Below are 57671 nucleotides of genomic sequence, written 5' to 3' on the forward strand. Positions count from 1 at the left end.
GCGGCTCATCGACCAGCATCTCGCAGCAAGTCCCACGAACCCAACAACAAAACGCTGATAGGAATCATTAGCGTGCGGGTCTGCCGGTCGACACACCGTCGATCACCAGCAGGCTGCGCACGCTCGTGGCGTTTGGGGCCTACGTGACCAGCGCGACGGCGAAACCGTCCCACCCTTTGGTGCCCACGGTCTGAATGGCCGCAGTGTCCAATCGCGGATGGTCGCCCATCATCTCCAGCATGTCCCGGACGCCCCGGGCCTGGGCGTCATCGGCGGCGGGCGCCAGCACTCGACCCATCCGAGTCACGTTGTCCACCACGATGATCGAGCCTGGCCGGCCAACTCTGATCGCCCACTCGACGTAGCCGACGTTGTTCTCCTTGTCGGCGTCGATGAAGACCAGGTCGAAGACATCACCGCGCTCGGCCAGCCGTGGCAGCGTGTCCAGCGCAGCGCCGACGATCACCTCGATGCGGTCCGCGACACCGGCGCGCGCGAAATTGGCCTGCGCCACCTCGGCGTGGCGAGGCTCGTACTCGAGCGTGACGACGCTGCCGTCCGGTCCGACACCGCGGGCCAGGTTGATGGTGCTGTAACCGGCGAGCGTCCCGATCTCCAACACCCGACGCGCCCCGGCCATGGTGGTCAACAAGGACAACAGCTTTCCGTGTTGCGCCGACACCTCGATGGCCGGCATGTCGGCGGCCCGCGCGGATTCCCGCGCCGCGATCAGCGCATCATCCTCGGTGTGCAGCACGTCGGTGAACATGGCGTCGACATCACGGGGTTCGGTCATGTGCGCCAGAGTAGCGTCAGGCCTCGGCGCGAGAGTTCGGTTACAAGCGCCCCCTCGGCAGCAGGTGACCGCGCGCCGGCGAGGTGTAGGTCAGAATCGTCGCCATCGTTTACGTCATCCGGCGGGCGACATCCAGCCGGCCTCGGGCGTCCAGCTTTTCGCACAAGGCCAGGTACTGCGCGGACAGTTCGGCGCCACCCGGCACATCCCCGTCGGCGTGCGCCAGCAAGGCCTGCGACCGCAACCACCACAGGTCGAGTGCCGGGATCCCGGGTCGTAGCTCTTGCCAGTGTTCCAGGATTCGGTGGGCCTCGGCGCGCTCCAGTTCGGAGCCCGACGCGACGAGAAGTTCGACGAGCGGCTCCCCGAGGTATCCAAGAAAGAACTTGGAGCCAATGTCGCCGTACCTCGCGAAGCCGGACCGCAGCTCGGCCAGTCCCCGGGCCCGGTCGCCGTGGTGGACGGCATCGAGGGCAAGATCGGCGATGATGGTGGGCTTGATGAACGTCATCGAGCGGTGCCCGTCGATGAACGAAAGCGCCTGCCGCAGTTGGTCGACTGCCGCCGCATCAGGCCGGGGCACGGCTCGTAGTACAGCAGTGCCCCGGGCCCAATGCGTGCAGACGACACCGCTGCTGTCACCGAGTTCCACGGCCACCCGCGCCGCCTCGTCGAGAGAGTCGACAAACTCGTCGGCATGACACAACCCGAGCGCCACCGCCACTCCCGCGTACAGCACGGTGTGGGTGAACGTCATCGGCCGATCCGATCGGGCGAATTCGATACCTTCGCGCAGGTGGCGGCGTCCTCGTTCGGGTTGCCCCAGGCAGAGCTCCATGACGCCACGAAGCGCTTGTGCTGGAGCAAGTTCGGTACGTGGTGTCCGGGCAGCGTCCAACAGGTCGATGGCCTGTAGCCCCGACTCCAGTTCACAATTGGCCAGCTTTGTGAAGGCGACCGCATTCACCACGATGCCGGTGGCCTCGGCGTCCCATCGGGCGTCCTCGGCCATCCGGTGTAACTGCGAGGCAAGCGCTGCGGCCTCACGAAGGTTCTCCTCATTGACCGTGATAGACCACAGCTGCCCGGCGGTTCCGATGGCGAGTGCTCTCATATCGTCGGAACGCGTGGCCAGAGCTCGGAATTCGCGATAACGCTGCGCAGTATCGGTGTCATTGCCCACATAGAGCGAGGTCGACACCAGCAGCGCACGAGGTGCCACACGCATTTCCGCCAACCCGGGCTGGTCAGGAGGCAGCCGGTCGGCAATGCGCTGGGCATGTTCCCACTGCTCACGCGCGGCTGGGATGTCACGCAGTCGAATCCGTTGCCCCGCACGCATATGCCACTCGTATGCGGCAGTCAGTTCACCGGCCGCCTCCAAGTGGGCGGCGATCAACGCGGCATTTTCCTCCGCAGCCCCGGGGTCGCGCCGCTGGATGGCGGCGGCGAGTCGTCCGTGGGCTCGCGCCCGGTCTCGATTCAGTTGTGATTCATACGCCACCGTGCGGACCAGCGGATGATGGAAGCAATACCGTTGTCGGGGAAGGAATTCCGTTTGGTCGATCAGTTCTGCGGAGACAAGCTCGGACAACCCGTCCGCCTCGGCTTCCGGATGCAGCATGCGCAGGGTGTCGGCGTCGAAATCCGTGCCGATCACTGCGGCCGCATTGAGTGTCCGCTTGGCATGCACCGTCAACCGGTCGATGCGTGCCGCGAGGACGGCCTGGACCGTCGGCGGCACCGAGATGCGGTCCAGATTGCTCGTCATCCGATAGTTTCCGCGACTACCCGCCAGCACGCCCCGGCCGGCGAGATCGCGGACGATCTCCTCGACGAAGTACGGGTTTCCCACCGCCACAGCGGCGATCCGAGCAGCCAGCCCGGACAGTGACGGGTCGTCGCCGAGGAGGTGACCGACCAGGCGGGCCGCCACCGGTGCCTTCAGCGGATGCAACCTGATGGTCGCCGACCGGTCGCTCCGCAGAGATCCGTGATATTCGGGGCGATAGGTGGCGACGACGGTCGCTGTCGCCACATCACCGATCTCGGTCACGAAATCGGCAAGCACCTCGTCACTGGGCGCATCGATCCAGTGCACATCCTCGAGGACGAAGACCGTCGGCACGGACGACATCCGAACGGCGGTGGCCATGAGTGCCACCAGCCTTCGTCGCCGGCCCTCCAGAGCGACACCCGTATCGGGCGTGCCGGCGTCACCGATTCCCATCGCCTCGAACAACACACCGGAATCCGGGAGGTGCGCCGCCAAGCGTCCGTCGAACTGCTCGATGGTGCGTGTCCGGGCCAGATCCGGGCTCAGCCCATCCACGCCGAACATGCCGCGCAGCAATAGCGAGAGCATGCGAAAGGCCAGAACGGAGGCGTGCGCCTCGCCACGGGCCACCACGACCCGCGCCCCCTGACGCTCCGCCGCCGCGGCGAAGTGGCTGACCAGCCGGCTCTTGCCCAGGCCCGGCTCGCCGATCACACCGACGAACTCACCGCTGCGGGAGTCAAAGGCCGCCTGCAGTCGATTCAGTTCCGCGGCACGGCCCATCAGGACACCCGAGGTTCGGCCCAGCACCGCACTGCCGGTTTCCACCGAGTACAGCTGTCGGGCCGGCACGGGCTCCTCGAACCCCTTGACCGTGACGTACTTTTTGGGGCCGAGCCCTGCAGCGTCCTCGACCAGTCGGGCGGTGGACACCGAGCACATCACCCCGCCCGCCGGGGCCACCGATTCCATGCGCTGCGCGAGACCGACCGGGTGGCCGACGGCGGTGTAGCCGCCCGAGCCGATCTGCCCGGCGACGACGTCACCGGAGTTCAGTCCGACCCGCAGGCTCAGCTCGACACCATCACGCTGGGCCACCTCGACGGCGAGCGCTCCGGCGACCGATTGGATCTCCAGCGCCGCGATGCAGCCTCGCAAGGCGTGATCCTCAAGCGCAGCGGGCGCACCGAACAGTGCCATCAGGCCGTCCCCGGTGAACTTGTCGACGGTCCCGCGGTAACGCTGCACCACACTCGCGGCCTGGTTGAACAACTCGTTCATGATTTCGCGGAGTCGTTCCGTATCGAGCGCGGCGGCGAGTTTCATCGAGCCGACGACGTCGGCGAAGAGAACGGTGACCTGTTTGTATTCACTGGTCGCCGGCTGCCCGCCGACCGCGGTTCCGCACATGTCGCAGAATCGTGCCCGCGCCCGCAGGTCGCTGGCACACGACGGGCACCGGCGCGCCGTCTCATCGACCGCGGCAGCCATTCGCCAATCCAGCTATTGCGTCAATATGGCAATGATTGCGTACCCGAGGTCAGGCCACACCTTCTTTGGCGTAGACCATGCGCAGCACCAGCCCGACCTCCGGACCCATGACCGTCTCGCACAGTTCGCAGTAGGTGGCCACGAAGTCGGGGCCGTGTGCCGGGCCGCCGGGGCTCAGGTGGTGGGCAACCTCGTGCAGTATCACCAATTCTCGCAGGGCCCAGGTGTCATGCTCGGGTACGGCGATGACGGCCTTGTCCTCGATCAGCTCGTAGTGCGCGGCGGTGGCTCCGCGGCGGCGGCGGACCGCCAACGGCCGCGCCCCCACCTGGGCGACCACGTCGTCGACGTAACGCTGCACCGATTCCACGGATCCGAATTTCGCCTCGGGCGGTAACGTCAGGGACATACCGAAGAAGTCGATGGCGCGCGAACTATGTTGTGCCGCACGGTCAAACATGGTGCGCACGAACTGTTCGGCCGCGTAAACCTTGGCGCGTTGGGTGTCCCGGGCGGTCATCGCTCCAGGGCGCCGCGGGCGCCGGAGATCTCCGTGACCGGCCCGATCCGGGCGTGGCGACCGGCGCGGTCCCCGGCCCGCCGGGCGGCCGACGAGTACCCCGCCGACGCACTCGACGCTCGCCACGTCCCACGGGCCTGCGAGGTTTCCCGATAGAAGCTGCGCAGCTCGATGTCCTTGTCCCGCAAGGCGATGGCGGTACCCGGGCGGTCGGCCTCGTCGACCTCGCGGTGCGCCTCTTCGCGGGCCTGGGTCAGCCGCTGGCCGATACGCGCACCGAAGGCGAGCTGGAAGTTGAGTCGCGCGGTGATGGTCGGGGTGGGCCTGTGGGCACCCGAGGCGATGTAGGCCTCGGACGCCTTGACCATCTGCAGCAGCAGGCTGGTGTAGAGCGCGTGGGTGGCATCGATATCCTCGGCGAACCCGTAGGCGTAGACGAAGGTCGAGTTGGACGCCACGTCGCACTTCACGTCGTTGGCCTGCCCGATCATCACGAACAACTGCACATAGGTGCGCAGCCCCTTGGTTCCGGCCGCACCGATGGTGATGGTGCGCTGCACCGGCATCTGCGCTTTGGTCCGCTGGTCCGAGTGCGCGCGTGCCACCGCCAGGTCGATCGAGGTGGCAGTGGCCAGCCGCTGGGCGGCGGCCATGAATGCCTCCGCCTCGTGCAGGTTGTCGGTACCCTCGGCCTGACGCAGCAGAGCGGCGATCCGCGCCAGCATCTTGTCGTCACTCATAGCGCGATCCGCTCCGCTTCTCGCTCGTCACTCATAGCGCGATCCGCTCCGCTTCTCGCTCGTCACTCATAGCGCGATCCGCTCCGCTTCTCGCTCGTAGCTCACGCGACCAACCTAGCCACCGGCACCGACAAACTTGCCGATGGCATCCACCACCTGGGGTGACAACGGGCCGGGCTTGCCGTAACCGGCAATGTTGTCGGTGGGATCGTCGCGCAACACATGGTTGACCCCCTTGAGCTCGACGACCGTCAGCGCGGTGTGCCCCAGCGCGTCGATCAACGGTCGTTCGGTCGCACAGTTGGCCTGGGCGTCGGAGTCCGAGCAGGTGAGCAGCACCGGCATACCGTCGGGCAGCGCACCGGCCAACTGCAGCGGGTCGATCTTGTCGGCCTCGAGGATGGCGTTGAGGTTGTCCTTGTTGACGATCGCGCTCAGCCCCTCGGGGAGATCGGCGGGCACGGTGCCCTTGGTGCGGATCTCGTCGACGGCCGCGAGCCACGCGCTGAGCACCTCGGGGGTGGCCCCGGCGCGCACCCGGTTGGTGATGATGTCCAGATAACGACCGCTCAGCGGCTGAAAGAGAGCCAGGGAGTGGACCTTTGGATCCGCGACGCCGGCCAGGGTCAGGGCGTGGATGGCGCCTTCACCCACGGCGTAGATGGACAACTTCGACGCATCGGTGTCGGGCTGATCGACCAAGAACCGCAGGGCGGCAGCTGCGCCCGTGGTGTAGACACCGCTGACCACCTCGGTGGGCCTGCTCTGGTATGGACCGAGTTTGGTGGCCCCGGTGCCGATCTTGTCGTAGCGCAGGCTGGCAACACCGACGTCCGACAGTGATTCGGCCAGCTGGCGCATGTTGCCGATGGGTCCGACGACCTTGTTGTCACCGTTGCGGTCGGTGGGCCCGCTCTCGGAGATGAGCAGTGCGGCTGGACCTTTCACGCCCTGGTGCCGGTAGCTTCCGTGGATGGTCAGACCGTCGGCGTCGAACGTGACGTCGGTGTCCGTCCAGGTCGGTTGCTCGGCCTGCTTCGGCGCCTCGGACCCACAGCCGGCCACCATCAGAACCGAGAGCAACGCCACCACAAGCCTTCTCACAGGTGCGTCTCGATCCAGGCCGTCACGTCGTCGAGCACCAGTTGCTTCTCGGGTTCGTTGAAAACCTCGTGGTACAGACCCGGGTAGACCTTGAGGTGTACATCCGGCGAGGCGACGCATTCGACCAGCCGGCGGCTACCCTCGGCGAGCACCAGGCGGTCTTTCTCACCGTGCACGACCAGCAGCGGCGCGGTCAGGGCCGACGCGCGTTGCGGCATGGTCTGCCCCACGATGATCAGTGCCCGGGCGATGCCGGCCGGGACCTTGCCGTGCCAGACCAACGGATCGGCCTTGTAGGCCGCGACCACCTCCGGGTCGCGGGAGACCGCGTCGACGTCCAGACTCTCCACCGGCAGCCCGGGCGCAATTTTGCCGAGCGCCTTGGCGACGACCACCAGTACCGGAGAGACCGCGTCCTGGGCGGCCACCGCGGGCCCGGACAGCACCATCGCGGTGTACTCGTCGGGGTATTCGACGCCGTAGCTGAAGACGATCCCGCCGCCCATGCTGTGGCCGAGCACGAGTCGCGGCAGCCGCGGGTGCGCCGCGGCTGCGATGCCGACCAGAGTGTGGAAGTCCTCGACGTATTCGGACATGTCCTGCAGGTACACGCGCTTGCCGCCCGACCGGCCGTGACCACGGTGGTCCAGGGCATAGACGATGAGCCCGGCGTCGCCGAAGCGTTGCGCGACGTGGTGATAGCGCCCAGCGTGTTCACCCAGACCGTGCGAGAGGATGACGACACCGCGCGGTGCGCCTTCCGGAATCCATACGTCGTAGACGATGCGGACGCCGCCGACGCCGTCGAAGGTCTGTTCACTGCACGTGCTGGTCACCCTGGCGAGCGTATTCGATCGAAGTTGTCGGGGCTGCTGCGTAAGCTCGCGAATGTGACGGTCCTCGCCCACCGCCTCGATGACGACAGTCCTGCCGATGCATTTCTTGCTGACGCCCAGCGCTATCGCCGCGAGCTGCTCGCGCACTGCTACCGGATGACCGGCTCGCTTCATGATGCCGAGGATCTGGTGCAGGAAACCTACCTGCGCGCCTGGAAGGCGTACGGGGGATTCGAGGGTAAATCCTCGGTGCGCACCTGGCTGTACCGCATCGCCACCAATACTTGTCTGACCGCTCTGGAAGGCAAGCAACGCCGCCCGCTGCCGTCGGGCCTGGGCAATCCGAGCTCAGCAGGCACCGATGAGATCGCCGAGCACCACGAGGTGCCGTGGCTGCAGCCGTTGCCTGATTCCGCCGACGACCCGGCAGATCCCAGCACGATCGTCGGGACCCGTGACTCGGTGCGGTTGGCGTTCGTCGCGGCCTTGCAGCATCTGTCCGCGCGCCAACGCGCGGTGCTGGTGCTGCGCGAGGTGCTGCAGTGGAAAGCCGCCGAAGTTGCCGGCGCCATCGGAACGTCAACGGCAGCGGTCAACAGCCTGCTGCAGCGGGCCAGGGCCCAGCTCGATGCGGTCGGGCCGAGCCAGGACGACGAGGTCGACCCACCGGATTCCCCACACGCCCAGAACCTGCTGCGCAACTACATGGCCGCGTTCGAGGCGTACGACATCGACAAGCTGGTCGAGCTGTTCACCGCCGAGGCGATCTGGGAGATGCCGCCGTTCGACAGCTGGTACCAGGGACCGCAGGCCATCGGCGACTTGTCCCGCTACAAATGCCCGGCCGAGGAGCCCGGCGACATGCGCTTTCTGGCGACTTCCGCCAACGGCCAGCCCGCCGCGGCGATGTACATGCTCAACCGCGAGACCGGCCGGCACGAGGCGTTCCAGCTGCATGTTCTGGAGGTGCGTCCTGGCGGAATCTCGCACGTGGTGGCGTTCATGGAGGAGTCATTGTTCGAGAAGTTCGGGCTGCCCGCTGTTCTGGACGCGCGTTAGCGCCGAACGACCCGTGGTGCCACGCGATCTGGGCAATGGCGGGGGATAACTGGCCACTGAAGCCTCAATCTGACCGATGGGCCGCCTGCAACGCCGCGATATCGAACTTGCCGTGGGTGCTGAGCACCGCAGACATCAACCTGGCGTCGGCTGCGGAGTCTCCCTGGTCCAGGAGGTCGTAGTACTCCGTCGGGGTGATCTGCCATGCCAGCCCGTACTTGTCCTTGAGCCAGCCGCAGGGCAGCTCCTCGCCGCCCTCCACCAGGGCCGCCCAGACCTCGTCGAGCTGTTGTTGGCCGGTGACGCGCACCTCCAGGGAGACGGCCTCGGTGAAGGTGAACTGCGGGCCGCCGTTGATGCCGACGAAGCGCTGGCCGGACAGCTCGAATTCCACCACCACCGGCACGTCCTGCGGTGAGGGCGAATCAGGGTGGGAGGCGATGGTCTTGACGATGCGGCCATTGCCGCCGAACGCGGCGATGTAGTGCTGTGCGGCCTGCTCGGCCTCGCGGTCGAACCACAGGTTGGGGACGATGCTTACGCTGATCTCGGTCATGTCGGGGTAGACCGGTAGCGGGCCCCAAATTCATCGCCAGGGGTCACTCGACAACGAAATGAAGCCCGGATAACACCAGGTCAGAGGCCAGCTACCCGGCAGTACTGCAACCTGTTCTATTATCGCCTCCCATGAAGACCAAAGGCGCCCTGCTCTGGGAACTCAACTCGCCATTCCAGGTCGACGAGATCGACCTCGGCGATCCCGTCGCCGACGAAGTACAGATCCGGATGCATGCCGCGGGCATGTGCCACTCCGACTACCACATCACCACCGGGGCCACCCCGATCGGACTGCCCGCACTCGGTGGCCACGAGGGCGCCGGCGTCGTCACCAAGGTCGGCAAGAACGTCACCGGCCTGGAGGAGGGCGACCATGTCATCCTCGCCTTCATCCCCGCGTGCGGCGAATGCCCGCCGTGTCTGAAGGGCTTCCGCTCCCTGTGTGACCGTGGTGCCGTATTGCTCGGCGGCAAGGCCATCGCCGACGGCACCAGCCGCATCCACGCCGGTGGCCGCGAGGTGTCCCCGATGAACCTGCTCGGCACCTTCTCGCCGTACATGACGGTGCACAAGGATTCGGTCGTCAAGATCGACAAGGACATCCCGTTCGAGACCGCGGCGATCATGGGCTGCGCAGTGCCGACCGGTTTCGGCTCGGCCACCAACGTCGCCGACATCAAGCCTGGCGAGACCGCCATCATCGTCGGCGTCGGCGGTATCGGCATGAGCGCGCTTCAGGGTGCGGTCATCTCGGGCGCCAAGCACGTCATCGCGATCGATCCCAACGAATGGAAGCGTGAGCAGGCCATCAAGTTCGGCGCCACGCACGTGTACCCGTCGATGGCCGAGGCCATCGCGCCGGTCATCGATGTCACCCACGGCCTGATGGGCGACAAGGTCATCATCGCCGTCGGCGAGATGAAGGGCGAGTACATCGAAGAGGCGATGATCCTGACCGCCAAGACCGGCACCTGCGTGGTGACGGGCATGGGGTCGATGATGGACGCCGACGTGAAGCTCAACCTGTTCCTGTTCACCATGCTGCAGAAGACGTTGAAGGGCAACATCTTCGGTGGTGGCAGCTCACACGTGGAGACCCCGCGGCTGGCGGCGCTGTACAAGTCCGGCCTGCTCAACCTCGACGACATGATCACCCGGACCTACAAGCTCGAAGACATCAACACCGGCTACCAGGACATGTTGGACGGCAACAACATTCGCGGTGTCATCAAGTTCGACGAGGCTGACTGGTAACTTTTTCCGCCGAGCAGACATAAAACTGCCCCTTTTCGCGTGAAAAGGGGCAGTTTTATGTCTGTTCGCGGGGGAAACTTAGGCGGCGCGGTCGAATTCGCATGCGATCCGCGCGCATAGTTCGGCGGGATAGCGCCGGACGTCGTCAACCACCGCCGGTACGGTAATCCAGTTGATCTCCTGTAACCGCGCAACTTTCATCCGATCATGCTTGAACGCTTCAGAATTGGTGTGCCAATCGACACTGTCATACTCCGCAGCCACCCGGAATTCCGGCCAAGCAAAGTCCACCCGCCACACCATTCCGTGCCGATCCTGGATTTCGTACTGCAGTTCCGGGATAGGCAGCCCCCAGTCGATGAAAACCAGTCGCATCTCGGATTCCATCGGCGACTCGGCCCGTGCGTCAGCGTGAGGTAGCAGTCCACGAACCTTCACGATGCCGCGACGTCCGCGTTGCTCGTGCACCGCGCTTTCCAGGTCAGCCCTTGAGCAGGTACCGCTGCGCAGTGCCGCGTCAAGGGTCGCCAATGCACGCGGGCGACGAAGGGCACGAGCCATCTCAACCGCCGTCCACGCCGGTGCGGTCAGCAGGCGACCGTCAACCTTTTTGAGCGGAGCGCCAATTCGCTGATGCACCATGAGTTCCGGCGATGGCCGCACGCGCACACCCGGGTCGAGGATATGAAGACGGTCATCAGGTTCGGTGTCAAAGCCGTAGATCTGCGCAGCGGTGTTCATGCAGCCGACGACCGGAGTTCTCGCGAGCAGGTCGAGTGCGCGTAGCCGGGTCCTGGTGTCGGGCGGCCGCAGCGAGTAGACGCCGTGCCACACGCGGAACACCTTGCCGTCCCGGATCCGCCGGGCAAGAGTCCGGTAGGTGGTTGCGTTGAGCAGCTGCTCGGTCGTCGCAACGCCGTCGTTGCGGGCGAAAACGGCCTCGAACACCATGGCGGTGATGTTTGCGGAGGTGTCGCGTGGCCGCCACTGTGAGGCCGAATCCCCTGTGGATAACTCGCCGAGCAGACACAAAACTGCCCCTTTTCGCGTGAAAAGGGGCAGTTTTGTGTCTGTTCGCGGGAGGAGGTTACTTCGGGGGCATCCGGATGCCGCCGTCGACGCGGACCACCTCGGCGTTCATGTACGAGTTGGTCAGCAGCTCGACGACCATCGAGGCCAGCTCGTCGGGCTTGCCGAGGCGGTGCGGGAACAGCACCGACTCGCCGAGCTTGGCCTTGAATGCTTCGGAGGCCTCGCCCTCGCCGTAGATCGGGGTGTCGATCAGACCGGGCGCCACGGTGTTGACGCGGATGCCCACCGCCGACAGATCGCGGGCCACCGGCAGGGTCAGGCCGACAACGCCGCCCTTGGACGAGGAGTAAGCGGCCTGGCCGATCTGGCCGTCGAAGGCCGCGACGCTGGTCATGTTGACGATGGCGCCGCGCTCGCCGGTGTCGGTGAGCTCGTTGCGGCTCATCGCGGTGGCGGCCAGCCGGATGCAGTCGAAGGTGCCGACCAGGTTGATCGCCAGAACCTTCTTGTAGGCGTCGAGGTTGTGCGCGGAGGCGAATTCGCCGTCCTTGCCGATGGTGCGCTGGGCCCAGCCGATGCCGGCCGAGTTCACCAGGGCGCGCAGCGGGCCGAGTTCGGCGGCCTTGTTGACCGCAGCCTCGATCTGCTCGGTGCTGGTGACGTCGACGCTGACGAAAGCGCCGCCGATCTCCTTGGCCAGGGCCTCGCCCTTATCCGCCTGCAGGTCAGCCACGACGACGCGGGCTCCCTTGGCAGCCAACTGGCGGGCGGTTGCCGCGCCGATACCTGACGCGCCACCGGTGACGATGGCGCTCGCTCCGTTGATATCCACGCCAACAGACTAGAGCCCTATCCACCGGTCGGTTGGGAGTGCCCTCGGTAGGCTGGCGCCATGGCTACCGGGACGTCCAAGGTCGACCTTCGGCGCGCCGAGGACCGCGGCCTCAGCACGACCGACTGGCTGCAATCACGGCATTCGTTCTCCTTCGCCGACTACTACGATTCGACCAACACCCACCACGGCCTGCTGCTGGTGAACAACGACGACATCGTGGCGCCGGCCGCGGGGTTTGATACCCATCCGCACCGCGACATGGAGATCGTCACCTGGGTGCTGTCCGGGCAATTGGCGCATAAAGATTCGATGGGCAACTCCGGGGTGATCTATCCCGGTCTGGCCCAACGAATGTCGGCGGGCACCGGCGTGCAGCATTCGGAGAAGAACGGGTCTGACACCGAGCCGGTACATTTCATCCAGATGTGGGTGCTACCCGATGAAGCCGGGGTGACGCCGAGTTATCAGCAGCAGGAGATCGAGCTGACGAACTCGCTGACCCCGATCGCGTCGGGCACCCGCGATGCGGCCGTCACCCTGCACAACCGCAATGCCACGCTCTACGGCGCGCGGTTGCAGCCCGGCGACTCGGTGACGCTGCCGCAGGCCCGCTACGTCCATCTGTTCGTCGCCCGTGGCGCGGTCACGCTGGAGGGTTCGGGGCCGTTGGCCGAAGGCGACGCCGCCCGCATCACCGATGCCGGCGGGCAGCGCATCACGGCAGACGACGCGGCCGAAATACTGATCTGGGAGATGAATGCGGGTTTGGGCGGCGCGTAGCGCGATCGCAGTGATCACCGCGGCCACGCTGGCCGCGTGTGGAGCAGAGCCCGAAACCGGACCGCCGCCGCCGGCCCCGTCGCCGTCGCGCTCTGAGCAACCGCCCGCCGGTCTGGCGTCGGTGCTCCTGCAGGTTCCGGAGCGATTCGCCCAGGCCCCGCTCGATCAGCCGCGTCGAGCCCAGGTCCCGGCCGGGTGGACCATCGAGGTGATCGCCCGGATACCCAAGGCCAGGATGGCCGCATTCGCCCCGGACGGCGCGTTGCTGGTGTCGGTGCCGGCCACCGGGCAGGTGCTGACGGTGCACCCCGACCAGCGCCCGCTGCTCGAGGGGCTCGAGCAGCCGCATGGCCTGTACTTCGCCGGGTCGACGCTGTACGTGGCCGAGAGCAACCGCATCGACGCCTACGACTATGTGGACGGCCGGGCGGTCAATCGCCGCACCGTCGTCGATCAACTGCCCGACGCCAAGAGCGCCGATCTGCACGGCGCCTATGCCCACGCGCTGAAGAGCGTGGTAGTGGGAACCGATGGCGCGGTGTACTTCTCGATCGGTTCGACGGGCAACGTCTCGGCCGAGGACCGCACCGCCACCCCGCCGCGGGCCACCATCATGCGGGTGCCACCCGGCGGCGGGCCGGCCGAACCGTTCGCCACCGGGGTCCGCAACGGCACCGGCCTGGCCGTCGCCCCGGACGGCTCGCTGTGGACGGCGGTGAACAACCGCGACGACGTCGCCGATCCGCAGGGCCGGGTGCGCCAGGACTATGTCGACGACCACCCCCCGGAGTCGGTCGCGAAGTTGACGCCGGGACGCGAATTGGGTTGGCCTTATTGCAATCCCGACGGGCCACCGCCGGCGGGATTCATCCGGGACATGCAGACCAACGCCGACGGCAGCAAGATGGATTGCGCGGCACTGGCACCGGTCGAACAGACGCTGGGCGCCCATTCGGCGCCATTGGGAATGAGTTTCGCCCAGTTGCCGCAACCCTACGGCCCCGGAGCGCTCGTCGGGGTGCACGGATCGTGGAACCGGCAACATCCCCAAGCCCCCGAGGTGTCGTTCTTCGGCTGGCACAACGGCACATTGGGTCCACAGCAGACGCTGGTCGGCGGTTTCCAGGCCGACGACGGCAGCCGTTGGGGACGTCCGGTTTCGGCGGTGACGGGACCGGACGGGGCGGTGTACATCACCGACGACTACGCCGGCGCGGTATATCGCCTGGGCGCACCGGGCTAGTTGTCGCCCGGCTCACCAAACCGTCGTCGTACAGCTCTGTGTCACAGCTCATTTGACGGGCTCGAAGAGCCGGATTTAACCTGATACAGCACGTAGCTATGTCGGGACGCACGCGTCCTAGTCATTGGGTCCGGGTGTTGACGGTGTTGGTGGGACGTCGACACGCCGCTTCGGCGTCCCTATGAACAAGGCTGATCGTTGACCACCACCACTCCCAGCGGTACCGTTGCCGGCCGTCCGCTGCGCTTCCTGTCCCGTCACTCCGGGCTCTCGTTCTTCCCGATCGCGCTCGTAGCGCGCCTTCCGATCGCGATGCTCACGCTGGGCATCAGCGCCTATGTCGCCGCCATCCGCGACTCGATCGCCGACGGCGGCCTGGCCGGCGGGTGTTATGCGCTGGGCGCGGCGATCGGGGGTCCGCTGGCCGGTAGTTGTGCGGACCGATTCGGTCAACGCCGCGTCGGTTACGTCCTGCTGGTCGCCAACGCCATGGCGATCGCGGCGGTGATCGCCACCGCTGCCGGGCGACTGCCGCTGCTGCTGGCCGTCACCGCCCTCACCGGCTTGACCGTCATCCCGGTGGGTCCGTTCGCCCGGGTCCGCTGGAGCACCGTGATCGACACGCATGTGCCCGACTCCGAACGCACCCGGGTCAAAGGCGCGGCCTTCGGTTACGAGACGTTGGCCGACGAACTGACATTCGTGTTCGGCCCGGTGATCGTCGGCGTGTTGTCCTACGCTGCAGCGCCCACCCCCTTGGTGGCATGCATCGCGATCGTCGTGGTGTTCGGTTTCCTGTTCAGCCGGCACCGCAGCGTCGAGATCGTGCCGCGGGTGACGGTGCACTCGGCATCGGCCGCGCCGCTGAGCACACTGCTTCGCGCTGACCGGTTCACTTTGATCGCCACGATGGCTGTCATCGGCGCTCTGCTGGGCTGCCAGGTCACGTCGGTCATCGCTTTCGCCGAGGAACACGGCGCCATCTCCAGTGCGGGTCTGATCTATGCGGGTTTCGGCGTCGGTTCGGGTGCGGCGTCGATCGGCGTCGGACTGATGCAGTCCTCGGCGAACTTGTACCGGCGGTGGCTGGCGGCCGCCGCCCTGGCCGTCGCCGTCAGCGCAGCAATGGTCAGCGTTACCGAAACATGGCTGCTGGCGGGAGTTCTCGCATTGCTGGGCCTGGGCATCGGACCGATCATCGTCACCGTCTACCAACTCGCCGGCGATCACACCCCGGCCGGTCGCGACAGCCTCTACATGAGCACCCTCTCCAGCGCTCTGATCGGCGGCAACGCCATCGGGGCGGCACTTGCCGGCGTGGTGTCCGAACACCACGGGTCACGGTGGGGATTCGCGATGATCATCGCCCTGTCCATCGGTCTCGGTGCCCTGGCCGCGGCATCCCGGTGGGCTTCGCGCCGCACCGCTGACGCCGCCCCGTAGACGTACGATCGCCGGTGTGCCCGACCAATCGCCCGCCGATCTCAAACTGCTACGCCGGGTCCGGGACCGAATCGACCGCGAGTATGCGCAGCCGCTGAACGTCGAAGCCCTTGCCCGTGGGGTGAACATGTCGTCCGGGCATCTGTCGCGGCAGTTCAAGCTCGCCTACGGCGAGTCACCGTATTCGTACCTGATGACGCGTCGCATCGAGCGCGCGATGGCGCTGCTGCGCCGCGGTGACATGTCGGTCACCGAGGTGTGTTTCGCGGTCGGCTGTTCGTCGCTGGGCACGTTCTCCACGCGGTTCACCGAGCTCGTCGGGATGCCGCCGAGCCGGTACCGCGAACAGACCGCGGACGCGCGCGACGGCCTGCCGTCATGCCTGGAGAAGCACGTGACCAAACCGATCAGGAATCGAGAAGCGGCCGCCGTGGGCCTGCACCTAACGTGACAAACATGACCGACCCCCACATCAGAATCCACAACACGTTCCTGCCGCACGAAGATCCGGAGGCCTCGCTGGCGTTCTATCGCGACGTGCTGGGCTTCGAGGTCCGGCTCGACGTCGGCAGCGGCACGATGCGCTGGATCACCGTCGGCCCGGTCGGCCAGCCCGACACCGCGATCGTGTTGCACCCGCCGGCCGCCGATCCGGGAATCACCGACGACGAGCGCCGCGTGATCACCGAGATGATGGCCAAGGGCACATACGCGATCGTCGTGCTGGCCACCAAGGATCTGGCGGCCACGTTCGAGAAGCTACAGGCAACAGACACCGAGATCGTGCAGGAACCGACCGATCAGCCCTACGGTGTGCGCGACTGCGCCGTCCGTGACCCGGCCGGAACGATGATCCGTATCCAGGAGTTGCGTTAGCCGATGAGCGCCACGAGCCATCCCGCCGACAGTCACGATCTGATCCGCGTCACCGGCGCCCGGGAGAACAACCTCAAAGATGTCGACATCGAGCTGCCCAAACGTCGGTTGACGGTGTTCACCGGTGTCTCCGGCTCGGGCAAGAGCTCGCTGGTGTTCGACACGATCGCCGCCGAATCCCAGCGCCTGATCAACGAGACCTACAGCGCCTTCGTGCAGGGTTTCATGCCGAACCTGGCCCGGCCCGAGGTCGATGTGCTGGACGGTCTGACCACCGCGATCATCGTCGACCAGCAGCGCATCGGATCCGACCCGCGTTCGACGGTCGGCACCGCCACCGACACCGGTGCGATGTTGCGGATCTTGTTCAGCCGGCTGGGCGCCCCGCATATCGGCTCGCCGCAAGCATTTTCGTTCAACGTGGCCTCGGTCAGCGGAGCCGGTGCGGTGACGCTGGACAAGGGCGGACGCACCGTCAAGGAACGGCGTGAGTTCAACATCGTCGGGGGCATGTGCCCGCGCTGCGAGGGCCGTGGCGCGGTCAACGACATCGACCTGACTGCGCTGTATGACGACACCAAATCGCTGAACGAAGGTGCGCTGACCATCCCCGGCTTCAGTATGGACGGCTGGTACGGCCGGATCTTCCGCGGTTGCGGGTTCTTCGATCCAGACAAGCCGATCAACACGTTCACCAAGAAAGAGCTCGACGCGCTGCTGCACAAGGAGTCCACCAAGCTCAAGGTGGACGGGGTCAACCTGACCTATCTCGGCTTGATCCCGCAGATCCAGAAGTCGTTCCTGGCCAAGGATGTCGAGGCCATGCAGCCGCACATTCGCGCGTTCGTCGAGCGAGCGGTCACGTTCGCCACCTGTCCGGACTGCGACGGTACCCGCCTGTCGGAGACCGCGCGCTCGGTGAAGATCAAGGGCGTCAACATCGCCGAGTGCGCCGCGATGCAGCTCACCGACCTGGCCGCCTGGCTCGGAAGCCTCGCGAAGACATCGGCGGCCAAGTCCGTGGCCCCGCTCCTGGCGGCACTGCAACACACGCTCGACTCGTTCGTCGAGATCGGGTTGGGCTATCTGTCCCTCGACCGGCCGGCCGGAACCCTCTCCGGCGGAGAAGCTCAGCGGGTCAAGATGATTCGTCATCTCGGCTCGTCTCTGACCGATGTCACCTATGTCTTCGACGAACCCACCATCGGCCTGCATCCACACGACATCGCCCGGATGAACAACCTGCTGCTGGCGCTGCGCGACAAGGGCAACACCGTGCTGGTCGTCGAGCACAAGCCGGAGACGATCGCGATCGCCGACCATGTGGTCGATCTGGGCCCGGGCGCCGGTGCGGCCGGTGGCGAGGTGGTGTTCGAAGGCGACGTCGCGGGCCTGCGGGCCAGCGACACGATCACCGGACGCCACCTGGGGTACCGCGTGTCCTTGAAGGACGAGGTGCGGAAGGCCAACGGCGCCTTGGAGGTCCGTGGGGCGGACACGTACAACCTGCGCGAGGTGGACGTCGACATTCCCTTGGGCGTGCTGACGGTGATCACCGGCGTGGCGGGTTCGGGCAAGAGTTCATTGATCGACGGGTCGGTGGCCGGGCGCGGCGGCGTCATGATCGTCGATCAGAGCCCCATCCGCGGATCGCGCCGCAGCAATCCGGCGACCTACACCGGGCTGCTCGACCCGATCCGCAAGGCCTTCGCCAAGGCCAACGACGTCAAACCGGCGCTGTTCAGCTCGAATTCGGAGGGCGCCTGCCCTGCCTGCAACGGCGCCGGGGTGATCTACACCGACCTCGGCGTGATGGCCACCGTCGAAACCACCTGCGAGGAGTGTGAGGGCAGGCGGTTCGGCGCCTCGGTACTGCAATACACGTTCGGCGGGCGCAACATCGCCGAGGTGCTGGCCATGCCGGTGACCGAGGCACAGCGGTACTTCGCCGCCGGTGACGCCAAAGTGCCTGCGGCGCTGAAAATTCTCGACCGGATGGCGGATGTGGGCCTGGGCTACCTGACCCTCGGTCAACCATTGACCACGCTGTCGGGCGGTGAGCGCCAGCGGCTCAAGCTCGCCGCCGCGCTCGGAAACACCGGGGCCGACAAAAGTGACGTCTACATCCTCGACGAGCCGACCACGGGCCTGCACCTGGCCGATGTCGAACAGCTGCTCGGCCTGCTGGACCGGTTGGTGGACTCGGGTAAGTCGGTGGTCGTGATCGAACATCACCAGGCCGTGATGGCCCACGCCGACTGGATCATCGATCTGGGCCCCGGCGCGGGCCACGACGGTGGCCGCGTGGTCTTCGAGGGCACTCCGGCCGATCTGGTCGCCAAGCCCGGAACCCTGACCGGCCGGCACCTCGCCGAATATGTGGGTACCTGAGGCGGATTTGTCAGGACACCCGAACTTTCGCGTGTCAACTCCCAAACTTATTGGCCGATAAGCACTTTCGATGGGGACGGTTTGCGCCATCCCCATCGGCGTGCGTATGGTGGAGCGCAGCGAAGGGGAGTAGCCCCCAATCGGATATTCGACATACTGGCCGCGCAGCGTGACGCAGCGGCCCGGGTATCCGAACCGGTCACGACCGGTGGGCGAGACCTTCGGCCGTAGACCACTGGGTTGCCGGCCGGAGGCATCTTTTCCGCCCCCGACGGCAGCCACCGACCGAGGAGTTGGTGCGTGCTCGCTGCCTTGCTCTTGAGCTTCGCCGTCATCTTCGTGGCAGAACTGGGTGACAAGTCGCAGCTGATGGCGATGACCTTCGCGCTGCGCTACCGCTGGTGGGTCGTCCTCGTCGGCATCACCGCGGCCACCACCGCCGTGCACCTCATCTCCGTCGCCGTCGGCCACTACCTGGGCGCGGCGCTGCCGACCCACCTGCTCGGCATCCTCGCCGGCGTCGCGTTCGTGTTCTTCGGGTTGTGGACCTTGCGTGGCGACTCGTTGTCCGACGACGAGGCGACCCGGGCCCAGCGTTCGACCGCCCCGGCATTTTTCACCGTCACCTCGGCTTTCCTCCTCGCCGAGCTCGGCGACAAGACCATGCTCGCGACGATCACGCTGGCCGCCGACAACGACTGGGTGGGCGTGTGGATCGGCTCCACCATCGGCATGGTGGCCGCTGACGCGCTGGCCATCCTGGTCGGGGCCATTGCGGGCAAGCACCTGCCCGAGCGGGTCATCCAACTCGGGGCAGCGGCGCTGTTCGTCATTTTCGGGGTGTCGATGCTGTTGGAGGGCGCGTTCCCGTCCGCCCCGGCGCTGTTGACCATGGCCGGCGCCGTGGCCGTGACCGCGCTGTGCGCCGCGATCCTGCGCGCGCTCCCGGAGCGTTTGCGCCCGGCCGCGTTGCGCAAACCCGCCGCGGACCCGACGAACGCCGGCCGGCCGGGGGCGATCACACCTTGACCCCGCCGTGACCAGGCCGTTACGGATGTTGACAGAGTTTCCTGTGTGGTTATTGTGTAATCCGTGCCGTACCTGGCAAAGCTTCTCAAGTGTGCGGTCGCAACAGTCACCGCCACTGCCGTCTGCGCGGCCCTGGCCACCACCGGCGCCCCGATCGCGCGCGCCGAGGACGCCAAAGCGCTCCTGCTCGGGGCGATCGCCAACACCAAGGGTGCCTATCTCGTCTACAACTTCGGGGGGCAGTTCGCCGCGCCGTTCCTGACGGCCGACGGGCGCGCCTACACCCTGAACAACGGCGGCCATCTGATGGCGATGAAGAATGCCTCCGGCCGGCTCAACCCGCGGTTGTTGGTCGATACCCATCAGGGATATCAGTCCCGCTGCGAGCGGACCCCCGGCGCCCGTACCGGCGAAGGGCTCTGGCAGGCGTCGGAAACCTATGCCCCGCTGGCCGCCTGGCAGGTGCTGGGGCAACCCACCATCGCGGTCAACGCCAACTTCTTCGACGTGCGCGGGCAGAAAGGCGGCTCGTGGCGCGACACCAAGTGCTCGTCTCCGCTGGGCGCGTACGTCGACAACACCCGCGGACAGGGCCGGGCCAACGCCGCGGTCACCGGCACCCTGGCTTACGCCGGCAAGCAGGGGCTGTCCGGCGGCAACGAGCACTGGTCGGCCCTGGCCACCATGATCCTTCCGATGGGCGGGGCCCCGTATGTGGTGATGCCCAAGGGACGCGATGACTACGACTCGGCGTCGCCGGTCATCCAGAGACTGTTGGATCAGAACGCCCGGTTCGTGGCGGTCGCCGGGATCGGACTGCTGGCGCCCGGAGACACCGGTCAGCTCAACGACAACGGGCCCAGCGCAGCACGCACCGCCGTCGGCTACAACCGGTCCGCCGATCTGCTCTACGTGTTCCAGGGTGGCAGCTACACGCCGGACAACATGCAGGACCTGTTCCGCGGCCTGGGCGCCGACAACGCGATCCTGCTCGACGGCGGCGGTTCGTCGGCGATCGTGCTGCGCCGCGACACCGGTGGCATGTGGAGCGGAGCCGGATCGCCGCGCGGCAACTGCGACACCCGTCAGGTGCTGTGCGATTCCCGTGAACGGGCCCTGCCCAGCTGGTTGGCCTTCAACTGATCAGTTCGTGAGAACCTCGGCCAGAACAGGTTTCGGCACAGAGGGCAGGTAACGGCGCAGCCCTGGGTGGCGCAACTGCAGAATCTGGTGGGCTGCGTTGTCCATGCGGTGATCGCCGAGGTGTTTCAGGCCGGCGCCGGAGGGAAGTTCATCGGCCGATACGGCCGTCGCGCCCGAGACGAGGGTCTGTCCGCCGTGGGCGATGTCGCGCAGGCACCGCGCCCCGGTACGGATGCTGTGGATGCCGATGCACAAGTCGAAGGGATCCAACGGCGCCAGTTGCAGTTGCAATGCGCAGGACACCGCATCGGCGGGGCGATCGAACGTTGCCACGAAGCTGTCGCAGGCAGCCCGCCGGGCCGACAAGACGCCGTCATGGAGAGCAACCACATGGACCACCGTCGCCCGGAAATACGGCAGCGCAGCGACCATCTCGCGGGACTGTGTTTGCCACAGATCGGCAGACCCTTCGGTGCGTGCCATCAGCCACGTCGTGTCGATCGGTAGCCGTTCGGTCACGCGCCCGTTGCTCCCGCCTGTTGTCGCCACTTACCTCGCGCCAGACGGCACGCAGAGTGCCAGCTTAGCCGCATTGGCTCGATCCCTGCTCGACACCAATCGCGTTGCCAGAGAAACCGGTTGCCAGGCTGCGACCGTACCGATCTTCCGCAGGTGGGAAGCGCGTAAGTAGTCCCGTCCACTATTTGCTGGACAGGCTCAGTTCTCCAACCACAGGTCGACGCCCTCGACGGCAAAGATCGACAGCACCGTGCTCCAGGTGTCCTCTCCGAGGGCTTCCTTGATGTTGCGGTAGGAGGTCATGACGAACCGAAACCTGCGGTTGTCCGGGGTGCCGAAACCGCCGCGCAGGCAGTCGGCCAGCGCATCGAGATTCGAGCCGAAGTACCCGCCGTCACCGTTGACCGCGCGACCGATCTCGGTGAAGAAGTCGGCCTTGGACCCCACCTTGGTCCCATCGATCAGATACGTCTTCACATGCCTCCGATCAGGCAGAAGGATTCGTAATGGTCGCCGGTGTAGTAATACTCGGGCGGGTGGTCCACCGGTGTGCCGCCGGTGACGATGCGGCGCGTGCCGCGATGAGTGAGACCGGGCGTCGGCACCGTGTACTCGTGGTAGTAGCCACGTTCGTGTCGGGGTAGCCGGCCTTCGTAATTGCCGAAGACGACGCCGTCGTTGCGTGGGTATGGGAACGGCCCACCGGATTCGATGAGGTCCACGGTGTGTTGCGCCTCGGGGGGGAGGGTGCCGAGTCGGCAGGTGCCGTCGGCGACCGGAGATTTCGCCGGTGCCGCCTCGGGCCCGGCGGGAGAACACGCGCCAGACAGCAGCCCGCACAGCACTGCCAGCACCGCAAGGCGTGATCGTCCCATCGGGATGAGGCTAGCAACAGGGCGCGCAAATCCAAGGTCAACCGAGGTCGGCGTGCGACGATCGTTACTCGAGTGAACAGAGTGACCACCCCTTCTCGGCCCACAGTCCGCCGCGGCAACCCTGCGAGTGGCCGTAACTCCGTGTCCGACAAGCAGTTCCGTCCCGATATCGAAGGCCTGCGGGCAGTCGCCGTGCTGGCGGTGGTGTTGTTCCATGCTGGGTTGCCCGGGATCGGCGGCGGGTTCATCGGCGTGGACGTGTTCTTCGTCGTGTCGGGATTCCTCATCACCGGGTTGCTGTGGCGCGAAGCGTCGGGCACCGGGACGGTCCACCTGGCCCGGTTCTACGCCGGACGCGCGCGGCGGCTGCTGCCGGCCGCCGCGCTGGTTCTGGTGACGACGTCGGTGGGGGCGGCAATATTGTTGCCGCCATTGCAGGCCCGGTCGGTGCTTGCCGATGCGATCGCCGGCGCACTGTATGTCGGTAACTACCGCTTCGCGGTGGAGGGTACCGACTATCTGGCCGGAGAGGGCACCGACTATCTGGCTGGAGAGGGCACCCCTTCACCGCTGCAGCACTACTGGTCACTCGGCGTCGAGGAGCAGTTCTATCTGTTGTGGCCGGCCCTGATCCTGGCCGTGGCGTGGGTTCTGAGACGCAGTGGCCGCGGCACGCGCTCTGCTCTTCCCTACGCCGGCGTGCTGGCCGCGGTGGCCGGCGCGTCGCTCATGTTGTCGCTGGCCTGGACCGAGACCATGCCGCCGTGGGCGTTCTTCTCCCTGCCGACCCGGGCCTGGGAGCTGGCCGCCGGCGGGCTGATCGCGCTGACGGCAACCCACTGGCGCAGCCTGCCGCCGGTGTGCGCGGCGCTGGTCGGCTGGGGCGGCCTGGCGTTGATCCTGGCCACCTGCACACAACTCGGGACATTCACGCCCTATCCCGGGTCCGCGGCGGTGCTGCCGGTCTTGGGCACCGCGCTGGTGATCGGCGCGGGATGTGCGATCCCCGATCTCGGAGTGGGCCGGCTGCTGTCGAAACCGTGGATGCGCGGTCTGGGCCGGGTGTCCTACTCGTGGTATCTGTGGCACTGGCCCGTCTTGCTGTTGACCCCGGCGCTTTTCGGTCACGCTGTGGGGCTGGCCGGACGGTTGGCACTGGTGCTGATGTCGCTGGGCCTGGCGATCCTGACGCTGCACCTGGTCGAGAACCCGGCGCGGTTCGCCGCTGCGCTGCGGGCCTCGTCATGGCGCAGCCTGACCCTGGGTGCGACCGCTACCGGCGTCGCGGTGTGTGCGGGCCTGGCGTTGTTGGCGGTGCGTCCGGTGCCGACGGGTTCCGGGCCGGCGGCCGTCCCGGTGGCCGCGGTCGTCACGCCCCGCGCGGCGGCGCCGACGCTGACGCCGGAGCAACAGGTGGTGGCGGCCGTCGCCGCATCGGCCGAGGTACGGGCAGTGCCGTCGAATCTGACACCCCCGCTGGGCAATATCACCAAGCCCGAGGTATTCGTCAACGGCTGCGTGCTGTCCTGGCAGGCGATCGCCATACCGGAATGCGTGTCGGGAGTAGCCGATTCGGCCACCCGGGTGGCGCTGATCGGCGACTCGCACGCCGGGATGTGGCACCCGGCCTTGAAAACCGCGGCGCAACAACATGGTTGGCGGCTGGAAACCTTCGCCAAGGTCACCTGCCCGCCAATGAAGCTGCCGATCCTCAGTCCGTATCTGGACCGCGAGTTCACCGAGTGCAAGCAGTGGCGGGCCGACGTGCTGGCCCGCATCGCCGAGGAACCACCGGCGTTGATCGTGCTGGACATGGTGCGTCGTTACGGCGCGGATTTCGGGTTCGTGAGCTACGACCAGACCTGGCTGGACGGGCTGCGCCAACTCGTTTCACAGCTGCACGGCACCGGGGCCCGGGTGTTGGTGCTCGGACCGGTGCCTGATCCACACACCACGGTGCCCACCTGCTTGTCAGCACATATGGACGAGGCCACGGCATGCGCTCCAGACCGCTCGGTGGCGGTGAACGACGCGGGTGTCGCCGCTGAAATGGCAGCGGTGCACGCCGGGGGCGGACAGTATGCACGCTTGGACCAGTACTTCTGCACCGACCGGCGGTGCCCGGTGATCGTCGGCAACACCCTGGTGTTCCGCGACGACAACCACATCACCGCCGAGTATGCGCAACAGCTGGCGCCGGTGCTGGGCCGACTGGCCGTAAGTTCGTTGGCGCCCAACTGAATCAGAACGCGGCGATCCGTTCGGTGAACGCACCGTGATAACTCATCGGCAGGTGGAACGGCAGCCAGGCCTCGGCGATCGGACCCGCATCGACTCGCGGCGCGTCGAACACCATGAGCCGGCTGCGGTGTTGGATTTCGTCGTAACCCACGGTCAGCAGCCAGCCATCGGCCTCGTCGGTGCTGCCCGGGCGGGACACGAAGATCGGTTCGACGAGTTTGTGACCTGCCGGGCAATAGGTCTGCACGGCGCCATCGGCATGGTCGAACCGGCCGATGCCCTCCCCGCTCCCCTCCCCGTCGGTGGGCACGGTCACGTAGGTCACCGCGTGCGGCTGGGTTGACCGCCGCTGGTCGATCTGGGGGAATTCACACCCCATCTGGGCCAGCGGTTCTGTCTCGACCCGATCGTCAGGGGTGATGCGGAAGCGGGTCAGCCGCACCGTATCCGGCAATGCCTCGGGCGCGACGTCCTGGTACAGCTGCGACATGTCGCTGCGGCTGTCGGACGCCCAGGCCTGCATCCCGCCGAAGGTTTCGGGCGCGAACCGCGGTAACTCGACCACCACGTCGGCACCCTCCTCATAGGCGTTGGCGTAATGCCACATGTAGAACGGGTCGGTCTCGATCACCCGGACCTTGCCGCCGTCGCGTGGGGCGAGGATGAAGTACGACGGTTCGTTCCGCTTGAACTTGATGGCATCCCAATAGGATTGGCGCCCGAGCAGGGCCCAGGGATTGATTCGTAGCGGGGAGAGCATGAACACCGCGTAGCGCGGCGTCAGCGCCATGTCGTGGATCAGCCCCATGCCAGGTAGCGGCACCGCCCGCAGATACCGCGTGAAACCGCGGTTGTCGGTCTCGTACAACCGCAACCGGACCCGCGGAATTGCCTCCCCGACAAGTTCCCGCAGGCGCCGCAGCTTCTCGTCCGGCGTCGGCGCGCTGCGGACGTGGCGAAGGTCGAGGCGCGGAAAGTACGGCTCGAAACCGAAGTTGACCCGCGAATCCGTCGTCGCGTCATACGTGTAGTGCGCCGAATAGGCGCCGATCGGGCCCTTGAGGACGCCGTCGAGGCTGCACATCCCGATGGTGTTGAGCGTGTCGAGATCCATGCCGTGCGGGCGCCCACCCTCCCATAGGGCGAGCAGTTGATCGTGTCCGATCATCACGTTGGTGTTCGCGGTGTTGGCGGGCAGCCGAAAGGCGTTGGCCCGCATGCCACCTGGGCGCTGATAGGAGAACCCACGTTTGACCATCCGGCCGGCCGCCGTGGTGGTCAGGTAATGCTCGGTGCGGACGAACCGGTTCTTGAACCGCACCCCGCTGCCGTCGATCGCGAAGGCGACCACCATGCCGTCGGCGTCGAACAAGCTGTCCACCCGCGATGTGCCGATGTTCCAGCGGCCGGACCCGTTGCGGTAGAGAGTGCCGGTCAGGCCTTCCGGCAGGGCGCCGGTGATCTCGGTCAACGTCAGATCATGTTCGCCGGGGACGTCCTCCCAATAGCGCGAAGGACCGTCGACGTGTGGTGCCGCGGGAGCAGTCATAAAAGACATCGTGTCTTTTATGACTGTCCGCTGTCAATAGCCTTTACGTCGAAAGTGTTGAACGGCAGTGCCGCCCCACCGTCCCAGCACAACGTCGTGAGATGGTCGACGAGCTCGGACCGGGGCATGTCCGAATCCCGGATCCACCACTGCGCGCTGACCATGGCCGATCCGACGATCGCCCGGGCCCACGGCGCGGCGGCTGCGGTATCTGCCCCGCTGCCCGCCATCGATGCCGCCAGCATCACCTCGACCGCGGCCGCGAGTTCGTCGAAGATGCCCGGCATCTCATCACCACTGGCGGCGTGCATGCCGAGCGCCCGATACAGGTGGGGATCGTCCTGCATCCATCCGCAGATCACGTCGAAAAACAGCCACATCCGCTGCCGCAGATCCGCCGAACCGTCAGCACGTCTGGTGATCTCGATCAGAAGTCGTCGGGCCTGACGCTCACCCAGCGCGGACAAGATGGCCGACCGGTTCGGGAAGACGGCGTAGACGGCCGAGCGCACGAAGCCGGCCTCCTTGGCCACCTCGGCGATTCCCACATCGGGCCCATGAGCCCGGATCGCGCGCTCGGCGGCGTCGAGCAGGTCCGAGCGCCGTTGCTCGATGTCGACACCTGGTCCGGCGGGTCTACCGCGCCCACGCCTTGCCGCAGTCACCGCCCAATCGTAGGTTCTGCCGGTGCCTCCAGGTTTTCCGCGCAGCGCAGCAGCAACCAGGCGAGCCCCCGCCGGCCGTCAGGCTGCGTCTTTCTTGGTCTCTTTCTTGGTGACCTTTTTGGTGTCCTTTTTGGTGTCCTTTTTGGCGGGTTTCTTCGCCGCCTTGGCGTCATCGGCGTTCGTGGCCTTGTCCTTGTCCTCGCCCTTGAGGCCGTTGACCGCCTTTTCGGCACCCTTCACCACGCCTTCGGCGGCGGCCTGAATCTGCTTACGACCGTTCTCGGCCACCGCGTTCACCCGCTTCTGGGCCTCTTTGACCGCCGTGGCGGTGCGTTCCCGGGCCTTTTCGGCCGATGCCTTGGCGCGGTCACCGGCATCGTTGAGCGATTTGTCCACCTGCCGGCGGGCATCGTCAGCGGTCGCGGTGATCGACTTGGCTTCCGGCTGAATGTCCTTGCCGGCGTCGGCCTCTGCGTTCAGCGTCAGGGTCTTGTTCTCCGTACCGCCGATGTCGGTTTCGGTGATCGCCTGCGGTGCAAAGTTCGTCTTCACGACGCTCTGCGTCCGCGCATCGGCGAGCGGGTTCGGCGCGAGGTTCTCCACGGCATCGGTGAGGGCCGAAAGGTCGAGCCCGGAGCCACCGCTGGGGATCGCATCCCCCAGGCCGAGCAGACCCAGCAGGGTTTTGATCGGATTGGAGACGGGATTCTGGTTCACCAGACCATTTCTGATCGCCTTCTGGATACCCGTGGCGAGGTTGTTGACGAGATGACCCGGCACCTGAGCCCAATCGACGTCAGCCGGCAACGTCCCGAAAGCCGTTGGGATATCGGCTTCGTCAAGCGTGCGTTCGTAGATGCCGGTGGCGGGGTTGTACTCCACATCGGTATAGCCGAGGTTGACCAGGCTGGTGAGCACCGGGCTCAACGCGGTGCCGATCGGGTTGTTGAGGTTCGCTCCGGTGAACAGGTTGATGACGTCCACGGCCAGATACGTAGGCTCCAGCAGCGGCAGGCTGTTCGCCGGGATGGTGATGTAGACGTTGAGTTTGGGGCCCAGCTGCGGGTCCGTCCCGGGATTGGCCAGATAGTCCGTCACGGACGTCCCAAGGTCGCCCAAGACCTGGTCGATCAACACCGTGCCGAGCGTGTCCAGCGACTGGTTGCGCAAGATGTACGTCGGAAACATCCCTGCCGCAACGTTGTTGGCCATGGTGAACGGGTTCGGCCAGGCGGCAAAGTCGGACATCGGGAGGTATTCGGCGGTGGCGTCGATCTTGATGGGGATCAGGTTTGCGCCGCCGGGGGTGAGTCCCAACAACGGGATGTCCCCGAGTAGAGGCAGCCCACCGAGGATGCTGTCCCCGTCGCTCTGCACCTGGGTATCGGGTGTCACGGTGTCGATGCCGAGCAAGCGGAAGAACGGATAGGCCCGCGCCAGAATGCCGCCATTGGCCCGGCCCGGGTTGTCCAGCAAGAGCATCGGAAGGACGGTGAAGCTGCCCAAGAGCGGATTACTGGTGCCGGTATAGGCCGATCCCCCAGGCTGATTCGGCAGATCGTCGACCACCTGCTGGTAGGCCGCACCGGCCGCGAAGGCACCCAGTCCCCAGCCGGCGACGATGGGGACGCGGAGGTCGATCACATCCGTGGAGAGGGCCGGCAGATGAATGCCGAGCCCGTCGAGCACGAGCTTGATTGCCTCGAGGCCCCGGCCATCCGTCGGAAGCCCAAGCGCCTCGAACACGGTGTCCAGCGAAACCGACAGGTACTCGGTGTTGTTGATCTCGTCGGCCACTGAATTCGGGAATGACGGTGTCCAGCCGAGATCCACACCGAGCAGCCGCAGCAGGGTGAAGGGTCCACCTGCGGTGATGATGTTGATTCCGAGATTGTCCAGGGCGGAGAGCGGGTCACTCAGGTCTACACCGAGAGCATCGAGCAGCTTGCCGACGGGCAGCTGTGTCGAAAAGTCGATCAACGGGTTGGCCTCGAGTAACGCGACGACCGGCCCTAATGGGGTCTGCGCCAAGATCGGGCCCAGGTCGACGGACAGATCTTCCACGCCACTGCCGCCGATGACGTCACCCAACGCATCGTTGATGGCGTTGCGGATCACGGTGGCCGGATCGAGCCCAGCGGCTTGCAGCAGTGCCACGAGGTTGAAGTTGTCGACGAACGCGGTCGACAACTGGGCACCGATGTCTTGCGTCCAGTTGTAGACCTGTGTTCCGAACCCACCCGTGAGGTCCGGGATCTGATCCGGCGGCGGGAAGAGGTGGTCGCCGGCTCGCAGGTCGACGTCACGCTGCACGGCAGCGGCATTTGCCTGTGGCGGCGGCGCGACACCCACCGTAAGCGCGGTGATCGTTGCCGTTGCCGCACCGAGGGTCGCAACCCTCCGAACACGGCTCCGCTGCCTCCGGTGCTTACGTGCCATCTGACCAGTCCTTTCGGCTGTTTTCTCAGGTAGGTCTCAGGCAACTTAACACTAACGTGACCTTTGTCACCACATTGCTGAAAGAAATTTCCCGGTTCACGTATCCGGCCTCTCGCAAACTGTTATCGTTTGCACGAATCGGTACTGCGCTGCAATTAGACATATTGACGCCGACGACAGGCAATGCCCGCTTGTGCCATGACGCGGTCTTGTCGTGCGTTGCTGGCCGCGATATAGCCATTTACAGATGGCGGTCACCGTGTCAACCGATTCCGCAGGCGCCGAAACCCGCCCCACGCTGCAGGGCCGCGGACCTGACCGGCCTGAGGCTCGTCCGCCTCTACTCGTTTCGAAGTTTGCCGACGCTCACCAGAGTCCGCCGTGCGGCCAGCTCGACCTGCCCGACATAGCTCGCACCGAACAACACCACGTGGGCCAGCAACGGATAGAGCTGATGCAGATCAACGCGGTCGCGCCACCCCGCGCGTAACGGCTGCACCGATTGATATCCGGCCAGCACGTCATCCAAGAAAGGGCAACCGAACAACGCCAGCATCGCCAGATCGGTCTCCCGGTGACCGCCGTGCGCGGCCGGATCGATCAGGACCGCGGCGTCGGCGGTCCACATCACGTTGCCGCTCCACAAATCGCCGTGCAGTCGAGCAGGTCCGTCGTTGTCATCAAACGCGCCGGCACAACACATCTCGGCCACGGCGGCCACCGCATCGTGAACCTCGGTGCCGAGGCGGGGTTGGGCCAAGTGCAACATCGGTGTCAGCCGTTCGCCGGCATAGAAGGTGCCCCAGGAATCGTGACCGTCCAGCGACATGGGCAACGGCTGCGACATCGGGCCGAAGAACCCGTCCCCCGCGTAGCCGGCGGGCCCGGCCCCGAAAGCCGGCGCGCCGGCGTTGTGCGTGCGTGCCAGTCGCACACCGAATGTCCGCGCCGCATGCGCTGTTGCCGTGGAAGGTTGTAGCCGCCGGAGCGTCAAAGACGTTGCATCCTGGTCGATTACCTGCACACACGGAACCCCGTGATCCACGGCGAGCCACTTCAGCCCGGCCGCCTCGGCGGCGAAGAATCCGGCCGGTGCCGACGCATTGCGTTTGACGAAGACGCCTGCCCCGTCCGCGGCTTTCGGCATGTCGATCAGGGTACCGTCGCCGGCGGCAACGTCCCGCGGCCGTTTCAGAAGGCGCGCAATTGGGCAATATAGCGAGGTGGGAATAAGCCTGTTGCCGTCTATTCGCCTGTCCGACGCCGATGTGGCGGGTGCGCTCGATCGCGCGGTCACCGTGATCAATCCGGTTCTCAACGTGGTCACCAGCTTTGACCCATTCGGCCTGCGGCAACGCACACACCGTGCGACCCCTGCCGCCGGAGCAGTGGGCAAGTCACTCGACGTCGCAGCCGCTGTGCTCAACTTCGCCGAGCTCCCGGGCACCAAAGCGTGGGCCGAGATGGACCAGGACGGTCACGTGAAGTGGTGGGTGCATCGATTCGGCGCCGTGACCACCATTTTTGTCGGGTTTCCCGGTGCACTGGGCGTTATCGGACAACGGCTTCCGATCAAAGACTTCGTCGGGTTCACCAGTCAGGCAATCGTGCTGTGCGCGGTCGCCCGCGAGACTGGTGTCACCGAACACGACGACCAGGTGCAGCTGCTGGGTACGGTGCTGTGCGATCGCCAACTCAGCGACTCGCCGGCAGATGATCCGGGTTCGCCTCCGCAATCGCTGCCGAAAAGACTGTGGCAGTTCGCCGGTACCGTGCGCGCCGTCGGAGAAGAACTGACGAAAAGGCCGCACGGGGACGGCCTTTACCGCTACCTCGGGATGCTGCCCGGGATCGGTGCGGTGGCCGCGTACCTCGGCGAACTCAACGCTCTGCACCATGCAGCCGACGAAGGACAGGCATGGATCACGGCCCATGCTCCGGTGGCGGCGGCCCAAACCTGAAGATCAGGGTGCTGATCGCCACCACCACCGCGGCCAACCCGATCACCGGCGCCACCGTGAACTGGGACACCGTCGCGCCCAACACCGCACCGCCGCACATCGTCAACACCACGCCGTAACGCAACTTTTCGCGGTCCCCGGTGCCGCCGGCGAGCCGGCTGTCGAACCCGAGGCCCACGATGGTCTGGGTCAGCACCGTGGTGCTCAACTCCTGGATTCCGAACTGGCGCGCGGTCGCATTCTGGATCCCGAATGTCATCGCCAACAGGATGAGGATCAGTTTTCGGTTGTCCTGATAGCTCAGCACGCCCGTGCCGACCAGGATCGAAAGTGTGGTCAGCAGAACAACTTCCATACCCAGCGCGGTGGTCAACCAGTTGCGGACCTGACCGCCGAGGTGACGGCGCAGACGTCCGCCCACCACGGTGCCCAACACGAACCCGATGAACGCGACGAGCGCCCCGGTCACGTCCACAGCCGAGCGCGGCACGAACCAGAAGCCGAGGAAGATCACGTTGCCGGTCATGTTGGCGACGAACACGTGGCCGAGTACCAACACACTGATGGCATCGACCAGCCCGGTGGTGAACGTCAACAACAGCAGCGCCACGACGGTCAACCGCTGGGTTACCGGTGAGGCGATGGCCATGCCTACATCCTTGCCGCTACAGCTGTGGAGACAAGTCCAATTGGGTGAGTGCCGGCATCTGCGTGATCAGCCAATCCCCGCCATGGCGCTGCAACGTCAACCGGTAGGACATGTACCGCAACGACGGGATGTTCTTGGTCACCGGGCTCGTCGACACCGTGTTGGTGTAGACGATGGCGGTGGCCTCGTCGCGGTTGATCGTCTCCACCGCGGTGCCCATCACCTCGGTGTTGTTCGTCACCTGCGCCTGCTTGTTGGTGGGCACCAGCGAATCGATCAACTGCCGGTACTGGATCGCGAAGTCGTTCGACAGAAACTTCGCGGCCCGATCCGGTAGGGATTCGATGTTGTCCGGGTTGTAGGTCCACAGCGTCGTGATGGCGTCCGCCGAGGTCTGCGCCACCTCCAGTTTCGTGTCGACCAGCGCGCGGTCGGCCAGATACGGCTGCAACATCGCCCCACCGAACGCCCCGGCCGCGACGAACACCGCCGCGGCACCGGCGGCAGCGTAGGTCAGTCGTTTACCGGCCTCGCGGTGCGGAACGAGGACCGGCTCCTCGGCCTGCTCCTCCGGTTCGGCATCGGCATCCGACGGATCGAGATCAACGTCGGCATCCAGAGCGTCCTCAGTTTCGGCAGCGGCCTCAGTTTCCGACTCGGCCACGACATCGGTTTCGACGTCAGTTTCGGCGCCGACCTCTGGTTCGCTGTCCACTTCCGGCGCGACAACCTCTTCGGGTTCGACGGCCGCTTTGCGTCCGGCCTTGCCCGTCGGCGTACGACGCTCGGGGGTGGCGTCGTCGGATTCGGGCGTGGGCGTCTCCGCCACGGCCTCGCCACCGCGACGCCGCCCGAAACGCAGCCTGCGGCGCGGCTTGTCGGGCTCGCCGGTGGTCAGATCACCTGAATCAGCTGGCTGATCTTCCACTGCTGTCCTTCCCAAATCGTCGTCGCAATCCAGCGGCTGCCGCTCTCGATCACGGACTTACCGTCAGGGGTCCGCGTGCTGATCTTCGTCGCCACCAGCACGTCGGCACTGCCGTTGTCGTTCCACCGCTGAATACCGGCATCCAGGACGGTGCCCTCGGTCGGCTCGGACCGGGCCACCTGAACGACGATCTCGTTCTGCTTCTCGGAGAACATCTTTCGGAAGTCGCCGGTCGCCTCGTCCTTGATACGGTCGGCATAGTCGTTGGCGTGGAACGGGTCCAGTGTGGTGTACATCGTCATGAACACCCGGACGTAATCCAACGCCGCCGCGCTCTTGATCTCGGCACGCCGATCCGCCTGATGGCGCATCAGGATCAGCGTGCTGCCGGCGATGGCCGCCGCGACGAGCAGTGCCGAAACCACCGCCACGATCGGCAGACCCCAACGGATCGGTTCCCTGGGCTCGACCGCGAAGTAGTCGGCGGCATCCGGCTCGATCCGGCGCCGCGGGCTCATTGTCCGCCCCCGCCCAGGACGGGACGCTTGAGCACCGTCAGATTGTCCACGAGCCACTGATCGCCGGGCTTCACGAACTCCACGAGCACGGTCGCGGTGATGAACTTCAACTCCTGCGGATTGGTGCCGCGCTGCCCCTGCAAGGCCAACAGCATCGACCCCGCGTCCTTGGCCACCCCGGGCAGCACGGCACTGCTCACCGCCCAGTAGTCATTGGTGGTCGGACCGGCCTTGCGCACCGCGTCCTGCTGTGCGACCAACTGCGGACGGTAGTTGTCGGTCGTCAGTGACTGCGCTTTGGTGAAATCCGCATCGACCGAATCGACCCCGTAGCTCAGCAGCTCTTCGACGATCCGTGGTCCCTGATCGGCGAGCTGCGCGCGAGCTTGGTCCACTGCCCGGTCCTGGCGGTACACGATCAGGTAACCCAGTCCCGCGGCGATGCCGCTGACCAGCGCGAGCACCAGCAGCATCACACCGACACGGCGCCGGACATTGCCTTGCGGCCGTCCCACGCGGCGGACCTCGGTGCGGGTCAGCAGGTCGGCGAAGGTGCGGTGGCGCGAATCCCACAGCGGCCACAACCACCCGACGAACACCGCCGCGGTGTCCAGCAGATGCGCCACATCGCGCAGCAACAGCCGCCCGAGACCGGCGTCACCCGACGCGCAGACCACCCGGATACCGAACACCGACCGGCCCGGGCTCCAGCCCGTGAGCGCCGGCAGCAGGACGCGATTCACCCCGGTGACGGCGGCAAGGAGGACCAACGCCCCGGCATACACCACCCACTGCGACCACTCACCCAATGCAGTGCCCAGAGTGACCAACGCCAACGTGACGATGAGCCCGGCACCGGCCAGCACATCGATCGCGAACGCCCCGGCCCGAGCCGGCCACGACGCCAACCGGGTCTGATCCGTCCCGGTCCCCACCGCGGTGACCGTGTCGGCGTCGGCGACCACAGCCGTCACGACGTGACCTGGTCGAGCCGTGCGACCTTGTAATTGCCGTCCTCGGCACGGGCCATCTTCACCCGCAACCGATAACCCTGCTCTTCATCGGACTTCTCGGTGTTGGTGACCAACACACGCACCGCGACCAGCAGATCCATCGACCCGTCGTCGTTGTGCTTCTCCACCGCGGCCCGCAGGTCCGACACCTTCACCTGCACGTTCGCCGCCTGATAGGCGTCCAGCAGCATGCCGCTGTAGAGGCCGGCCTGGGCCCCGAAATCACCCGTGGCGCATTCGATGATCTTGGTCTGGGCCTCGATCATGGCCTGGGTGTCCGGCGCCTGGGTCGCGGTCACGCAGTCCTTGGCGGCGGCCAGGGCCTCGGCCTCGTCCCGGGCGATCCGCTCACTGTCCTGATGCGAGCGCAGTGCCAGGTAACCGCCGACACCGACGGCCGCCGCCAGGATCAGCACCCCGGCCAGGATCGAGGCCATCCAGCCGCGCCCCAGCCGAGAAGGCCGTGCGGTGGCCTCTTCGGTGTCCGCGGCCGAGGCCGGATCAGCGCTCTCGGTGACGACCTCCGCGTGCGGTTCGGTGGTGTGGGGGTCCTGCTGGTCGGCGAGGTTCAGCTGGCTGGCGCCAGCATCTCCTTCCATCCGTCATCTCCTGGGTTATTCGAGTTGGTGACGGAGTACTTCACACCGCCGGGACCGACCACCTCGCCGCTTGACGGGCTATAGGTGGCGGTCGAACCTGCTGCCGGAGTGTAGATGCAGGGGTTCGGCTGCTGTCCACTACAACTCACATTGCCACCCCGCGGTGCCGTCAGCGGATCGCTGGTCGGTGCCGTGGATTCCGGTGGCGGAAGCTGACTCGCCGGCAACGGGTTCATCCCATTATTCACCGACGGCGCGGGGATCACCCGGCCCGGATCGACGGGCTGATCGCAGCGCGCGGCCGGGGCCGGGCAGTTGCGGATCTGGTTCGGGTCTCCGTACCAGGGGTTGGTGCCCAGCGGCTGGTAGGGCTGGTCACTGTGGCATTCCGCCGGCGAGGCGGCCCGCTTGCCCGGCACATCGGCGCACGGATAGTTACGCGCACCGCGCACCGCGTTGGGCGCATCCTTGGGGATCTTGCAGTACAGGCCCTCCGGCAGCGGGGCCAGGGACGTGTCCGCCGGCGAACGCCACTGCGAGGCCGGCAGGAAGCCGGTCAGGCACGGCGGCGGCATGTTGATGCCCAGGCCGAAGTGCAGCAGACCCTTGGGCGCGAAGATCGTCGCGGTCTGGGCCACGGCACCACCCTGCGGCAACGCCACCAGAACCTGTTCGACGTTCTTGTTGTAGCGCTTGAGCATATCGATGACGATCTCCAGGTTCGCCAGCGTCTGCGGCAGCGATTCCTGCACATCACCGAACACCGAGTTGAGCTGATCCGCCGTCGGTGCCGCCTGCTGCAAACCGCTCCGCAACGCGGCATCGTTCTGGGCGCTCTGCGCCGCCAGGGTGTTCAGGTTCTTGGCCCACCGCGAGATCGCATCACCCGAGTTGACCTGGCTGTCGATGATCGGCCCGGAGTTCTCGACGATGTCGTTGATCGGGTCGATGTTGTCCTTGAAGTCGCTGGCAATCGCCTGTGTGGAATCGACCAGGCGCTGCAGTGACGGCCCGAGCCCACCGACCGCCTTCGACGTCTCCTCGAGCAGGGCGGCGATCTTCTCCTTCGGCAACGCCGCCAGACCCGCCTGCGCGGCATCGAGCGACGGACCGACCTCGGCGGGCACAGTGCCCTTCTCGATGGTGTCCCCGTCGCGGAAGTACTCCTTGGAATCGCCCTCGGACACCAGGTCGATGAACTGCTCACCCACTGCCGACACCGAGTGCACGTCGGCGCTCGCGTCTCGCGGAATCCGGTACTGGTTGTAGATGTCCATCTGCACGTGGGCACCCTTTTCGGTGGGCTCCACCGACGTCACCTTGCCGATCGTCGTGCCTCGATAGGTGACGTTCGCCGTGGCGTACAGGCCGCCCGAATTCGGGAGGTTGGCATTGAGTTGATACATGCCCACCCCGGCCCACGTCGGCAACCGCAGATAGAACAGCGCCAGGACGACCAGTGCGATCAACGTCAGCACCGTGAACAGAACCAACTGCATCTTGATGAAACGGGTCAGCAACATGTCTCACTCACCCCTTTCCACCAGCGGTCCGCCAGGTGCGTCGTGCGGGTTCGGCGTGAACCGAACATCCGGGATCATCGTGGCCGGATCGCGACCCCACGCCTGCTCCAGCGCGCGGAGCATGCCCGACAGCCCGGTGCCGGACAGGAACGCGTTGTCCACCGAGCTCAGCGTCAGGTCGATGGTCAACGACACGTTGATGTAGTCGCCGCGGACCGCCTTCGGGATGTTCTCGATGTTGAACGGCACCGTCAGGATCAGCTTGAGTGCCTGCACCAGGTACGGAGCCGAGCGCGCCAGCTGCTTGAGCGGACGCTGCAGGTTCTGCAGGTTGGTGTGCAGGTTCGCGTTGCTGTTCGACAGTGTGTCGTCGGCGGCCTTCGACAACCGGCCCAGCGAGGTCACCGCATCGGCGAACAGGTCGCGGGTGTCGGCGAAATGCTGGATCAACGGCGGGAATTCGGTCAGCACCCGGTCCAGCGTGTCGTTACGCGCGGCCACGATGTTCAGCAACCGGTTCGTCGAATCGATGGCGCGGGTGATGTCGTTGCGCTGCTGATTGAGCTCGTCGGTGAAGGTGTCGAGCCGGCCCAGGAAATCCCGGATCTGATCGGCGCGACCGTTGAGGATGTTGAACACCTCGGTCTGGATGGTCTCGATGTTCGGGATGCCACCGCCGGTCAGGATGCCGGAGATACCGGCCAGCGTCCGCTCGATGGTCGGATACGCCGACGACTGCGCCAGCGGGATGGTGTCCCCGTCGCGCAGCTTCTCTTCGGACGGCTTCTCCGGCGGGTTGAGCTCGACGTGTTGCGAGCCCAACAGGCTGGTCTGACCGATCTTGGCCTCGGTGTTCTTCGGCAGCTCGATACCCGGCTGCAGATCGATCGTCAGGGTCGGGGTCCAGTTGATCAACTCGATCTTGCGGACCCGGCCGACGAACACATCACGCACCCGCACCCGGCTGTTGGCGTTGAGCGCCAACGTCTCCGGCATCTGCACATACAGCGTGGTGTGGCCGGACTCGGTGCCCGGCCCACCCGGCAGTGGCACGTTGGCCACACCGCGCCACTGCCCACACGACGTGAGGATCAGCGCGGACGCCGACAACACCGCGACGCGTCGACCGACGCGACGCCAGCTGCGTGTCTTCATTCGACGTGGTTGCTCTTCGCGCAAGCGGCTCATCAGCGCCCTTGGTTCTTCGCGCAAGCGGCTCATCGGACCCGTCTGTTCGCTCAAGTCACTCATCACGGCTGCCCTCCGACCTCGGCCGGCAACGCGGGCCCGGCCGGAGCCGGCGCGGGTGCGGCCGGCGCGGGAGCCGACATCGGATCACCGGGGATCACACCCGGCGCGGGCGCGGGCGGCGGTCCGGGCTGCGGGTACCACGGCGGCGGCAGCGGATTGCGCTCGTCGTAGGAGTTCGGCGGCCCGGGCAGGTTGCCACCCGGCGGGACGCCGAAGGCCGGCGGCGCGGGCGGGGCCACGATGTCGGGGCCACCCATCAACTCGGACAACGATTCCGGGGTCAGCATCTGCTGCGTGGCCGGCTGCACCTGCACGCCCTGCATGCCCGGAGCCACGGTCCAGCCCGGCTCGTGGTTGCCGTGCGAGAACAAGGTGTCACGCGACCAGATGCCCGGCACGGTGGTGTCCTTGTATCCGCCAGGCGGCTGCAGGCGCGGATCGGAGTACGAGATCTGCTTGGGCAGCGTCATCGCCGTGTTGGCCAGGTTCATCCCGAACGGCAGGAAGTTGAACTTGATCGCGTCCAGGATCGGCGCCAGGTATTGCGCACACAACTCCGCCGAATCCTGGTACCCCAGTCGGCTGCCTGCTTGGATCGAACTGCAGATGAACTGCAGCGGGTTGGAGAAGTTGGTCAGACCCGGCAGAACCGGCAGACCTACGATGCCACCCTGGTTGGGCGCGACGATGTTGAGCACGTTGGCGGCCAGGTTCGGGTACGCGTGCAGACCCGTCTCCAGGCCATTGCGCGGCTCGGGCTGCAGGATCGCCGTCGTCACGTCCGACAGGTTGTTCACGTCGTGCGCGAGGACGCCGCCGTTCTTGTCGAGGAACTCGCGCGTGGTCTTGAGCACCCGATTGAGATCCTGCAGCGCATTGGCCAACTCCTGATCGGTGTTGGTGAACGAGTTGGTGAACTGCGCCAGATCGTGGTTGAGCGCCACGAACTGCTGATCGCTCTTGTGCAGGGCATTGACGAACAACGCCAGGCTCTTGACCACACCGAAGAAGTCACCGCGGCCCTGATTGAGCGTGGTCAACGCCTCGGACAGCCCGTTGAGCGTGCGGTTGAGCTGATCACCTTTGCCCTGGAAGCCGTCCGCGAAGGATTCGATGATGTCGCCGAACGGCCCCTTGGGTTGCTGGGCGGTCGGGCCGAGATCGTTGAGCAGACGGGTGATCTGGTTACGCAGGTCGTCGTACTCGACCGGGATCTGGGTGTTCTCGATCGGGATCACCGCGTTGTTCTGCAACCGCGGCCCGCCGGTGTAAGGCGGGGAGAGCTGGATGACGCGGGACGCCACCAGGCTCGGGTTCAGCACGGAAGCGGTGACGTCCTGGGGCACCTTGTACTTGTTGTTGACGTGGAAGACGACCTTCATCTTGTCGCCGTCGGTCTCGATGCTGTCGATCGCGCCGACCTTGACGCCCATGATCAGCACCTTGTCGCCGGGATACAGCGCAAGTACCTCGGGGAAGTACGCGGTGACCGTGGTGTTGGTCAGCTTCTTGTACAGCGCCAGACCGAAGTAGCCCAGCACCAGGGCCGCCACCACGGCGAGCGCAGCCACGATGATGGTTGCCCGGGAAGTCTTGGGCAACTGGATGTTTCGCACATTGAAAACGGTTGACATAGCTCTCTGTCCCCCTGCCTATCCCTGTGACCCGGGCGGAAGGAACGGTGGGTTACCCGGCAGCGGCGGGGTTCCCGCCGGACCGGCATCCGGGCCCGGCCCCGGCGGCGCCGGAGGGGCGTTCACCGGTGCGGGATGGGGTGCGTAGCCGGGGATCTCACCGGGCAGAGGTTGCGGGGCGATCGGCACCGTGCGGGCTCCGGGCGGACCGGGGGCCAGCTCGACCGGGGCACCCGGCTGATCCGGCGGCATCTGACCGGGGATCGCCGCGCTGGGCACACCAGGCGAATGTGCGACGCCGTCCGGGTTCGGTGCGGAGGTCGCCACGTCCGGCGGACCGAACCCACCGGGCACCGGACCGAACGGGCCCTGGGTGGCACCGGCACACGGCAACGGGTTGCCCGGGGATGGGATCCCCGCGGCCGTCGGCGTATACGAGCACGGCGATCCGGGCGGCACGGCAGGTCCCGGGTGCTCCGGGGTGCCTTCCAGCGGCGTCGGGGCCGGCGCCGGTGCACCGTTCTCGAAGCGCTGACCATTGGGATCGGGGAAACGGAAGGACGGCAGACCGGCGTTGCGCCAGAACTCCTCGGGATCGATGCCACGTTTCTTGAACGCGGCGTCGACGAACGGCTGCAGGATCTGCGGCGGGATCAGGTTGACCAGCATCACCTTGAAGTACGGGCCCGAGGCCAGCGCCTCGGCCAGTGAGGTGATGAATTTGCCTGCCACAGTGAGGGTGTCGGACAGATCCTGCTTGCGCTCGACCAACAGATCGCTGACCGTGCGCAACTGCTCCAGCACGTGGTTGAGGTTCGGGTTGTCATTGATCACGCCCTCGACCTGATGCGACACCGACGACACCCGCTCCAGCAGCATGCTCACGGCCTGGCCGCGCTCGTTGACCGCGGCCAACAGCGTCTGGGCGTTGACCAGCAACTGGTTGACCTGGGTGCTCCGATCACCGAGCACCGTGGCCACCTTGTTGGCGTTGGCCAACAGCTTCTTGACGTCCTCGTCGCGCTTGCCGATGGTCTCGGAGAACTTGGCCACCCCGTCCAGCGCGGCACTGAGGTGCGGCGAGGTCTGATCGACGGTCTCGGACAACACGTTCAGCGATTCCTTGACCGACTTCGTGTCCCAGCCGGACGCATTGCGCGTGACATCCAGGAAGGCGTCGTAGATCTGGTACGGCGTGGTGGTCTGGCCCAGCGGCAGCATCCCGCCCGGTGCCAGGGTGTGGCTGCCCCGCGGCTGGATCTCGATGTTCTTGCGGCCCAGGATCGTATCGGTACGGATCGCCGCACGGCTCTCGGTGCCGATCGTCTTCCCACCGAGGGTGAAACCGATCTCGACCTTGTCGCCGTTGATCTCCATGCTGCGCACCGTGCCGACGTCCATGCCGGCGATACGCACCTTGTCACCCGTGTTCAGACCACCGGTATCGGCGAACTGGCCGTAGTACGTGGGCACCGCGAACAACATCGGCACGCTGGTCAACGTCGAACCGACGGCGATGATCAACGCCACCACGGCGACGCCCATCAGACCTTTGCGGAAGCGGTCGGAACCTTGCAGTGTCCTCATCGCGGCGTGCACCTACCCGACGGCTGTGAGCTGAGTTTGACGGTTCGGACGGGACCACCCGGCTGCAACCCGTTGAGCTTCAACGAGAGGTCACAGGCGTAGAAGTTGAAGAAGTCACCGTAGATGCCACCGGCACGGCCGATGATCTTCAATGCCTGGGGGAAGTCGATCAGAATCTGGTTGAGCTGCTCTTTTTGGTCGATCAGCGGCTGCTGGATGACCTCCAGCTGACCCACGGTGTCCTTGAGCAGCGGACGGTTGTCGCTCAGCAGGTCGGCCAGCGACCCGGCCGCGTTGCTGATGTCGGCCACCGAGGACCCGATCGGATCGGCCCGGTTCTTCAGGCCCGTGATCAGCGTCTCGAAGTTCTTGAGCGTGTCGTCGAACTGCTGCTGATGCTTGACGGTGGTGTCCAGGACGATGTTGAGGTTCTTGATCACCTCGCCGATGGCCTGGTCCCGATCGGCGATGCTCTGGGTGAGCTGCGCGGTCTGGTCCAGGATGTCGTTGATGGTGCCGCCCTGGCCCTGGAAGATCGTGATGATCGACTTGGAGATGGTGTTGACCTTCTCCGGGCTCAGCGACTGGAACAGCGGACGGAAACCACCGACGAGGGCGTCGAGGTCCAGTGCGGGCTCGGTGCGCTCCAGCGGAATGGTGCTGCCCGGCGCGATCTTCGTGTTGCTCTCACCGCGCTTGAGGTCCAGGTACCGATTGCCGATCAGATCCTGGTAGCGGATCGCCGCGGTGGTCTGATCGAACAACGGCAACGACTTCTCGACATTGAACGACACCTCGGCCTGCTGGCCGCCGTTGATCAGCTTGACGCCCGTGACCTTGCCGACCTCGACGCCCGAGGCGCGGACGAACTGCCCCGTGCGCAAACCGCTCACGTTGTTGAAGATCGCCGAGTATTCGGAGGTCCGGTTGAAGCGGATCTGACCGAACACCACGAAGATGAGCGCAGTGAAGGTGAGCAGCACCAGCGAGAAGATGCCGAGCTTGATAATCGTGCCCTTGATACTCATGCGGCTCCCTCGCAGGCTCGGGTCCCGCATGCCATCTGATTGGTTGCGCAAGCGTCACGCATCTGCTGTCTATTCGCTCCGCTCATGGGTTGATCGTGTTCTCCCCCACTTGACGGCCCCACACATATTCGGCCGTGATCGGCTGGCCCAATTCGAAGTGGTTGTACGGCGCGATCGAGGCCCCGGTGTCCATCACCAGGTACGGCATGGGCCACAGGTCACGGGTGACCGGTTGCCAGCAGCCGGGCCGGCCTTCGGGCCCACCCTTGGCGTTGATCCGCGGCAGGTTGTCGGGATAGACGTACGGGTTGCCGACGCCGATCACCAAGGACTGGGTCTGCAGTGAATACCCGTTACCACCAAGGGCGCCTGCGAGTTTCGGGCCGGCATCATGGTAGTTGCGGATCGTGCAGAACAGCGCGGGGCTGTACTTGTCGAGCAGCGCCGAGGTGGGCAGCAGGTCCTGTGCGCCGCGGACCAGATACGGGCCGCCGCGTTCGAAGATGTCGCCGCCGGTGTTGCCGAAGCCGACCGCGGCCACCAGCGCCTGGTCGAGGTTGCCGCGCTGCTCGTTGAGCGTGTGCGCGGTGGTGACGGCGTTGGTCAACCCGTCGAACAGATCGGGGCCGGCGTTGGCGTAGACCTCACCCAGATCGGCGAGACCGGCGATGTCGCGGCGGATCTCGGGCATGCGCGGGTTGAGATCGCTCAAGATGTCGTTGCCGTTGACGATCGACTGACCGAACTTGTCGCCGAGCCCGTCCAGCGCCTGCGCGGTCGCGGTCAGGGTCTGGTTGAGTTTGATCGGGTCGATCTGTTCGGAGATCGCGGTGATGGTCTCGAACAGCGTGTTGAACTCCGTCGTCACACCCTGGGCATGAATCGGGGTACTGGGTGACAACCGTTCCGGCGACGGGTTTTTCGGCGACAGGAACGAGATGTACTTGTTGCCGAACACGGTGGTGGCGCGCAACTCGGCGGTCACGTTCCTCGGGATCAGGTCGAGGTACTTGGGCTTGACGTCCAAGGTCAGCTTGGCCTCGGGGTTGTCATCGACCGTCACCACGTCGACCGACGCCAACCGGCCGATCGGCACGCCGTTGAAGGTGACCTTCGAGCCGGGGTCCATCGACAGCCCGGCGCGTCCGGACAGCAGCGTCAACTGGGTCTTCTTCTCGAAGGTTCCGCGGAACTGCATCCACGTCAACGCCAGGATCAGCACGGTGACCAGCGCGAGGATCAGACCGGCCAGCTTGTACGGCGGCGTCTTCGGCTTGTTCAGGGGTGCGCGGGGCACGGCAGGTTGAGTCATGCCGCTACACCGTGAGGTTGAAGTTGGGGTCGGTGCCATAGAGCGCCAACGAAGCCAACAGAACCACCAACACGATGGCGATCAACGACGTTCGCATCGACCTCCCCACTGCCTCACCCACACCGACAGCACCGCCACTCGCGTAGTAACCGAAGTAGCAGTGGTTCAACATGACCACGATCGACATGATGATGACCTCGAGGAAGGACCACATCACGTCGTCGACGCGCAGGAACGTATGGAAGTAGTGCTCATACGTACCGACCGACTGCGAGTAGAAGATCGTCGTGACGAACTGCGCGGACAGGAACGACAGCAGGATCGCCATCGCGTACAGCGGGATGATGACGATCGAACCGGCGATGATGCGGGTGGACACCAGGTACGAAATCGACCTGATCCCCATGACTTCCAGCGCGTCGACCTCTTCGCTGATGCGCATGGCGCCGAGCTCGGCGGTGGCGCCGGCACCGACCGTGGCGGCCAGGGCCTGCCCGGTGACGACCGGGGCGACGACGCGGATGTTGGCCAGGGCGGCGAAGAAGCCGGTGAAGGCCTCGACGCCGATGTTGCCCAGGGACGCGAAGCCCTGGATCGCGATCAGCGAACCGGCCGAGAGCGTGACGAAACCGATGATCGCCACGGTGCCGCCGATGACCGCCATGGCACCGGTGCCCATGCCGATCTCGGCGACCAGTCGCAGCGACTCACGCCGGTAGTGGCGGAACGCATGCGGGATGGAGCCGATGGCCTGCACGACGAACCAGGCGACGTGGCCCATGCTGTCGAGGAACCGGGCCGGGGTAGCGGCGATGTCGGAAGTGCGGGAAAACGCCCGGGGGAACCGGGACCGCAGGACTGTGACGGTACTCATGTCAACGTCCCGTTCCGAAGCGCACACCGATCGTGGTGAGCACGACGTTGACTGCGAACAACGCGACCACACACAACACCAGGGTCTCGTTCACCGCGGTACCCACACCTTTCGAGCCGCCGGCCACCGTCAGACCGCGGTAGCAGCCGACGAGCCCGGCGATCAGACCGAACAGCGTGGCCTTGATGACCGAGATCAACACCTCGGGGAACCCGGTGAGCAGGGTCAGCGTGGACACATAGGCGCCGGCCGAGACGTTCTGGATGTAGACGCCGAAGAAGAAGCCGCCGACCAGGCCGATGGTGATCACCGCGCCGTTGAGCATGAAGGCCACGAAGGTGGAGGCCACCACGCGGGGAACGACCAGCCGCTCGATGGGATCGATGCCGAGCACCTCGAGAGCGTCGATCTCTTCACGCACCGTGCGGGCGCCCAGGTCGGCGCAAATCGCGGTCGAGCCGGCACCGGCCACCACGAGCACGGTGACCAGCGGACCGAGTTGGGTGACTGCACCCAGCGCCGCGCCCGCGCCCGAGACGTCAGCCGCGCCGAACTCCGCCAACAGGATGTTGAGGGTGAAGATGATGAGCACGGTCAGCGGGATCGACACCGCGAGGGTGGGCAGAAAGGCCACCCGGATGAGGAACCAACTCTGCAGCACGAACTCTTTCCACTGGAAAGGCCGTGTCAGAAGGGCTTTTCCGGTGAGCACGCTCATCTTGAAGAAGCCACCGACCATGGCCATCGGCTTCTCCAGTTGACCACGTACGTATCCGACCAGCCCGTCGGCAGGCGCTGTCACCGGTGCACCCCTTGGACGTGTTGCACGCCCCCTCCTCGTCGCCTGTCGGTTTGTGTGATCCGCCTCTCCCTACTCGTGAGTAGTAAGTGAGACCACCGGACTGTACCCGATCGAAACCGGGCCGTGCACCGCATCCGGTGGATTGTGCCATCAACCGTTAGCGAAGACACCAGATAGCCGCAATCTTTCGGCGCTACCTGCAGAAACCGTTGACGCTGAGTTGCTTTCGCTAACGTCAACGCCGTGGTGCGGCGATAGGTGAACCGAAGCGTTCCCGCAGTTCCGTCTTGAGCACCTTGCCCGACGGATTGCGCGGCAGGGCGTCAACGATTTCGAGCGCTTTGGGGTGCTTGTAGCGGGCGAGCCGTTCGGTGAGGAAGACGTCGAGCTCGCCGATCTGCAGAGCGTCGGCTCCGGCCAGCGCGATCACGGCCACCGGTACCTCACCCCACTTTTCGTCGTGCCGGCCGATGACGGCGACCTCCGTGATGGCCGGGTGGGCCGCGAGGACGTTCTCCACCTCGGCGCAGTAGATGTTCTCGCCGCCGGAGATGATCATGTCCTTCTTACGGTCGACGACCCAGATGTAACCCTCCTCGTCCTGGCGGACCAGATCTCCGGAGTGGAACCAGCCACCGGCAAACGCCTCGGCGGTGGCCTTCGGATTGTTCCAGTAGCCGGCCATCAAAGTCGGGGCGCGGTAGACGATCTCGCCGACCTCGCCGACCGGCACGTCGTTCATGTTCTCGTCGACGATCCGGGCGGAGACGGTCGGGATGACCTGGCCCACCGAACCGAGTTTGCGAATCGCGTCGTCCGCCAACAACATGCACGTGACCGGAGACATCTCGGTCTGACCGAACGCGGCGAGAATCTGGCTGCCCGGGAAGGTTTCGGCCATCGCCCTCAGCAGCGTGTCCGACGCCGGCGCGGCGCCCCACGACAGCGAGCGCAGGCACAACTGACGCGGATTGGCCTGTTGCTCAGCGCACACCGCCTGCCACTGCGCGGGCACCAGGAAGATCGCGGTGACCTTTTCCTCGGCGAGCACGTCGAGCAGTGCGCCAGGGTCGAACGCCCCCAGCGGGTAGATGACGGTGGGCAGGCCCAGCATCAGGCCGGTGTTCACATTGCCTGCCACGCCGGCGATGTGGAACAGCGGGACGCCGATGAAACCGACGTCGTTGTTGATGTCGACGCCGCTGGTGAACAGGTTGGTCATGCCCTGCCCGGCGAGGTTGGCATGGGTCAGCACCGCACCCTTGGGACGGCCGGTGGTGCCCGAGGTGTACATGATCAGCGCGGGCGCATCGCTGGGGATGTCGACCGGTTGCGCGGGATCGCCTTCTTCGGCGATCAGATCCTCATAGCCCAGGACCGTGTCATCGGCCGGGCCTTCGGTGCCATCGCCTGCCACGACGATCGACGTCAGCCTGGCATCGAGGTCGCGCACCGCGGTGGCGACGCCGGCCAGCACGGGCTCGGTGACCAACACGTGCGCGTCGCAGTCGCTGACCAGGAAGGCCACCTCCGGCGGGGTCATCCGGAAATTGACCGGCACCGCGATCGCGCCGAGCTTGATGGCGGCCAGCATCGCCTCGATGAACTCCGGGCGGTTGAGCATCAGGATCAGCACCCGATCGCCGGAGCCGACACCGCGCCGGCTCAGTGCGTCGGCCAGCCGGGTCACACGGTGGTCGAGTTCGCGCCACGTGGTGGTGCGGCCGAGGAACCGCAGCGCGGTCTTGTCGGGCTGCATCAGTGCATGCCGTGTCAGCTGGTTGGCCCAGTTCTGACGACGCGCCAGGTACGGCTGCTCAGTGGGGGACGGCTCGGCAGTCACCGGATCTGTACTCCATCGGTATCGAGTTGCGTGAAGTTTATATTTGATCAAACATGGGGTTGCCCCGGTCACACTATGGCCTCGGCGCCTCGGCGACAAGCCCACCAGAAAGGCGACCGGTATCTCGTGAACGCACCTGCCAGAACGGCTGTGCAGCGTCGGGTCGGGCGGCGCGAGCAGCTCTCGGACGAGGTGGCCGCCCAGCTCCGGGCCGAGATCATGACCGGCGTGCTACGGCCGGGGACATTCATCCGCCTCGACGAAACCGCGGCGGCCCTCGGGGTCAGCATCACCCCGGTCCGCGAGGCGCTGCGAACCTTGCGCGGCGAAGGCATGGTCCAGCTGGAGCCAAACCGCGGGCATGTCGTGGTTCCGCTGACCCGTACCGACGTCGAAGACATCTTCTGGCTGCAGGCCACCATCGCCCGCGAACTCGCCGCCACCGCCACAGTGCGCATCACCGAGGCCGAGATCGACGAGCTGGAGCAATTCAATGCCGAGCTCGCGGCGGCCGTCGAGCGACGTGACCCAGACGGCATCGCGTCCGCCGAGTTCGCCTTTCACCGGGCGTTCAACCACGCCAGCGGCCGGATCAAGCTGGCGTGGTTCCTGCTACATGTCGCGCGGTACCTGCCCGGCCAGCTCTATTCGAGGGACCCTGGGTGGGGCCCCCAAGCCGTGAAGAGCCACCGCGAGCTGATCGATGCCCTGCGCCGGCGCGACGCCCCGGCCGCGGTCGAGCTCAACGCAAGCCAGTTCACCGACGGCGCCCAGCGGCTCATCGCGCGCTTGGATGAGATCGGGATGTGGGACTAGAGCTTCGGGTGTCCGGTGTCCGGGGTCGGGTGTCCGGGTCCGGTGTCGCCATGCGGCCGTGACCGGTGTCCCGGGGGCATCCCCCGGCCCGGTGGCCGGCCTGGACGCAGGGCGTGTCATCGTTTCGCGTGTCGGCGGTCGAGACGGATAGCCGATGTGCCCGGCTAATAGCGACAATTCAGCGACTATCGCCCCACACATATCCTGGGTATCACTGGCCACAGCCTCGATGTTTACTTACGTCACTCCAGGTCACACCTGCCCCTTCCGTCACCATTTTGGCTTTGCCCACTTGTCAGCGACGGAGTCGCTGACAATCGGTCGCTGGACAGATGATGCTCATGAGGTCAATGGGGCCCGAGAGGCAAAACCGTTGCGCGACAATGGGTTTACCGAGGCTTGAGATGCCAATGTGGCGATAGTCGCTGAGTTGTCGCGCATAGGCGGGCACATCGAATAGGCGCGCGAGATTCGCGGCCGCGGTAGCTGTCGGTGCCCCGTGACAACGTGACGCCATGACGGACAAACTCTTGTTGCGGGGCACCAATCTTCGCTACGTGCTGACAATGCAACTGCTCCGGTACGGCACGCAATCGGTCGCCGATCTGGTCGACGCGCTCGACGATCAAGGATTCACGATCTCGGGTCGGCCGTCGAAGACCATCTCCGATGCGTTGCGCTGGGAAATGGCGCACGGCCGGGTGCTGCGCATCCGACACGGCCGCTACCGGCCCGGGGAGGTGCCCCGGTCGACCGAGCACCGCATCCGCAACCGTGTCATGGAGTTGCGGGCGGCAGCCGCTGACCGTGCGGTCAGGGCGGCCTAGGCCAGCTGCTGCACCCTGCCGACGAGAGCGTTGGCCAGATGGTCCAAGGTGTCGCCGATCAGCTTCTTGACCATCATGGCCGGCACCGGCAGCTTGACCTCGACCTCGAGATCCACCTGGAGCAGGGTGCTGGTCGGACCGAGCGGCACGACCGAAAACCGCTGTTCCTGTTTGGTGAAATGATCGCCCTGCTGCAGCACGGTGTAGATCTGGTTCTCCGCGGGGTAGTAGACGGCGTTGACGAAAACGCCAGACTGCCCCTGGATCTCGACGTCGAGACGCAGCTGGCTGGGCCGGCCGTCGTCATAGCGAGCCAGGATCCAGCACCCTTTGATCTCGGGGTTCCACTGCCGATAGGCCTCGAAGTCGGCGACGATGGCCAGGATCTTCTCGGCAGGGGCTTCAACCTCTACGGTCTTGCTCACGAGCGGCATCCGGCTAGCATATCGACTGCAACAGCTCGCGGATCACGTCGGGAATCGGAACCGGACGGCGCGTGGTCCGGTCGACGTAGACATGCACCCAATGCCCCACCGCCGCCACCGGTCCGTCCGGCTCGAACAACCCCAGCCGGTAGGTCACGCTGCTGGTGCCCAACCGTGTCACGGCCAGGCCGACCACCAGCGGATCCGGGAACTTCAGCTCGGCGTAATACCGGCACCCCGACTCCGCGACCACCCCGAGCCACGGCGCAGCGACCGGATCGACGTCGCAGTTGGTGTTGATCCACGCATTGATCGCGGTGTCGAACAGCTCGTAGTACACCGCGTTGTTGAGGTGACCGAACATGTCGTTGTCGGTCCATCGAGTCAGCACTGGCCAGTGCAGCGCAAAATCATCGCGGGTGAGGTCCGTCATACCTGGAGTCTGTCAGCAGGTGCAGGCTGGTAGTCATGAAGATCCGCGGAGCCATCCTCGAGCACATCGGCCTGTCCCGCCCGTACGCCGAGTCGCTGCCGATCCGGGTGAGTGACCTCGAGCTCGCCGAACCGGGGCCGGGCGAACTGCTGGTCCGCATCGAGGCGGCCGGACTGTGCCACTCCGACCTGTCCGTGGTGGACGGCAACCGGGTACGCCCCGTCCCCATGCTGTTGGGTCACGAAGCCGCCGGCATCGTGGAGGCCGGTGACACCGATCTGCCGGTCGGCCAGCGGGTGGTGATGACGTTTCTGCCCCGCTGCGGTGCGTGTCCGGCCTGCGCGACGGACGGCCTGACGCCGTGCGGCCCCGGGTCGGCCGCCAACGGTGCCGGCACCTTGATGAACGGCGACATCCGGCTCACCCGCGACGGCCAGCCGGTGTTCCACCACCTCGGCGTATCCGGATTCGCCACCTACGCCGTCGTCGACCGCCGCTCGGTGGTGCCCGTTCCGGCCGACGTTCCCGCGACGGTGGCCTCGTTGTTGGGCTGTGCGGTGCTCACCGGCGGCGGGGCGGTCCTCAATGTGGGCGTGCCTCGGCCCGGGCAGACCGTGGCGGTCGTCGGGCTGGGCGGGGTCGGCATGGCGGCGGCCCTCACCGCGCTGGCCCACGACGGGGTCCGCGTCGTCGGCGTCGACCAGCTCCCGGACAAGCTCACCCGCGCCCGTGAACTCGGTGTGCACGAGACCTACACCCCTGAGCAGGCCGCCGGTGTCAAGGCCGACGTGGTGATCGAAGCGGCCGGACACCCTGCCGCACTCGAAACGTCCATCGCACTCACCGGACCTGGCGGACGCACCATCACCGTCGGCCTGCCCCGCCCGGATGCACGAATCTCGGTGTCCCCGTTGGGGTTCGTGACCGAGGGCCGCTCGCTGATCGGCAGCTATCTGGGCTCGGCGGTGCCGTCGCGCGACATCCCGCGCTTCGTCGAACTCTGGCGGGACGGCCGCTTACCGGTGGAGTCCCTGGTGTCCGGCACGATCGCGCTGGAGGCGATCAACAGCGGGATGGACGAACTCGCCGAGGGTCGCGCGGTGCGTCAGATCATCGAGTTCTAGAACCTCACCGGATCGTGCTCGCGCCACCGTCGACCGGGATCACCGCACCCGTGATGTAGGCGCTGGCCCGGCTGGCCAGGAACACCGAGATGCCGGCGATGTCGTCGGGCTGTCCGATCCGGCCCAACGGAAGATGACCACCCACCTCATCGGCGCCGGCCCGCAACAACTCTTTCGTCATCCGGGATTCGAACAACCCGGGCGCGATGGCGTTGACCAGAATCCGCGGGGCCAACTCACCGGCCAGGTGGCGGGTCAGCATGTGGACGGCTGCCTTGCTGGCGCTGTAGGAGAAGTTGTCCCGCCCTTTCTCCGGCGCGACGATGCCGTCGATGCTGCCGGTGTTGATCACGCGTGCCGGATCCTCTTCGGTGGCAGCCGAATTCAACAACGGGGTGAGCGCCCGGGTCAGCAGGAAGACGCCTTTGACGTTGACGTTGTAGACCTTGTCGAACCCGGATTCGGGGAACTCGTCGTAGGGCGCACCCCAGGCCGCCCCGGCGTTGTTGAACAGCGCATGGATCGCGTCCTCGCGTCCGGTGATCGCCGCGGTCAGCGCGGCCACCCCCTCTGCCGTCCCGAGATCGGCAGGTACCGCGGCCACCCGGCCGAGCCCCGACAGCGCGTCCACCGCTGCGTGAAGCTCGGCTTCCTTGCGGCTGGACAGGTACACGCTGGCACCGGCCTGCAGCAGCCCCCGCGCCATCATCAGGCCGATCCCGCGGCCGCCTCCGGTGACGACGGCGACCTTGCCGTCCAATCGGAACAAATCAGTCATGCCCGACAGTCTGCTACGTATAACGGAGGTAGGAGGACAGCATGGCTACCACCAAGATCGACTTCAGCTCGGTGCAATGGGGCTCGGTGGAGTGGACCAACCTGTGCACGCTCTACCTGCGGGCCTGCGAAAGCCGTTTGGACAGACCGGTTTTGGGCGATCACGCGGCCGCAGAGGCCGTCGACCGCATCGACTACGACTTCACCCGCATGCACCGCGCTTCGGTGCCCTGGGCCAACCAGTTCCTGGTCGCGTTGCGGGCCGAGAAGCTCGACGGCTGGACTGTCGACTTCCTGAACGCGCATCCCGACGCCGTGGTGTTGCACCTGGGCTGCGGCTTGGACACCCGGGCATTCCGGGTGAACCGGCCCGCGACGGTGGACTGGTTCGATGTCGACCAGCCCGGTGTGATCGAGCTGCGCCGCAAGCTGTACGACGACGGTCCGGGTTACCGGATGATCGGATCGTCGGTCAACGAGGCGGGCTGGCTCGAGCAGACGCCGACCGGCCGCCCCACCTTGATCGTGGCCGAAGGCCTGTTGATGTACCTGGACGAGGCCGACGTGCGGACGCTGCTGGGCCGTCTCACCGATCGTTTCGACAGCGGTGAGATGACGTTCGACACGATCGCGGCGATCGGCCCCAAGCTGTCCAAGTTGTTCACCAAGGGCATCATCAAGTGGGGCACCAGCGATATCCATGAACTCGAACGATGGAATCCACGGCTGCGGCTTCTCGAGCGGGTTCCGGCCTACGCCGACTACCAGGCCATCCCGCTGACCGCCCAGCGATTGTTGTTCCGGCTCGTCAACGTCACCCTGGCCGGACGCTATGACGTGCTGAACCGGTTCGCGTTCTAGGACCTCTGCTCGGTGGCCAGTCCGAGCGGGGATTCGTTGCGGACCGTCTCGTCGCGGATCAAGCCGCGCAGCAGGGCGGTGCTGAATTCGACGGCGATCTCCTCGGCGGTGCGACGTCCGTGCGGACGTAGCCACCGGTAGGCACCGAGGGTCATGCCGATGTAGCCCAGGGCCAGGACGTGGGAGTCGCAGTCGAAGAACTCCCCGCTGGCGATCCCGCGATCGATCACGTCACGGACATGCTCGTAGACCTGGGTCTCCGCACGCCGGATGTAGGTCACCTGGTCCTCGGTGAACCACTCGGCGATGTAGGGCCCCTCCTGGAAGTACACCGCGGCGCGTTCCAGGTCGTTGGCGATACCGACCAGCAGCCGCCGGGTGAAGTTGTAGATGGTTTCGCGCGCCGAGGCCGTGGGATCGTCGTGCAGAGCTTCGACGGTGAAGTCCGCGGTGCTCTTGTAGATGTCGTAGAGGATCAGCGACTTGCTGGAGTAGTAGTGGTAGACGGTCGCCTTGTTCAGCCCGACCGCCTCGGCGACGTCGTCCATCCTGGTGCCGTGATAACCGCGCGCGGCGAACAGTTTGGCCGCCACGGTCAGCAGCTCATCGCGGCGGGATGACCCGTTGGCAGCCGCTCCTCCGCGCCCCCGGCCGCCCTCTGCATCGGATGACATAGCACACTCACTATCAGCATCGCCCGGACGTTGCCCGGGAAATCAATCAACTAGATGGTTGAAGAGTGTAGGCAATTCCGTTCCCGACCCTGTTCCGCCCTTGCTTACTGCGTCTAGACTGCGGGGATGGATCCGAATCCTGACTATGACCTCAGCGACGAGAGCGACTTCTTCTTTCCGTGGCTGGCCTGGGGTCTGCGCGGCGTGTACCCGCCGCCGGCTTATCCCCCGGTGTGATCACGGCTGCTGATCAGCCTCTGCGGTTTTCGCGCGCCGGTGATGCCGGCGCGCCTTCATTCGGTTTCCACAGATAGCCATCGAGCACCAGCGCGCGGTGTTCGGCTTGCTGCGATCGATCAGGAACAGCCGGCATTCCGGGTTCGCGCACGCGCGTAGCCGCCCCGGACTCGTGTTCTGGAGCTCATCCCAGGCCAGCACGGCCCGCACCGCCCCGCGTCGGGCGTCATCGACGTCCAGGTCCCAGCTCAGCCCGTCAACTGTCGCACTCGCCCGCAGTGCCACTGCGTTGACGAACGGTTCGAGCGCGGCCGCTGACTCTTCCCCACGCACCACGGCCTGAAGGACATCCCGGGCCTCGATCAGGTGCGCCAGTTCAGCCTTGCGCAACCCATGCTCGCGCAGCCAGACCTGCGCGCCGGAGGCTTCCCCGAGCACGTCGTGCTGCAACCCGTCGCTCACCGGCGTGGTGTTGAGCAGATCGAGCAGCAGGGCTTCGTCGCACGAGCCGATCTCCACCAGCTTCATAACTAACCTCCAAAAATCTATTGACAGGTTACCCCTCTCGGCGTTGACTGTCCCTAACCGTCAAAACTATTTATAGGAGTTAGTCATGACCGTGCACCATCGCTACGCCAACGTCGACGGCAAGCAGCTGTTCTACCGGGAGGCCGGGGCGCCCGATGCACCGGCGATCGTGCTGCTGCACGGCTTCCCCACGAGTTCGTACATGTTCCGCGACCTCATCCCCCGACTGGCCGAGCGCTACCACGTCATCGCTCCCGACCACCTGGGCTTCGGACACTCCGACGCGCCCGCCGCCACCGAGTTCGACTACACCTTCGACTCGCTCGCCGATCTCACCGACGGTCTGCTCGACCACCTCGGAGTGGACCGTTACGCGATCTACGTCCAGGACTACGGCGCCCCGATCGGCTGGCGGCTGGCCCTGCGACACCCGGAGGCGATCACCGCGATCGTCACCCAGAACGGCAACGGTTACGACGAAGGCTTCGTCGAGAGCTTCTGGACCACGGTGTGGGACTACCAGCGCGAGCAGACCGCCGAAACCGAAGCAGCCATCCGGACTGCCTTGGATGTCGAGGGCATCAAATGGCAGTACCTGACCGGGGTTGCCGACGAGAGTCTGGTCAACCCCGACACCTGGGTGCACGACGCGGCCATGGTCTCCCGCCCCGGCAATGACCTGGTGCAGCTCAAGCTGTTCCGTGACTACGCGACCAACGCACCCCTCTACCCCGCACTGCACGAATACCTGCGCACCAGTGGGGTTCCCGTGCTCGCCGTGTGGGGCGAAGGTGATCCCATCTTCGGCCCCGACGGTGCGCGGGCCTTCGCCGACGACGCCGTCGACGCCGAGATCCACCTGCTCGCCGGCGGGCACTTCCTGCTGGAGACACACGTCGACGAGGTCGCCGGCCTGATCGACGGGTTCCTGCAGCGGCGGGTCGTCCGATGAGGCCAGAGGTCCTGGTGTTCGACGTCAACGAGACGCTGATCGACATCGACTCCCTGCAACCGCATTTCAGCCGGATCTTCGGCGATCCACTGGTACTGCGCGAATGGTTCGGCCAGTTGGTGATGTACTCCATGGCCGTCACCCTGGCCGGGCATTACACGGACTTCTTCACCCTCGGCCAAGGAGTTCTGCGCATGACCGCCGACAGCCACCGTGTGCACCTCGACGAGGACGATCTGCGGGGACTTGCCGAGAGCATGCAGACGATGCCCGCCCACCCAGATGTGGCAGACGGCTTGCAACATCTCCGCGACAATGGCTTTCGCCTTGTCACACTGACGAATTCACCGCACCGAGCGGGCCCGACGCCGTTGGAGCGAGCCGGCCTGCACCGATACTTCGAGCACCAGTTCAGCGTCGACGACCAGCACGCCTTCAAACCGTCGCCGTCGTTGTACACCGACGTCGCCGGTCGCCTGGGCGTGGCACCGTCGGCCTGCATGATGGTCGCCGCGCACATGTGGGACACCATCGGAGCCCAGGCCGCCGGGCTGCGCGGCGCCTTCATCGCGCGCCCGGGCAACAGCGTCCTGGCCGTACCCGGCATCCCCCGGCCCGAGATCGTCGCCTCAGATCTGTTACGGCTCAACGAATTACTGGAGAACCTCTCATGACCACACAAATGCGGGCGATCGTCCTCGACGGCTTCGGTGGGCTCGACCACCTGGTCTATGCGGACATCCCCAAGCCCGAGCCCAAGGCCGGGGAAGTCGTCATCCAGATCAAAGCCTTCGGCATCAACCACGCCGAGATGCACATGCGCCGCGGGGAATGGGCCGAGGCGGCGCAGGTCAGCGGCATCGAATGCGTCGGGATCGTCGACTCGTGCCCCAGCGGGGAATTCCTCGTCGGCGCGAAAGTCGCCGCACTCATGGGTGGGCTGGGCCGCACCGTCAACGGCAGCTATGCCGAGTACACCCGGGTGCGGGCCGCCAACGTCGCGCTGATCGAGGCCGACTTGCCATGGGACCAACTGGCCGCCCTGCCCGAGACCTATGCCACGGCGTGGACGTGCCTGTTCCGCAACATCGATCTCCAATCCGGCCAGACCCTGGTGATCCGCGGCGCCACATCATCGTTCGGACAGGCCGCCGTCAAACTCGCGGTCAACGCGGGTGCGCACGTCATCGCGACCACGCGCAGCCCCGAACGATTCGCGCTGCTGGAACGGCTCGGCGTCGCCCGCGCCGAAAAGGAAGTACCGGACCTGAGCGCACACATCGCCGAGTCCGGGTCCGTCGATGCGGTACTCGACCTCGTCGGCAACAGCACCATCCTGGATTCCCTGGACATGTTGCGCCGCGGTGGAACCGCCTGCCTGGCCGGGTGGTTGGGTGGGCTGGATCCGATCCCCGATTTCAATCCGCTGTTGCGGATGGCCAGCGGAGTGAACCTCAGCTTCTTCGGCAGCTTCGTGTTCGGCACACCGGGGTTCCCGTTGTCCGACGTGCCGTTGGGCGAGATCGCCGGCCAGGTCGCCGACGGCGTCCTGGACGCCGCGCCGTCACGCGTATTCGGCTTCGACGAGATCCGCGAGGCGCATCGAGCCATGGAATCTGGCGAAGCGGGCGGGAAAATGGTGGTCGTGGTCTGACGCCGACGTATTCGATCGATCTGCTTCACCGAAAGTGACGCCAGGGTCGTTGCCCGTGACGGTTTACGACCCTGCTGTCACTTTCGGTGAACGGCTTTACGCCGCGGCCAGCTTGACCGCGTCACTCACATCCGTGCGCAACTTGAGGTACTCCGGCGAACGTCGCAACTCGTGCGCGTCGACGCCGGTATGGGGCAACTCCACCGGCAGGTCCAGCGCGATCTTTCCCGGCCGCCGGGTCAGCACCACGATCCGGGAGCCCAGAAACGCGGCCTCGTCGGCACTGTGTGTCACGAAAACCGTGGTGCGGCCCGACTCCGCGCTCACCTGGCGGACATCTTCCTGCAACCGCTCCCGGGTCAGGGCATCCAAAGCCGCGAACGGCTCGTCGAGCAGGAACAGTGGCGTCTCGGCCGCCAGCGCCCGGGCGATCGCCACCCGCTGCTGCTGCCCGCCGCTGATCTCCCAGATCTTGCGGCCGGCGGTACCTTCCAACCCGACGCGCTCCAACAGCTCTTCGCGGCGCTCCGATCGTCGCTCGCGCGGCACACCGGCGTACTTGAGCGCCAGATCCACATTGCCGCCCACCGTGCGCCACGGAAACAACCGTGGCTGCTGGAACACCACGCCGGAGGTGACCCCCGGTGTCGGGCGGGCGCCGGACACCTCCACCTGGCCCTCAGACGGCGTTTCGAACCCGGCGATCAGACGCAACAACGTGCTCTTGCCGCACCCCGACGCTCCCACCAGAACCAGAAACGACCCGGCTTCGACGTCGAGATCCACCGGTCCGAGCGCGGTGACCTCCTCCGCGCCACGCCCGTAGCGGTGGGCGACGTTGGTGATCTTCACACCACCGGCAACGTCACTGTTTGGCAATGACATCGGGCAGCCCCTTCGTATAGATGGCGTCGGAGAACGTCTGCAGCGGCGCGGCCTGCGGGATCTGTTTCTGATCGGCCAGGAACTGCGAGGCGCTCTGCAGGTTGACCGCCAGGTTGCCCGGCGCGTCGTCGGTACCGAGCCACGCGGCCGAGGCCACCTCGGCCGGGGTCAGGTAGACGCCTTGTTTGAGTTGTCCGGCAAGGTCTTCCGGGCTCAGCCCGACCTCGGCGGCGATCGCCTTGGCTGCAGCCTGCGGATCGTTGTGGATCACATCCAGGGCCCGCGCCTGCTGTTGCCGCCAGATGTCGACGACCTCGGGATGTGCGTCGGCGAACTCGTCGGACACCACGGAGAGATCCAGCGTCGGCTTGCCGTCCTTGGCCAGCTGCCGGCTGGTGATGAGATCCCTACCGGTCTTGCGAAGTTCATCTAGGGTGGGCAGCCAGCTGTAGGCTGCGGCGATGTCCCCGCGGCCCCAGGCCGCCAAGATCGCCTGCGGTTGCAGGTCGATCAGCTGAACATCACTGGGCGACAACCCATTCTGGGCGACGGCCGCCAACAGGCTGTAGTGCGCGGTGGAGGCGAACGGCGTGGCTATCCGCTTGCCCTTGAGGTCGGCGATCGAGTTGACCCCGGCGCCGTCCCGGGCCACCAGGGCCTCGTTGTCCCCGGCGACGTCGAGCACGAACGCCACCTTGTAAGGAATGTTGAGCGGTGCGGACAGGCCGCGCGCGACCGGACTGGAGCCGATCGAGGCGAAA

57 protein-coding genes (1 of these 57 running past the window's edge) are annotated in these 57671 nt (G+C 66.0%); 20 read left to right on the forward strand and 37 right to left on the reverse strand.

Annotated elements, in window-relative coordinates:
* Positions 1–139: 139 nt before the first annotated feature.
* The 6 genes from A5740_RS16530 to A5740_RS16555 form a co-directional block, all read right to left on the reverse strand.
* Complete coding sequence (locus A5740_RS16530) at positions 140–796, reverse strand: O-methyltransferase (RefSeq protein ID WP_076195616.1); 657 nt, start codon at positions 794–796, stop codon at positions 140–142.
* Positions 797–905: 109 nt separating this feature from the next.
* Positions 906–4064, reverse strand: a complete 3159-nt coding sequence (locus A5740_RS16535) for an adenylate/guanylate cyclase domain-containing protein (protein ID WP_076195618.1) — start codon at positions 4062–4064, stop codon at positions 906–908.
* Positions 4065–4113: 49 nt separating this feature from the next.
* Positions 4114–4584 carry a TIGR04338 family metallohydrolase gene (locus tag A5740_RS16540; protein ID WP_076195620.1) on the reverse strand — a complete coding sequence of 157 codons (471 nt, stop codon included), beginning with the start codon at positions 4582–4584 and terminating at the stop codon, positions 4114–4116.
* A complete protein-coding gene (locus tag A5740_RS16545; protein WP_076195622.1) occupies positions 4581–5324 on the reverse strand; it encodes a DUF2786 domain-containing protein in 744 nt (247 codons plus the stop codon). The genes A5740_RS16540 and A5740_RS16545 overlap by 4 nt, the downstream gene beginning before the upstream one ends.
* Before the next feature lie 114 nt (positions 5325–5438).
* Positions 5439–6428: a hypothetical protein gene (locus tag A5740_RS16550; RefSeq protein ID WP_076195624.1), complete on the reverse strand. Its 990-nt coding sequence runs from the start codon at positions 6426–6428 to the stop codon at positions 5439–5441.
* On the reverse strand, positions 6425–7264 hold the full coding sequence (locus A5740_RS16555; RefSeq protein WP_076195626.1) for an alpha/beta hydrolase: 840 nt from the start codon (positions 7262–7264) through the stop codon (positions 6425–6427). The genes A5740_RS16550 and A5740_RS16555 overlap by 4 nt, the downstream gene beginning before the upstream one ends.
* A gap of 24 nt (positions 7265–7288) precedes the next feature.
* Here A5740_RS16555 and A5740_RS16560 point away from each other — a divergent pair, with 24 nt between their 5' ends.
* Positions 7289–8323, forward strand: coding sequence for a sigma-70 family RNA polymerase sigma factor (locus A5740_RS16560; protein WP_076195628.1), 1035 nt, complete (start codon positions 7289–7291; stop codon positions 8321–8323).
* 64 nt (positions 8324–8387) lie between these two features.
* Here A5740_RS16560 and A5740_RS16565 read toward each other — a convergent pair whose 3' ends face one another.
* Positions 8388–8879: a VOC family protein gene (locus A5740_RS16565; protein WP_076195631.1), complete on the reverse strand. Its 492-nt coding sequence runs from the start codon at positions 8877–8879 to the stop codon at positions 8388–8390.
* Positions 8880–9010: 131 nt separating this feature from the next.
* Between A5740_RS16565 and A5740_RS16570 the strand changes: the two genes are divergently transcribed.
* Entirely contained in the window at positions 9011–10135 is a 1125-nt protein-coding gene (locus A5740_RS16570) for an NDMA-dependent alcohol dehydrogenase (protein ID WP_076195633.1), read from the forward strand.
* Between the two features lie 78 nt (positions 10136–10213).
* On the opposite strand, the gene A5740_RS16575 is transcribed toward A5740_RS16570, so the two are convergent.
* Both A5740_RS16575 and A5740_RS16580 read right to left on the reverse strand, forming a co-directional pair.
* On the reverse strand, positions 10214–11086 hold the full coding sequence (locus A5740_RS16575) for a hypothetical protein (RefSeq protein ID WP_139335172.1): 873 nt from the start codon (positions 11084–11086) through the stop codon (positions 10214–10216).
* A gap of 136 nt (positions 11087–11222) precedes the next feature.
* Positions 11223–11999, reverse strand: coding sequence for an SDR family NAD(P)-dependent oxidoreductase (locus A5740_RS16580; RefSeq protein ID WP_076195637.1), 777 nt, complete (start codon positions 11997–11999; stop codon positions 11223–11225).
* A 60-nt stretch (positions 12000–12059) separates the two neighbouring features.
* Between A5740_RS16580 and A5740_RS16585 the strand changes: the two genes are divergently transcribed.
* The 8 genes from A5740_RS16585 (at position 12060) to A5740_RS16620 (ending at position 20907) form a co-directional block, all read left to right on the forward strand.
* Positions 12060–12782, forward strand: a complete 723-nt coding sequence (locus tag A5740_RS16585) for a pirin-like bicupin family protein (RefSeq protein WP_076195639.1) — start codon at positions 12060–12062, stop codon at positions 12780–12782.
* Positions 12760–14025 (forward strand): sorbosone dehydrogenase family protein, encoded by a 1266-nt coding sequence (locus A5740_RS16590; protein ID WP_076195641.1) that lies wholly within the window; start codon positions 12760–12762, stop codon positions 14023–14025. The genes A5740_RS16585 and A5740_RS16590 overlap by 23 nt, the downstream gene beginning before the upstream one ends.
* A gap of 198 nt (positions 14026–14223) precedes the next feature.
* Positions 14224–15468, forward strand: a complete 1245-nt coding sequence (locus A5740_RS16595) for an MFS transporter (RefSeq protein WP_076195643.1) — start codon at positions 14224–14226, stop codon at positions 15466–15468.
* A gap of 16 nt (positions 15469–15484) precedes the next feature.
* Positions 15485–15919, forward strand: a complete 435-nt coding sequence (locus tag A5740_RS16600; protein ID WP_076195645.1) for a helix-turn-helix transcriptional regulator — start codon at positions 15485–15487, stop codon at positions 15917–15919.
* Between the two features lie 5 nt (positions 15920–15924).
* Complete coding sequence (locus A5740_RS16605; RefSeq protein ID WP_076195647.1) at positions 15925–16344, forward strand: VOC family protein; 420 nt, start codon at positions 15925–15927, stop codon at positions 16342–16344.
* Between the two features lie 3 nt (positions 16345–16347).
* Positions 16348–18735 (forward strand): excinuclease ABC subunit UvrA, encoded by a 2388-nt coding sequence (locus A5740_RS16610; RefSeq protein ID WP_076195649.1) that lies wholly within the window; start codon positions 16348–16350, stop codon positions 18733–18735.
* A gap of 300 nt (positions 18736–19035) precedes the next feature.
* Positions 19036–19764 (forward strand): TMEM165/GDT1 family protein, encoded by a 729-nt coding sequence (locus A5740_RS16615; protein ID WP_076195651.1) that lies wholly within the window; start codon positions 19036–19038, stop codon positions 19762–19764.
* A gap of 63 nt (positions 19765–19827) precedes the next feature.
* Complete coding sequence (locus A5740_RS16620) at positions 19828–20907, forward strand: phosphodiester glycosidase family protein (RefSeq protein ID WP_076195653.1); 1080 nt, start codon at positions 19828–19830, stop codon at positions 20905–20907.
* Here A5740_RS16620 and A5740_RS16625 read toward each other — a convergent pair whose 3' ends face one another.
* From A5740_RS16625 to A5740_RS16635, 3 genes are all read right to left on the reverse strand, one after another.
* Positions 20908–21339, reverse strand: a complete 432-nt coding sequence (locus A5740_RS16625; RefSeq protein WP_139335173.1) for an adenylate/guanylate cyclase domain-containing protein — start codon at positions 21337–21339, stop codon at positions 20908–20910.
* A 285-nt stretch (positions 21340–21624) separates the two neighbouring features.
* Positions 21625–21903, reverse strand: a complete 279-nt coding sequence (locus A5740_RS16630; RefSeq protein WP_076195657.1) for a barstar family protein — start codon at positions 21901–21903, stop codon at positions 21625–21627.
* Positions 21900–22301 (reverse strand): ribonuclease domain-containing protein, encoded by a 402-nt coding sequence (locus A5740_RS16635; protein ID WP_076195659.1) that lies wholly within the window; start codon positions 22299–22301, stop codon positions 21900–21902. The genes A5740_RS16630 and A5740_RS16635 overlap by 4 nt, the downstream gene beginning before the upstream one ends.
* A gap of 72 nt (positions 22302–22373) precedes the next feature.
* Here A5740_RS16635 and A5740_RS16640 point away from each other — a divergent pair, with 72 nt between their 5' ends.
* Positions 22374–24542 carry an acyltransferase family protein gene (locus tag A5740_RS16640; protein WP_175616273.1) on the forward strand — a complete coding sequence of 723 codons (2169 nt, stop codon included), beginning with the start codon at positions 22374–22376 and terminating at the stop codon, positions 24540–24542.
* Position 24543: 1 nt separating this feature from the next.
* On the opposite strand, the gene A5740_RS16645 is transcribed toward A5740_RS16640, so the two are convergent.
* From A5740_RS16645 to A5740_RS16660, 4 genes are all read right to left on the reverse strand, one after another.
* On the reverse strand, positions 24544–26091 hold the full coding sequence (locus tag A5740_RS16645; protein WP_076195663.1) for a carotenoid oxygenase family protein: 1548 nt from the start codon (positions 26089–26091) through the stop codon (positions 24544–24546).
* Between the two features lie 17 nt (positions 26092–26108).
* Positions 26109–26756 (reverse strand): TetR/AcrR family transcriptional regulator, encoded by a 648-nt coding sequence (locus A5740_RS16650; protein WP_076195665.1) that lies wholly within the window; start codon positions 26754–26756, stop codon positions 26109–26111.
* Positions 26757–26834: 78 nt separating this feature from the next.
* Positions 26835–29108, reverse strand: coding sequence for an AAA family ATPase (locus A5740_RS16655; RefSeq protein WP_139335174.1), 2274 nt, complete (start codon positions 29106–29108; stop codon positions 26835–26837).
* A gap of 427 nt (positions 29109–29535) precedes the next feature.
* The gene (locus A5740_RS16660) at positions 29536–30342 is read right to left on the reverse strand and encodes a fructosamine kinase family protein (protein ID WP_076195669.1); all 807 of its coding nucleotides are present in this window, start codon (positions 30340–30342) and stop codon (positions 29536–29538) included.
* Between the two features lie 76 nt (positions 30343–30418).
* Here A5740_RS16660 and A5740_RS16665 point away from each other — a divergent pair, with 76 nt between their 5' ends.
* Positions 30419–31156, forward strand: a complete 738-nt coding sequence (locus A5740_RS16665) for a hypothetical protein (protein WP_076195671.1) — start codon at positions 30419–30421, stop codon at positions 31154–31156.
* On the opposite strand, the gene A5740_RS16670 is transcribed toward A5740_RS16665, so the two are convergent.
* The 14 genes from A5740_RS16670 to fadD5 form a co-directional block, all read right to left on the reverse strand.
* Positions 31119–31805, reverse strand: coding sequence for a YoaK family protein (locus A5740_RS16670; RefSeq protein ID WP_076195673.1), 687 nt, complete (start codon positions 31803–31805; stop codon positions 31119–31121). The genes A5740_RS16665 and A5740_RS16670 overlap by 38 nt on opposite strands.
* Positions 31806–31821: 16 nt before the next feature.
* Positions 31822–32733, reverse strand: coding sequence for a mammalian cell entry protein (locus tag A5740_RS16675; RefSeq protein WP_076195675.1), 912 nt, complete (start codon positions 32731–32733; stop codon positions 31822–31824).
* Positions 32700–33251: a mammalian cell entry protein gene (locus tag A5740_RS16680; protein ID WP_076195677.1), complete on the reverse strand. Its 552-nt coding sequence runs from the start codon at positions 33249–33251 to the stop codon at positions 32700–32702. The genes A5740_RS16675 and A5740_RS16680 overlap by 34 nt, the downstream gene beginning before the upstream one ends.
* Positions 33248–34225 (reverse strand): RDD family protein, encoded by a 978-nt coding sequence (locus A5740_RS16685; RefSeq protein WP_076195679.1) that lies wholly within the window; start codon positions 34223–34225, stop codon positions 33248–33250. The genes A5740_RS16680 and A5740_RS16685 overlap by 4 nt, the downstream gene beginning before the upstream one ends.
* A complete protein-coding gene (locus tag A5740_RS16690; protein WP_076195681.1) occupies positions 34222–34863 on the reverse strand; it encodes a hypothetical protein in 642 nt (213 codons plus the stop codon). The genes A5740_RS16685 and A5740_RS16690 overlap by 4 nt, the downstream gene beginning before the upstream one ends.
* Positions 34833–36383 (reverse strand): MCE family protein, encoded by a 1551-nt coding sequence (locus A5740_RS16695; RefSeq protein WP_076195997.1) that lies wholly within the window; start codon positions 36381–36383, stop codon positions 34833–34835. The genes A5740_RS16690 and A5740_RS16695 overlap by 31 nt, the downstream gene beginning before the upstream one ends.
* Positions 36384–36389: 6 nt before the next feature.
* On the reverse strand, positions 36390–37541 hold the full coding sequence (locus A5740_RS16700) for a virulence factor Mce family protein (protein WP_076195683.1): 1152 nt from the start codon (positions 37539–37541) through the stop codon (positions 36390–36392).
* A gap of 95 nt (positions 37542–37636) precedes the next feature.
* Complete coding sequence (locus A5740_RS16705) at positions 37637–39271, reverse strand: virulence factor Mce family protein (RefSeq protein WP_076195685.1); 1635 nt, start codon at positions 39269–39271, stop codon at positions 37637–37639.
* 18 nt (positions 39272–39289) lie between these two features.
* On the reverse strand, positions 39290–40858 hold the full coding sequence (locus A5740_RS16710; RefSeq protein WP_076195999.1) for a virulence factor Mce family protein: 1569 nt from the start codon (positions 40856–40858) through the stop codon (positions 39290–39292).
* Complete coding sequence (locus A5740_RS16715) at positions 40855–41886, reverse strand: MCE family protein (protein ID WP_076195687.1); 1032 nt, start codon at positions 41884–41886, stop codon at positions 40855–40857. Before A5740_RS16715 ends, A5740_RS16710 begins: the two co-directional genes overlap by 4 nt.
* 82 nt (positions 41887–41968) lie before the next feature.
* On the reverse strand, positions 41969–43198 hold the full coding sequence (locus A5740_RS16720; RefSeq protein ID WP_076195689.1) for an MCE family protein: 1230 nt from the start codon (positions 43196–43198) through the stop codon (positions 41969–41971).
* A 4-nt stretch (positions 43199–43202) separates the two neighbouring features.
* Positions 43203–44072, reverse strand: coding sequence for an ABC transporter permease (locus A5740_RS16725; RefSeq protein WP_076195691.1), 870 nt, complete (start codon positions 44070–44072; stop codon positions 43203–43205).
* Position 44073: 1 nt separating this feature from the next.
* On the reverse strand, positions 44074–44817 hold the full coding sequence (locus A5740_RS16730; protein WP_175616274.1) for an ABC transporter permease: 744 nt from the start codon (positions 44815–44817) through the stop codon (positions 44074–44076).
* A gap of 292 nt (positions 44818–45109) precedes the next feature.
* Positions 45110–46717, reverse strand: a complete 1608-nt coding sequence (gene fadD5, locus A5740_RS16735) for a fatty-acid--CoA ligase FadD5 (protein WP_139335175.1) — start codon at positions 46715–46717, stop codon at positions 45110–45112.
* A gap of 126 nt (positions 46718–46843) precedes the next feature.
* Between fadD5 and A5740_RS16740 the strand changes: the two genes are divergently transcribed.
* Positions 46844–47533 carry a GntR family transcriptional regulator gene (locus tag A5740_RS16740; RefSeq protein WP_083654211.1) on the forward strand — a complete coding sequence of 230 codons (690 nt, stop codon included), beginning with the start codon at positions 46844–46846 and terminating at the stop codon, positions 47531–47533.
* Positions 47534–48048: 515 nt separating this feature from the next.
* Entirely contained in the window at positions 48049–48360 is a 312-nt protein-coding gene (locus tag A5740_RS16745) for a hypothetical protein (protein ID WP_076195697.1), read from the forward strand.
* Here A5740_RS16745 and A5740_RS16750 read toward each other — a convergent pair.
* Together A5740_RS16750 and A5740_RS16755 are read right to left on the reverse strand one after the other, a co-directional pair.
* A complete protein-coding gene (locus A5740_RS16750) occupies positions 48357–48794 on the reverse strand; it encodes an SRPBCC family protein (protein WP_076195699.1) in 438 nt (145 codons plus the stop codon). The two genes, A5740_RS16745 and A5740_RS16750, sit on opposite strands and share 4 nt — an antisense overlap.
* A gap of 4 nt (positions 48795–48798) precedes the next feature.
* Positions 48799–49218, reverse strand: a complete 420-nt coding sequence (locus A5740_RS16755) for a thioesterase family protein (protein ID WP_076195701.1) — start codon at positions 49216–49218, stop codon at positions 48799–48801.
* A 35-nt stretch (positions 49219–49253) separates the two neighbouring features.
* Here A5740_RS16755 and A5740_RS16760 point away from each other — a divergent pair, with 35 nt between their 5' ends.
* Entirely contained in the window at positions 49254–50342 is a 1089-nt protein-coding gene (locus A5740_RS16760) for an alcohol dehydrogenase catalytic domain-containing protein (protein ID WP_076195703.1), read from the forward strand.
* Between the two features lie 4 nt (positions 50343–50346).
* On the opposite strand, the gene A5740_RS16765 is transcribed toward A5740_RS16760, so the two are convergent.
* The gene (locus tag A5740_RS16765) at positions 50347–51120 is read right to left on the reverse strand and encodes an SDR family oxidoreductase (protein ID WP_076195705.1); all 774 of its coding nucleotides are present in this window, start codon (positions 51118–51120) and stop codon (positions 50347–50349) included.
* Positions 51121–51161: 41 nt separating this feature from the next.
* On the opposite strand from A5740_RS16765, the gene A5740_RS16770 reads away from it, so the two are divergent.
* The gene (locus A5740_RS16770; RefSeq protein WP_076195707.1) at positions 51162–51980 is read left to right on the forward strand and encodes a class I SAM-dependent methyltransferase; all 819 of its coding nucleotides are present in this window, start codon (positions 51162–51164) and stop codon (positions 51978–51980) included.
* Here the strand turns inward: A5740_RS16770 and A5740_RS16775 are convergent.
* Positions 51977–52654, reverse strand: coding sequence for a TetR/AcrR family transcriptional regulator (locus tag A5740_RS16775; RefSeq protein ID WP_076195709.1), 678 nt, complete (start codon positions 52652–52654; stop codon positions 51977–51979). The two genes, A5740_RS16770 and A5740_RS16775, sit on opposite strands and share 4 nt — an antisense overlap.
* Before the next feature lie 126 nt (positions 52655–52780).
* Here A5740_RS16775 and A5740_RS28420 point away from each other — a divergent pair, with 126 nt between their 5' ends.
* A complete protein-coding gene (locus tag A5740_RS28420; RefSeq protein WP_003883225.1) occupies positions 52781–52891 on the forward strand; it encodes a hypothetical protein in 111 nt (36 codons plus the stop codon).
* Here the strand turns inward: A5740_RS28420 and A5740_RS16780 are convergent, their stop codons facing one another.
* Complete coding sequence (locus A5740_RS16780; RefSeq protein ID WP_076195711.1) at positions 52892–53419, reverse strand: CGNR zinc finger domain-containing protein; 528 nt, start codon at positions 53417–53419, stop codon at positions 52892–52894.
* Positions 53420–53504: 85 nt separating this feature from the next.
* On the opposite strand from A5740_RS16780, the gene A5740_RS16785 reads away from it, so the two are divergent.
* Genes A5740_RS16785 through A5740_RS16795 form a run of 3 tightly spaced genes read left to right on the forward strand, consistent with a single transcriptional unit; the run spans position 53505 to position 56025 of the window.
* Positions 53505–54371: an alpha/beta fold hydrolase gene (locus A5740_RS16785; protein ID WP_076195713.1), complete on the forward strand. Its 867-nt coding sequence runs from the start codon at positions 53505–53507 to the stop codon at positions 54369–54371.
* Positions 54368–55045, forward strand: a complete 678-nt coding sequence (locus tag A5740_RS16790) for a haloacid dehalogenase type II (RefSeq protein WP_076195715.1) — start codon at positions 54368–54370, stop codon at positions 55043–55045. The genes A5740_RS16785 and A5740_RS16790 overlap by 4 nt, the downstream gene beginning before the upstream one ends.
* A complete protein-coding gene (locus A5740_RS16795) occupies positions 55042–56025 on the forward strand; it encodes a zinc-binding alcohol dehydrogenase family protein (protein WP_076195717.1) in 984 nt (327 codons plus the stop codon). Before A5740_RS16790 ends, A5740_RS16795 begins: the two co-directional genes overlap by 4 nt.
* A 96-nt stretch (positions 56026–56121) precedes the next feature.
* On the opposite strand, the gene A5740_RS16800 is transcribed toward A5740_RS16795, so the two are convergent.
* Together A5740_RS16800 and A5740_RS16805 are read right to left on the reverse strand one after the other, a co-directional pair.
* Complete coding sequence (locus A5740_RS16800; RefSeq protein WP_139335176.1) at positions 56122–56910, reverse strand: ABC transporter ATP-binding protein; 789 nt, start codon at positions 56908–56910, stop codon at positions 56122–56124.
* Positions 56891–57671, reverse strand: the 3' portion of a protein-coding gene (locus A5740_RS16805; RefSeq protein ID WP_076195719.1) for an ABC transporter substrate-binding protein. The gene runs 260 nt beyond the window's last position; the window shows 781 of its 1041 coding nt (coding positions 261–1041); the start codon falls outside the window, past its right edge — the gene reads right to left on this strand; its stop codon occupies positions 56891–56893. Before A5740_RS16805 ends, A5740_RS16800 begins: the two co-directional genes overlap by 20 nt.

It is taken from the genome of Mycobacterium sp. GA-1841 (assembly GCF_001954135.1).
GTDB lineage: Bacteria > Actinomycetota > Actinomycetes > Mycobacteriales > Mycobacteriaceae > Mycobacterium.

Excerpts from the sequence above, each read along its gene's own strand:
- A5740_RS16530 (WP_076195616.1), bottom strand. The coding sequence starts at position 796 with ATGACCGAACCCCGTGATGTCGACGCCATGTTCACCGACGTGCTGCAC.
- A5740_RS16535 (WP_076195618.1), bottom strand. The coding sequence starts at position 4,064 with ATGGCTGCCGCGGTCGATGAGACGGCGCGCCGGTGCCCGTCGTGTGCC.
- A5740_RS16540 (WP_076195620.1), bottom strand. The coding sequence starts at position 4,584 with ATGACCGCCCGGGACACCCAACGCGCCAAGGTTTACGCGGCCGAACAG.
- A5740_RS16545 (WP_076195622.1), bottom strand. The coding sequence starts at position 5,324 with ATGAGTGACGACAAGATGCTGGCGCGGATCGCCGCTCTGCTGCGTCAG.
- A5740_RS16565 (WP_076195631.1), bottom strand. The coding sequence starts at position 8,879 with ATGACCGAGATCAGCGTAAGCATCGTCCCCAACCTGTGGTTCGACCGC.
- A5740_RS16570 (WP_076195633.1), top strand. The coding sequence starts at position 9,011 with ATGAAGACCAAAGGCGCCCTGCTCTGGGAACTCAACTCGCCATTCCAG.
- A5740_RS16575 (WP_139335172.1), bottom strand. The coding sequence starts at position 11,086 with ATGGTGTTCGAGGCCGTTTTCGCCCGCAACGACGGCGTTGCGACGACC.
- A5740_RS16585 (WP_076195639.1), top strand. The coding sequence starts at position 12,060 with ATGGCTACCGGGACGTCCAAGGTCGACCTTCGGCGCGCCGAGGACCGC.
- A5740_RS16590 (WP_076195641.1), top strand. The coding sequence starts at position 12,760 with ATGCGGGTTTGGGCGGCGCGTAGCGCGATCGCAGTGATCACCGCGGCC.
- A5740_RS16605 (WP_076195647.1), top strand. The coding sequence starts at position 15,925 with ATGACCGACCCCCACATCAGAATCCACAACACGTTCCTGCCGCACGAA.
- A5740_RS16610 (WP_076195649.1), top strand. The coding sequence starts at position 16,348 with ATGAGCGCCACGAGCCATCCCGCCGACAGTCACGATCTGATCCGCGTC.
- A5740_RS16625 (WP_139335173.1), bottom strand. The coding sequence starts at position 21,339 with ATGGTCGCTGCGCTGCCGTATTTCCGGGCGACGGTGGTCCATGTGGTT.
- A5740_RS16635 (WP_076195659.1), bottom strand. The coding sequence starts at position 22,301 with ATGGGACGATCACGCCTTGCGGTGCTGGCAGTGCTGTGCGGGCTGCTG.
- A5740_RS16645 (WP_076195663.1), bottom strand. The coding sequence starts at position 26,091 with ATGACTGCTCCCGCGGCACCACACGTCGACGGTCCTTCGCGCTATTGG.
- A5740_RS16660 (WP_076195669.1), bottom strand. The coding sequence starts at position 30,342 with ATGCCGAAAGCCGCGGACGGGGCAGGCGTCTTCGTCAAACGCAATGCG.
- A5740_RS16670 (WP_076195673.1), bottom strand. The coding sequence starts at position 31,805 with ATGGCCATCGCCTCACCGGTAACCCAGCGGTTGACCGTCGTGGCGCTG.
- A5740_RS16680 (WP_076195677.1), bottom strand. The coding sequence starts at position 33,251 with ATGAGCCCGCGGCGCCGGATCGAGCCGGATGCCGCCGACTACTTCGCG.
- A5740_RS16690 (WP_076195681.1), bottom strand. The coding sequence starts at position 34,863 with ATGGAAGGAGATGCTGGCGCCAGCCAGCTGAACCTCGCCGACCAGCAG.
- A5740_RS16700 (WP_076195683.1), bottom strand. The coding sequence starts at position 37,541 with ATGAAGACACGCAGCTGGCGTCGCGTCGGTCGACGCGTCGCGGTGTTG.
- A5740_RS16705 (WP_076195685.1), bottom strand. The coding sequence starts at position 39,271 with ATGTCAACCGTTTTCAATGTGCGAAACATCCAGTTGCCCAAGACTTCC.
- A5740_RS16710 (WP_076195999.1), bottom strand. The coding sequence starts at position 40,858 with ATGAGGACACTGCAAGGTTCCGACCGCTTCCGCAAAGGTCTGATGGGC.
- A5740_RS16715 (WP_076195687.1), bottom strand. The coding sequence starts at position 41,886 with ATGAGTATCAAGGGCACGATTATCAAGCTCGGCATCTTCTCGCTGGTG.
- A5740_RS16720 (WP_076195689.1), bottom strand. The coding sequence starts at position 43,198 with ATGACTCAACCTGCCGTGCCCCGCGCACCCCTGAACAAGCCGAAGACG.
- A5740_RS16725 (WP_076195691.1), bottom strand. The coding sequence starts at position 44,072 with ATGAGTACCGTCACAGTCCTGCGGTCCCGGTTCCCCCGGGCGTTTTCC.
- A5740_RS16730 (WP_175616274.1), bottom strand. The coding sequence starts at position 44,817 with ATGGCCATGGTCGGTGGCTTCTTCAAGATGAGCGTGCTCACCGGAAAA.
- A5740_RS16745 (WP_076195697.1), top strand. The coding sequence starts at position 48,049 with ATGACGGACAAACTCTTGTTGCGGGGCACCAATCTTCGCTACGTGCTG.
- A5740_RS16750 (WP_076195699.1), bottom strand. The coding sequence starts at position 48,794 with ATGCCGCTCGTGAGCAAGACCGTAGAGGTTGAAGCCCCTGCCGAGAAG.
- A5740_RS16755 (WP_076195701.1), bottom strand. The coding sequence starts at position 49,218 with ATGACGGACCTCACCCGCGATGATTTTGCGCTGCACTGGCCAGTGCTG.
- A5740_RS16760 (WP_076195703.1), top strand. The coding sequence starts at position 49,254 with ATGAAGATCCGCGGAGCCATCCTCGAGCACATCGGCCTGTCCCGCCCG.
- A5740_RS16765 (WP_076195705.1), bottom strand. The coding sequence starts at position 51,120 with ATGACTGATTTGTTCCGATTGGACGGCAAGGTCGCCGTCGTCACCGGA.
- A5740_RS16770 (WP_076195707.1), top strand. The coding sequence starts at position 51,162 with ATGGCTACCACCAAGATCGACTTCAGCTCGGTGCAATGGGGCTCGGTG.
- A5740_RS16775 (WP_076195709.1), bottom strand. The coding sequence starts at position 52,654 with ATGTCATCCGATGCAGAGGGCGGCCGGGGGCGCGGAGGAGCGGCTGCC.
- A5740_RS28420 (WP_003883225.1), top strand. The coding sequence starts at position 52,781 with ATGGATCCGAATCCTGACTATGACCTCAGCGACGAGAGCGACTTCTTC.
- A5740_RS16780 (WP_076195711.1), bottom strand. The coding sequence starts at position 53,419 with ATGAAGCTGGTGGAGATCGGCTCGTGCGACGAAGCCCTGCTGCTCGAT.
- A5740_RS16785 (WP_076195713.1), top strand. The coding sequence starts at position 53,505 with ATGACCGTGCACCATCGCTACGCCAACGTCGACGGCAAGCAGCTGTTC.
- A5740_RS16790 (WP_076195715.1), top strand. The coding sequence starts at position 54,368 with ATGAGGCCAGAGGTCCTGGTGTTCGACGTCAACGAGACGCTGATCGAC.
- A5740_RS16795 (WP_076195717.1), top strand. The coding sequence starts at position 55,042 with ATGACCACACAAATGCGGGCGATCGTCCTCGACGGCTTCGGTGGGCTC.
- A5740_RS16800 (WP_139335176.1), bottom strand. The coding sequence starts at position 56,910 with ATGTCATTGCCAAACAGTGACGTTGCCGGTGGTGTGAAGATCACCAAC.